General features: G+C 70.8%; 49 protein-coding genes and 4 pseudogenes (1 of these 53 cut by a window edge). 28 read left to right on the top strand and 25 right to left on the bottom strand.

From position 1 onward, the window contains the following. Positions 1–246, bottom strand: the 5' end (the start) of a protein-coding gene (locus tag ACFVWU_RS24590; protein ID WP_387624766.1) for a type 1 glutamine amidotransferase domain-containing protein. 450 nt of this gene lie to the left of the window's left edge; the window shows 246 of its 696 coding nt (coding positions 1–246); the start codon lies at positions 244–246; its stop codon lies off the left edge, out of view. A 577-nt stretch (positions 247–823) separates the two neighbouring features. Next, the gene (locus tag ACFVWU_RS24585) at positions 824–1,687 is read right to left on the bottom strand and encodes an SDR family oxidoreductase (protein ID WP_387624763.1); all 864 of its coding nucleotides are present in this window, start codon (positions 1,685–1,687) and stop codon (positions 824–826) included. Positions 1,688–2,142: 455 nt separating this feature from the next. On the opposite strand from ACFVWU_RS24585, the gene ACFVWU_RS24580 reads away from it, so the two are divergent. Continuing rightward, a complete protein-coding gene (locus tag ACFVWU_RS24580) occupies positions 2,143–3,000 on the top strand; it encodes an alpha/beta fold hydrolase (RefSeq protein WP_387624760.1) in 858 nt (285 codons plus the stop codon). A 141-nt stretch (positions 3,001–3,141) separates the two neighbouring features. Here ACFVWU_RS24580 and ACFVWU_RS24575 read toward each other — a convergent pair. Continuing rightward, positions 3,142–3,300, bottom strand: a pseudogene (locus ACFVWU_RS24575) (ISAzo13 family transposase); the annotation flags it as partial. Between the two features lie 245 nt (positions 3,301–3,545). On the opposite strand from ACFVWU_RS24575, the gene ACFVWU_RS24570 reads away from it, so the two are divergent. From ACFVWU_RS24570 to ACFVWU_RS24555, 4 genes are all read left to right on the top strand, one after another. Further along, positions 3,546–4,064, top strand: coding sequence for a hypothetical protein (locus ACFVWU_RS24570; protein WP_387624758.1), 519 nt, complete (start codon positions 3,546–3,548; stop codon positions 4,062–4,064). A 156-nt stretch (positions 4,065–4,220) separates the two neighbouring features. Then, complete coding sequence (locus ACFVWU_RS24565; protein ID WP_387624755.1) at positions 4,221–5,378, top strand: DUF4331 family protein; 1,158 nt, start codon at positions 4,221–4,223, stop codon at positions 5,376–5,378. Continuing rightward, positions 5,375–6,484, top strand: coding sequence for a tetratricopeptide repeat protein (locus ACFVWU_RS24560; RefSeq protein ID WP_387624753.1), 1,110 nt, complete (start codon positions 5,375–5,377; stop codon positions 6,482–6,484). Before ACFVWU_RS24565 ends, ACFVWU_RS24560 begins: the two co-directional genes overlap by 4 nt. Positions 6,485–6,497: 13 nt before the next feature. Further along, positions 6,498–7,835: a Dyp-type peroxidase gene (locus ACFVWU_RS24555; protein WP_387624750.1), complete on the top strand. Its 1,338-nt coding sequence runs from the start codon at positions 6,498–6,500 to the stop codon at positions 7,833–7,835. Between the two features lie 284 nt (positions 7,836–8,119). Here the strand turns inward: ACFVWU_RS24555 and ACFVWU_RS24550 are convergent, their stop codons facing one another. Then, positions 8,120–8,425 carry a universal stress protein gene (locus tag ACFVWU_RS24550; RefSeq protein ID WP_387624786.1) on the bottom strand — a complete coding sequence of 102 codons (306 nt, stop codon included), beginning with the start codon at positions 8,423–8,425 and terminating at the stop codon, positions 8,120–8,122. 44 nt (positions 8,426–8,469) lie between these two features. Then, entirely contained in the window at positions 8,470–10,854 is a 2,385-nt protein-coding gene (locus ACFVWU_RS24545; RefSeq protein WP_387624748.1) for a phosphoketolase, read from the bottom strand. A gap of 125 nt (positions 10,855–10,979) precedes the next feature. On the opposite strand from ACFVWU_RS24545, the gene ACFVWU_RS24540 reads away from it, so the two are divergent. Continuing rightward, entirely contained in the window at positions 10,980–11,588 is a 609-nt protein-coding gene (locus ACFVWU_RS24540; RefSeq protein WP_387624745.1) for a universal stress protein, read from the top strand. On the opposite strand, the gene ACFVWU_RS24535 is transcribed toward ACFVWU_RS24540, so the two are convergent. Genes ACFVWU_RS24535 through ACFVWU_RS24515 form a run of 5 tightly spaced genes read right to left on the bottom strand, consistent with a single transcriptional unit; the run spans position 11,572 to position 17,181 of the window. After that, a complete protein-coding gene (locus ACFVWU_RS24535; RefSeq protein WP_387624742.1) occupies positions 11,572–12,360 on the bottom strand; it encodes an HPF/RaiA family ribosome-associated protein in 789 nt (262 codons plus the stop codon). The genes ACFVWU_RS24540 and ACFVWU_RS24535 overlap by 17 nt on opposite strands. 27 nt (positions 12,361–12,387) lie before the next feature. Next, entirely contained in the window at positions 12,388–13,383 is a 996-nt protein-coding gene (locus tag ACFVWU_RS24530) for a carbamate kinase (RefSeq protein ID WP_387624739.1), read from the bottom strand. Between the two features lie 2 nt (positions 13,384–13,385). Then, complete coding sequence (argF, locus tag ACFVWU_RS24525; RefSeq protein WP_387624736.1) at positions 13,386–14,390, bottom strand: ornithine carbamoyltransferase; 1,005 nt, start codon at positions 14,388–14,390, stop codon at positions 13,386–13,388. A 25-nt stretch (positions 14,391–14,415) separates the two neighbouring features. Then, positions 14,416–15,639: an arginine deiminase gene (locus ACFVWU_RS24520; RefSeq protein WP_387624733.1), complete on the bottom strand. Its 1,224-nt coding sequence runs from the start codon at positions 15,637–15,639 to the stop codon at positions 14,416–14,418. An 18-nt stretch (positions 15,640–15,657) separates the two neighbouring features. Then, positions 15,658–17,181, bottom strand: coding sequence for an amino acid permease (locus ACFVWU_RS24515; RefSeq protein ID WP_387624730.1), 1,524 nt, complete (start codon positions 17,179–17,181; stop codon positions 15,658–15,660). A 453-nt stretch (positions 17,182–17,634) separates the two neighbouring features. Between ACFVWU_RS24515 and ACFVWU_RS24510 the strand changes: the two genes are divergently transcribed. The 3 genes from ACFVWU_RS24510 (at position 17,635) to ACFVWU_RS24500 (ending at position 19,893) form a co-directional block, all read left to right on the top strand. Next, on the top strand, positions 17,635–18,282 hold the full coding sequence (locus ACFVWU_RS24510) for a hypothetical protein (protein WP_387624728.1): 648 nt from the start codon (positions 17,635–17,637) through the stop codon (positions 18,280–18,282). 419 nt (positions 18,283–18,701) lie between these two features. After that, positions 18,702–19,403, top strand: coding sequence for a response regulator (locus ACFVWU_RS24505; RefSeq protein ID WP_387624725.1), 702 nt, complete (start codon positions 18,702–18,704; stop codon positions 19,401–19,403). 106 nt (positions 19,404–19,509) lie between these two features. Then, complete coding sequence (locus ACFVWU_RS24500; RefSeq protein WP_387624723.1) at positions 19,510–19,893, top strand: pyridoxamine 5'-phosphate oxidase family protein; 384 nt, start codon at positions 19,510–19,512, stop codon at positions 19,891–19,893. A 58-nt stretch (positions 19,894–19,951) separates the two neighbouring features. Here ACFVWU_RS24500 and ACFVWU_RS24495 read toward each other — a convergent pair whose 3' ends face one another. Next, the gene (locus ACFVWU_RS24495) at positions 19,952–21,637 is read right to left on the bottom strand and encodes a GAF domain-containing protein (RefSeq protein WP_387624783.1); all 1,686 of its coding nucleotides are present in this window, start codon (positions 21,635–21,637) and stop codon (positions 19,952–19,954) included. Positions 21,638–21,850: 213 nt separating this feature from the next. On the opposite strand from ACFVWU_RS24495, the gene ACFVWU_RS24490 reads away from it, so the two are divergent. The 4 genes from ACFVWU_RS24490 (at position 21,851) to pflA (ending at position 28,684) form a co-directional block, all read left to right on the top strand. After that, positions 21,851–22,729 (top strand): universal stress protein, encoded by an 879-nt coding sequence (locus tag ACFVWU_RS24490; RefSeq protein WP_387624721.1) that lies wholly within the window; start codon positions 21,851–21,853, stop codon positions 22,727–22,729. Between the two features lie 179 nt (positions 22,730–22,908). Next, complete coding sequence (adhE, locus tag ACFVWU_RS24485) at positions 22,909–25,572, top strand: bifunctional acetaldehyde-CoA/alcohol dehydrogenase (RefSeq protein ID WP_387624718.1); 2,664 nt, start codon at positions 22,909–22,911, stop codon at positions 25,570–25,572. Between the two features lie 11 nt (positions 25,573–25,583). Continuing rightward, positions 25,584–27,848 carry a formate C-acetyltransferase gene (pflB, locus tag ACFVWU_RS24480; RefSeq protein WP_387624715.1) on the top strand — a complete coding sequence of 755 codons (2,265 nt, stop codon included), beginning with the start codon at positions 25,584–25,586 and terminating at the stop codon, positions 27,846–27,848. 83 nt (positions 27,849–27,931) lie between these two features. After that, positions 27,932–28,684 carry a pyruvate formate-lyase-activating protein gene (gene pflA / locus ACFVWU_RS24475; protein ID WP_387624713.1) on the top strand — a complete coding sequence of 251 codons (753 nt, stop codon included), beginning with the start codon at positions 27,932–27,934 and terminating at the stop codon, positions 28,682–28,684. A 656-nt stretch (positions 28,685–29,340) separates the two neighbouring features. On the opposite strand, the gene ACFVWU_RS24470 is transcribed toward pflA, so the two are convergent. The 3 genes and pseudogenes from ACFVWU_RS24470 to ACFVWU_RS24460 all read right to left on the bottom strand — a co-directional run bounded on the left by ACFVWU_RS24470 (position 29,341) and on the right by ACFVWU_RS24460 (position 32,608). Further along, a complete protein-coding gene (locus ACFVWU_RS24470; RefSeq protein WP_387624711.1) occupies positions 29,341–30,102 on the bottom strand; it encodes a DUF1062 domain-containing protein in 762 nt (253 codons plus the stop codon). 282 nt (positions 30,103–30,384) lie between these two features. Beyond that, positions 30,385–30,732, bottom strand: a pseudogene (locus ACFVWU_RS24465) (IS5 family transposase); the annotation flags it as partial. 103 nt (positions 30,733–30,835) lie between these two features. Continuing rightward, positions 30,836–32,608 (bottom strand): hypothetical protein, encoded by a 1,773-nt coding sequence (locus ACFVWU_RS24460; RefSeq protein ID WP_387624708.1) that lies wholly within the window; start codon positions 32,606–32,608, stop codon positions 30,836–30,838. Positions 32,609–32,917: 309 nt separating this feature from the next. Here ACFVWU_RS24460 and ACFVWU_RS24455 point away from each other — a divergent pair, with 309 nt between their 5' ends. Beyond that, positions 32,918–33,934 carry an ornithine cyclodeaminase family protein gene (locus ACFVWU_RS24455; RefSeq protein WP_387624705.1) on the top strand — a complete coding sequence of 339 codons (1,017 nt, stop codon included), beginning with the start codon at positions 32,918–32,920 and terminating at the stop codon, positions 33,932–33,934. A gap of 31 nt (positions 33,935–33,965) precedes the next feature. Here the strand turns inward: ACFVWU_RS24455 and ACFVWU_RS24450 are convergent. Together ACFVWU_RS24450 and ACFVWU_RS24445 are read right to left on the bottom strand one after the other, a co-directional pair. Beyond that, positions 33,966–34,163: pseudogene (locus ACFVWU_RS24450) on the bottom strand (response regulator transcription factor); the annotation flags it as partial. A gap of 102 nt (positions 34,164–34,265) precedes the next feature. Then, positions 34,266–34,583: a hypothetical protein gene (locus tag ACFVWU_RS24445; protein ID WP_387624702.1), complete on the bottom strand. Its 318-nt coding sequence runs from the start codon at positions 34,581–34,583 to the stop codon at positions 34,266–34,268. 613 nt (positions 34,584–35,196) lie between these two features. On the opposite strand from ACFVWU_RS24445, the pseudogene ACFVWU_RS24440 reads away from it, so the two are divergent. Together ACFVWU_RS24440 and ACFVWU_RS24435 are read left to right on the top strand one after the other, a co-directional pair. Next, positions 35,197–35,517: pseudogene (locus ACFVWU_RS24440) on the top strand (restriction endonuclease); the annotation flags it as partial. 72 nt (positions 35,518–35,589) lie between these two features. Next, a complete protein-coding gene (locus ACFVWU_RS24435) occupies positions 35,590–35,763 on the top strand; it encodes a restriction endonuclease (RefSeq protein WP_387624699.1) in 174 nt (57 codons plus the stop codon). Between the two features lie 260 nt (positions 35,764–36,023). Here ACFVWU_RS24435 and ACFVWU_RS24430 read toward each other — a convergent pair whose 3' ends face one another. Further along, entirely contained in the window at positions 36,024–36,779 is a 756-nt protein-coding gene (locus tag ACFVWU_RS24430) for a glycoside hydrolase domain-containing protein (protein WP_387624696.1), read from the bottom strand. A 43-nt stretch (positions 36,780–36,822) separates the two neighbouring features. Between ACFVWU_RS24430 and ACFVWU_RS24425 the strand changes: the two genes are divergently transcribed. Continuing rightward, positions 36,823–37,233, top strand: a complete 411-nt coding sequence (locus ACFVWU_RS24425) for a hypothetical protein (RefSeq protein ID WP_387624694.1) — start codon at positions 36,823–36,825, stop codon at positions 37,231–37,233. Between the two features lie 371 nt (positions 37,234–37,604). Here the strand turns inward: ACFVWU_RS24425 and ACFVWU_RS24420 are convergent, their stop codons facing one another. Beyond that, complete coding sequence (locus ACFVWU_RS24420; RefSeq protein WP_387624691.1) at positions 37,605–37,907, bottom strand: hypothetical protein; 303 nt, start codon at positions 37,905–37,907, stop codon at positions 37,605–37,607. Between the two features lie 247 nt (positions 37,908–38,154). On the opposite strand from ACFVWU_RS24420, the gene ACFVWU_RS24415 reads away from it, so the two are divergent. The 4 genes from ACFVWU_RS24415 (at position 38,155) to ACFVWU_RS24400 (ending at position 40,773) form a co-directional block, all read left to right on the top strand. Then, on the top strand, positions 38,155–38,532 hold the full coding sequence (locus ACFVWU_RS24415) for a hypothetical protein (RefSeq protein WP_387624688.1): 378 nt from the start codon (positions 38,155–38,157) through the stop codon (positions 38,530–38,532). Positions 38,533–38,705: 173 nt separating this feature from the next. Continuing rightward, entirely contained in the window at positions 38,706–39,170 is a 465-nt protein-coding gene (locus ACFVWU_RS24410; protein ID WP_387624685.1) for an SsgA family sporulation/cell division regulator, read from the top strand. Between the two features lie 26 nt (positions 39,171–39,196). Further along, positions 39,197–40,405 (top strand): aromatic acid exporter family protein, encoded by a 1,209-nt coding sequence (locus tag ACFVWU_RS24405; protein ID WP_387624683.1) that lies wholly within the window; start codon positions 39,197–39,199, stop codon positions 40,403–40,405. Positions 40,406–40,575: 170 nt separating this feature from the next. Continuing rightward, on the top strand, positions 40,576–40,773 hold the full coding sequence (locus tag ACFVWU_RS24400; protein WP_387624680.1) for a hypothetical protein: 198 nt from the start codon (positions 40,576–40,578) through the stop codon (positions 40,771–40,773). Between the two features lie 282 nt (positions 40,774–41,055). Here the strand turns inward: ACFVWU_RS24400 and ACFVWU_RS24395 are convergent, their stop codons facing one another. Then, complete coding sequence (locus tag ACFVWU_RS24395) at positions 41,056–41,955, bottom strand: aminoglycoside phosphotransferase family protein (protein ID WP_387624678.1); 900 nt, start codon at positions 41,953–41,955, stop codon at positions 41,056–41,058. 362 nt (positions 41,956–42,317) lie between these two features. Here ACFVWU_RS24395 and ACFVWU_RS24390 point away from each other — a divergent pair, with 362 nt between their 5' ends. The 3 genes from ACFVWU_RS24390 to ACFVWU_RS24380 all read left to right on the top strand — a co-directional run bounded on the left by ACFVWU_RS24390 (position 42,318) and on the right by ACFVWU_RS24380 (position 44,160). After that, positions 42,318–43,058, top strand: a complete 741-nt coding sequence (locus ACFVWU_RS24390; protein ID WP_387624675.1) for a hypothetical protein — start codon at positions 42,318–42,320, stop codon at positions 43,056–43,058. 370 nt (positions 43,059–43,428) lie between these two features. After that, the gene (locus ACFVWU_RS24385) at positions 43,429–43,572 is read left to right on the top strand and encodes a hypothetical protein (protein ID WP_387624672.1); all 144 of its coding nucleotides are present in this window, start codon (positions 43,429–43,431) and stop codon (positions 43,570–43,572) included. 162 nt (positions 43,573–43,734) lie between these two features. Beyond that, positions 43,735–44,160, top strand: coding sequence for a hypothetical protein (locus ACFVWU_RS24380; protein ID WP_387624669.1), 426 nt, complete (start codon positions 43,735–43,737; stop codon positions 44,158–44,160). 827 nt (positions 44,161–44,987) lie between these two features. Here the strand turns inward: ACFVWU_RS24380 and ACFVWU_RS24375 are convergent. Further along, complete coding sequence (locus tag ACFVWU_RS24375; RefSeq protein WP_387624666.1) at positions 44,988–45,599, bottom strand: SMI1/KNR4 family protein; 612 nt, start codon at positions 45,597–45,599, stop codon at positions 44,988–44,990. 127 nt (positions 45,600–45,726) lie between these two features. On the opposite strand from ACFVWU_RS24375, the gene ACFVWU_RS24370 reads away from it, so the two are divergent. Beyond that, entirely contained in the window at positions 45,727–46,095 is a 369-nt protein-coding gene (locus tag ACFVWU_RS24370) for a hypothetical protein (RefSeq protein WP_387624663.1), read from the top strand. An 842-nt stretch (positions 46,096–46,937) separates the two neighbouring features. On the opposite strand, the gene ACFVWU_RS24365 is transcribed toward ACFVWU_RS24370, so the two are convergent. Beyond that, on the bottom strand, positions 46,938–47,447 hold the full coding sequence (locus ACFVWU_RS24365) for a hypothetical protein (protein ID WP_387624660.1): 510 nt from the start codon (positions 47,445–47,447) through the stop codon (positions 46,938–46,940). Between the two features lie 252 nt (positions 47,448–47,699). Here ACFVWU_RS24365 and ACFVWU_RS24360 point away from each other — a divergent pair, with 252 nt between their 5' ends. Then, on the top strand, positions 47,700–48,875 hold the full coding sequence (locus tag ACFVWU_RS24360) for a S1 family peptidase (RefSeq protein ID WP_387624658.1): 1,176 nt from the start codon (positions 47,700–47,702) through the stop codon (positions 48,873–48,875). A gap of 19 nt (positions 48,876–48,894) precedes the next feature. On the opposite strand, the gene ACFVWU_RS24355 is transcribed toward ACFVWU_RS24360, so the two are convergent. Beyond that, positions 48,895–49,095, bottom strand: a complete 201-nt coding sequence (locus ACFVWU_RS24355) for a hypothetical protein (protein ID WP_387624656.1) — start codon at positions 49,093–49,095, stop codon at positions 48,895–48,897. A gap of 63 nt (positions 49,096–49,158) precedes the next feature. Further along, on the bottom strand, positions 49,159–50,016 hold the full coding sequence (locus ACFVWU_RS24350; protein WP_387624653.1) for an SDR family NAD(P)-dependent oxidoreductase: 858 nt from the start codon (positions 50,014–50,016) through the stop codon (positions 49,159–49,161). A gap of 248 nt (positions 50,017–50,264) precedes the next feature. Between ACFVWU_RS24350 and ACFVWU_RS24345 the strand changes: the two genes are divergently transcribed. Continuing rightward, on the top strand, positions 50,265–51,947 hold the full coding sequence (locus ACFVWU_RS24345; RefSeq protein WP_387624651.1) for a SpoIIE family protein phosphatase: 1,683 nt from the start codon (positions 50,265–50,267) through the stop codon (positions 51,945–51,947). 203 nt (positions 51,948–52,150) lie between these two features. Here the strand turns inward: ACFVWU_RS24345 and ACFVWU_RS24340 are convergent, their stop codons facing one another. Both ACFVWU_RS24340 and ACFVWU_RS24335 read right to left on the bottom strand, forming a co-directional pair. Then, a complete protein-coding gene (locus ACFVWU_RS24340; protein ID WP_387624649.1) occupies positions 52,151–53,353 on the bottom strand; it encodes a trans-sulfuration enzyme family protein in 1,203 nt (400 codons plus the stop codon). Between the two features lie 111 nt (positions 53,354–53,464). After that, positions 53,465–53,836 (bottom strand): hypothetical protein, encoded by a 372-nt coding sequence (locus ACFVWU_RS24335; RefSeq protein ID WP_387624646.1) that lies wholly within the window; start codon positions 53,834–53,836, stop codon positions 53,465–53,467. Between the two features lie 300 nt (positions 53,837–54,136). Here ACFVWU_RS24335 and ACFVWU_RS24330 point away from each other — a divergent pair, with 300 nt between their 5' ends. Next, positions 54,137–55,690, top strand: a complete 1,554-nt coding sequence (locus ACFVWU_RS24330) for an LCP family protein (RefSeq protein ID WP_387624643.1) — start codon at positions 54,137–54,139, stop codon at positions 55,688–55,690. The last annotated feature ends 51 nt before the right edge of the window (positions 55,691–55,741 follow it).

The raw sequence follows: 55,741 nt of genomic DNA, 5'->3' as shown, positions 1-55,741 counted from the left end.
CTCCTCGATGATGCCTTCCTGCTTCACAGATGCATCTTCTCCCCCTGTGAAGCGGGGTCGCAGGCTCATGGTGTCGCAGACGGGTACGACACCGCCCGGGGTGGCGATGGTGACCTCGTGGCCGGCCCCGGTGAACACGCTGTACGGACTTGTGAACTCCTCAGCCCAGTACCCGGTCGGGTGCCGGTGACCGCCCCTGAGCGTCCAGTAGCTTGCTCCGGTCATCACGAAAAGGATCCTGGCCATGAGAGAGTGCCTCTGAAGGTTGGAGGAATCTGATACCAGCGAAAGCGGTTGAGGTCGCGATCCGGCGGGACTCGTTTGCGGAGTCGGTCAAGAGCAGACGGACCGGTGATGATGTGACGGAAGGCATGGTCCTCGAGCGAAATCACGAAGCGTCGAGAACTCCATGGCATCGCAGACCGTGACTGATCCGACGATCCGCCACGTTGTCGGATGCCCTGCCCCGCCCACCAGAATAGGGATCAACGCGCCATCATGGGCACACGATCGGCCGACCTCGACGCTGGGACAACGAGGTCAGAGCCTCCGAGGGCCCCGGAACAGTTCGGCCACCACCTGGGGCGAGCCGAATTCAGGCACCGGAAGAGTGTACGCGGTGCCGCGGTCGCGATAGCGATCTTGCGGAACGGTCGGCTTGACAGGCATTGATGTCATTTCGGCGTTTCGTGAGTGCTGTTGCTTTTCATAACCCGGCCACCCCCGGGTGCGAGCGCGCACGCAGCAGGGGAGAATGGGCGGTGCGCGACCGCCGGCGCAAACTAAAATTCTCTTCTGCTCGCGATCACCCGGGGAGTGGGGGTCACTTGGCGACAGGAGTCTCCGGCTTCATTTCATAGGAATTCTGGATGGACGGATGCCGGGTCCCGAGGCCGTCCGTGATCTTGCGCTCCCACGGAACCTCCTGAAGATTCTTGGTTTCTTCAAGCATCGACTTGGGCTCCAAATTGCGGTAGCTGTCGACCTCGCCGGCAGCGACGGCCGTCAAGGTCGCATAGACCGCTTCAGGGTCGAACTGCGCGCGGGGGAAGGAGAGCTTGGAGTAGTCAAAGAGCCGCTGGGACGGGTCGTCCTCCCAGCTCTCCCAGGTCTGGAACATGCGGTCGTTGAACCCGGTCAAGAAGGGCCCAGGGTTGACCGTGGCGACTTCGATTTTGTGCTCCTGCAGCTCGTAGGCCATCGTCTCGGCGATGGCCTCGACTGCGTGCTTGGAGGCGGAGTAGATGCCGGTGAACGGGTTGACGTTCAGGCCCTCCCGCGAAGAAACCCAGACGATGCGGCCTGCCCCGCGCTTGATCATCTGCTTGGCGATCCCCTGGGTAAGGACCAGAGGCCCGGTGACGTTGACCTCGAACTGGTGCCGAATGTTCGACTCGGGAATGTCAACTGTGGAGCCGCCTTCGCCGACACCGGCATTGTTTACGAGGATTTCCACACCCCAGTTGAGGGCCTTGCGACGGTCACCGTCGTTCGTGACGTCGAGCTTTTCGACCTGAAGCTTGACTCCGCGCTCGACCGCCTGCCACTTCAGTGTCTGCACCTGGGCGTAGATCTCCACCCCGGCGATGACGTCGAAGCCCTTCTCGGCCAGGCGCATGGCGACTTCGAACCCGAAGCCGGTGCCCGCTCCCGTGATAAGGACCTTCCTGAGTTCCGCATTCGCCATACCGGGCGCTTCCTTTCACGTTTTTCGTCCGCAGTAGTCGGAGTTCCGACCGTTCGCTGAGGGCAGGCCCAGAAACTTACGCACTGACTGACATGCGCAAGGACGCTCCCTCTCGGGGTAGCGGCGAAGCATTCTGGCCCGGGAGCGTTGCACGATTATGATCGACGCATTCCGCTAGGGTCGGCAATCCAATTGGGCCAATCGGGTATTGGCAGCGCACGAGAGCGCAATGCTCAAGAGCCACTACTACCGGCCCTCCTGTCTGCACCGGGCGCGGGAGATGAGTGATGCAAACCGTGCGAGTCGGTTCTGGTCGTGGGTGCTCTGGAGGGTGGAGGCCTCCGGGCCGCTGGGGTGCGTTCACTCGGATGGCCCGTACACGGAGACGAGCCGACTGGTGTCCTCGACTCTGGAATCCCGGGTGTCGCCTGACGCCCTCGCACCGAAGGAGTGACATGCGAATATCCTTCGCGTCGCGCCGCAACGTGAACATCGTCCGTTGGGGTGCGGCATTTCTGGCGCTATCGGGAACCATCTCCGCCCTGGCGGCCGTAACGGCGCTGGCCGGTGGTCCGAGCGGTGATCCCGGCGGGGAGAAGCCCACCATCGTGCTCGTACACGGTGCCTTCGCCGACGCGTCGAGCTGGAACGGCGTCGTGGAACGGCTCCAGAAGAACGGCTACGGGGTGGCCGCACCGGCCAACCCCCTCCGCGGCATTCCCCAGGACTCGACCTACCTCGCGAGTTTCCTGGATTCCGTCAAGGGACCGATCGTTTTGGTTGGTCATTCCTATGGCGGAGAGGTGATCTCGCAGGCTGCCGTCGGAAACGACAACGTCAAGGCCCTCGTGTACATCAACGCGATCATGCCCGATGTGGGAGAGTCGTTCTCCAGTCTCTCGGCGAAGTTCGCTCCCCCCGAACTCACCACGGCTTTGAAGCAGGTGCCATTCCGCAATGGCGACGGCACTACTGGCACGGACGTGTATGTACAGCCGGACAGACTGCACCGGGTCTTCGCCGAGGATCTGCCCACGAGTCAGGCCGCCGTTCTGGCAGCCACACAGCGACCGATCGCGTTGTCGGCGTTCACGGACAACCTCACCGGCGCCGCGTGGCGGAACAAGCCCGTTTACGTCCTTGTCGGCAAGCAGGACCGGGCGATCAATCCGAGCCTGGAGCGATTCGAAGCAAAGCGGGCGAATGCCCGAAAGGCAGTGGAGATCGATTCCTCCCACGTGTCCCTTGTCTCACAGCCGGAGGCGGTCAAAAATCTGATCGTCGACGCCGCCGAGGACAACATGCAAAAATAGGGAACCACCGAACCAAGGACTTGCAGATCATTAACACGTTGATTTGATCTTGCTGGTCGGCCGGTGGCTTTGGTTCATGACGCGGCTCTGGAGCGATTTGAGGGCGGCGGGTGGGGTGGCGGCGAGTGCGACGACGATGCCCGGGTGCAGGACATCGTTCCAGTCGCCGTGGAAGGTGTGCTGGGCGAGCGGCAGGGCGGCCATCTCCGCGTCGCCGATGGCGACTCCGGGCGGACAGGCGCCGGTGTCGAGTCCCGCAGTGACGCGCAGTCCGGTGCGGGTCGTGGTCGCGGCGAGGCTCGGCGCTGGCCTGGATGAACTGGACGGCCGATCTCCGCACCTCGGGAGAGCACCGCAGGATGGTCTCCAGCTCGCCGACGACGTACCACGGTAGATCGCCACTGACCGCGACAGTCGTCAGGACGGTCGGTGCTCGGCCCACTAGGCTGGGTCTGAGAACGATCCCGGAGGGGGCTCAGCCTCTACGGATGAGCCAAGAGGAGATTCCAGACCAACCACCCCGAGATCCAAGGGGAGACGAGGCCATGACGACGCAGAAATCGCCGGCGACCGGGACGGCCGAGATTCCAACCGTGGTCAGGCAGCCCGAGGGTGTCGGGAAGCGGGCCGGGGACATAGCGGAAATCACCGTGCTCTTCGATGTCAAGCCGGGCGGGGCAGCCAGGTATCGCCAGGACGCCTCCAAGTACCAGGCCGATGCCTGGTACTACGAGCGGCTCGTTGGCACCGTCCACGACTTCCGCGTGGTCTTCATCAACAACGACACCCAGGTCATCGCGGCCGTCACTTATGACGGTGGCTTCAAGCCGTACCTCGCGGACATCATTGCCAACGCCGCACCGTGGTTCGACGAGATGTTCACCGACGTCGTCGAGGGCTGGCCCGGGTCGACCGACCCTCACTTCAGCGAGTGGCTGACGTCTCGGATCGTGGAAGCCGACATGTGGTACGCGTCCAATCCGACCATGACGGTCCAGGACACCGCCAAGGCACAGAAGGTCACCCAGGCGTTCGACATGTTGCTGGATGCCGCAGCCGGCTAGTGGCTCACGGCTTCCGGTCGTGGGAGGGGAGTCCCCGGTGGTTGTCTCCCGCGCGGAGTGCTTCGGCCGGAGCCGTGATACCTGGGGATCACCGAGTGACCCGGCAACGGCGCGCGGGTCGCCGGCGCCGGGATGCGCACAGGAGGTCACAGCGTCGTGTCCGACCACCTTTCCGGCCCCCGGGCCCTGGCCGATCCGGCCATCGATCTCACCGACCTCTATGCCTTTCCCAGCCCCACCCGGCCGGGCCGGCTCGTCCTGGTCATGAATGTCTTCCCCAACGCCCGGCCCGGGGCCCTGTTCTCCGACGCCGCCGACTATCGCCTCCGCGTACGTCCCGCGAGGATCCCCTCGGAACACTCCGACTCGCTCTTCGGCGTCGGCACCGACGAATACGCGTTCACCTGCACGTTCTCGGCACCGACCGAGCCCGACGCCGATGATGCACCGGTCCAGCGGGGAACCTGCGTGCTCCCGAGCGGGGAGTCGGTTTCCTTCGAGGTGGACGGCGAGCGGGGCGGCCACGGCTCTGGCGTTCGCATCTACGCCGGAGTGCGGCTGGACCCGTTCTTCATGGACGTGGGCAAGGAGGTGGAGACACGCGCGGCTCGGCGGCTCGCGTTCCTGCCGAAAGGCAGCAACGCGCTGGAAGGCGCCGACGTTCTGACGATCGTCGTCGAGCTCGACGTTGCCACGGTACTCGGGTCGGCCTCGGGCACCGTGTTCGCCGTGGCGGCGGAAACCGTAACCGCCGGCCCCTACCCCATGCGCCTCGAACGGCTCGGCCGCTTGGAGATGAAGAACGTCCTCCTGTCGGAGAACGGGGTCGACCCCGGCAACACGGTGGTGGAGCTCCGCGATCTCTACAACGAGGAGGACCCGTTCGAGTTGGCTCCGACCTACGTGAGTGCCTATCGCTCACGACTCAACGCCAACCTGGTCTTTTTCGACGGTCTCGACGGCAGGCTCGACTGGTCGACGCAGCCGGACGGGACGCATCCGCTGACGGAGCTGTTCCTCGCCGACTTCCTGGTCGTGGACGTCGCCAAGTCGTACGCCGAGGACAGCTACCTCGAGATCGAGCGGGCGCTGTTGGAGGGACGGGCACACACGACCTGTGGCGGCAGGTCGCTCAACGATGACGGCTTCGACACGCTGTACACGCTGCTCATCAACGCCGGCCGCGGCCCGCGGATCAGCGACGGCGTCGATGGGGCGACCGTGCCGGCCTCCCGCGAGTTCCCGTACCTGGCACCGCCCAACCCCGACCCGCCCGCGCCCTATTCCGTCCCGACGGTCGCCACAAGCCGATGAGCGGCCTCCCGGCGGACGGCCGTGCGGGCGGCGGGTCGCGGTCGCGGCTCGATGGTGACAGCTGGCCGGTCACCACGGCAGGCGCGATCGCGATGGGAAACCTCGATGCGCGCATCGAGGGCCTGACGTCGCAGGCGAGCCGGGGAAGCCTGACCGGTGCCGGGTGGGGCGAGCTGGTGGAGCTGACCGCCCTGCGCGGGCACGTACTGGGCCGCATCGACGAGAGCGAGCGCGCCGCGACGCTGGCGGAGGCGTTCGTCGACCTGGCGCCGCGTGATCCCCTCTCCCATCTGGCGTGCGCCAGGGCGGCCGCCTTCTTCCACCGCTTCCCCGCGGCGCTGGCCGAGCTCGACGCGGCGGCCGCTCTGGGGCTCGACGGGCGAAGCCTGGACGCGGAGCGCGCCGCCGTTCATCAGGCGGTCGGGCGCTACGACGAGGCACTCGCGCTGCATCGACGGGCGCTGGCGATGCGGCCCGACTTCAGCGCTCTGGCGGCCCTGGCCGGCTGGCATGCCGAGCGCGGAAGGACGGTCGCGGCCGAGACCTGGCTGCTGGCGGCGCGACGCGCGCACCGCGGGGTCAGTCCGTTTCCGCTCGCGGTGCTCGAGTGCCGGTGCGGGCAGATGTGGCTGGCCCAGGGCGACCTGCGAAGAGCGCGCAGCCTGCTGGAGTCGGCGGCCCGCCGGTTGCCGGCCTACGTACCGGCGCAGAGGCACCTCGCCGATGTCGATGCCGCCGAGGGCAGGGCGGGCGCGGCGATCGGGCGGCTGCGTCGGGCGGCGGCAGGCGACGATCCCGACTGTGCGGCCCGGCTGGCCAGTGTCCTGGGCGAGGCCGGGGCGGCGGCGGAGGCGCGGTTCTGGCGTGCCCACGCGGCCGAGCGGTACGAGGACTTGCTGGCGCGCCACCCCGAGGCGTACGCCGATCACGCGGCCGAGTTCTGGCTGACCGTCGGTGGCGATCCGCAGCGAGCACTTCGGCTCGCGCTGCGCAATCTCGAGTTTCGCCCGACCCCGCGCGCCCACATGCTGGTGGATCACGCGATGTGTCAGTGTCGGACGGGGCCGATCGCGCCGGCGCCCGGTACCACCTCTGCCGATGCCTGACCGGGAGGACGACATGACGGTGGCCGAGGGCCCGCGGCTGCAACTGGACGAGATCCAAGGCATCGTGCTGCGCGACCGGCCCTCACCGTATGTCGGCATGTACATCCTGCTGCGGGTGGCCGATTCCGGGACCGGCCGGCAGTTGATGGGACGCCTGGCCGAGCTGGTCGACTCCGCCGCCGACTGGTGGCAGCCCACCTTTCCGGCACTCCTCAACGTCGGGCTGACGTATCGGGGGCTCGAAGCGCTCGAGGTGCCGCCGGCCTCGCTGAACAGTTTCCCCGCGGAGTTTCGGCAGGGTATGGCTGCCCGCGCCGAGTTCCTGGGTGATACGGGCGAGAGCGCACCCGCGCACTGGGAGCCGCCCTTCGGCAACGGCCAGGTGCACGTCGTGCTGTCCCTCCTCGCCGCCGACCAGGAGTCGCTCGCGGTCGTCCTCGAACGAGCCCGCCAGGCCCACGCGCGGCTTCCCGGGATCCAGGTCGTCCATCGGCAGGACTTCTACCAGCTGTCCACGGGCCGCACCAGCTTCGGATACAAGGACGGCATCGGCAACCCGACGATCGAAGGCAGCGGGGCGGCCATGCCCCCTGCCTGGGGTCCGGCGCTCAAGGCGGGCGAGTTCGTACTGGGCTACCCGGACCAGACCGGCAATCTGCCGCCGATGCCGGAGCCGGAGGTGCTGGGCCGCAACGGCACGTTCGTGGCCTGGCGGAAGCTCCACACGCGGGTCGCCGCCTTCCGGAGGTATCTCCACGACAACGCCGGCAGCCCGGACGAGGAGGAGCTGCTCGCCGCGAAGATCGTGGGTCGCTGGCCGAGCGGCGCCCCGTTGATCCTGGCATCCGAGCGCGATGACCCGGCCCTGGGGGCGGACGCGCAGCGCAACAACGACTTCCACTACCAGGAGGCCGATCCGCACGGCGCGATCTGCCCGCACGGCGCCCACGCCAGGCGAGCCAATCCGCGCGACTCGGAGATCATCGGCGACGTCCACCTGCACCGCATGATCCGACGGGGCACCAACTACGGGCCGCCGCTGCCGCAGGGCGTCCTGACGGACGACGGCGCCGACCGCGGCATCGTGTTCGTCTTCATCGGCACACACCTCGACCGGCAGTTCGAATTCGTGAAGTCGCAGTGGCTCAACGACGGCAACTTCGCCGGCCTCGATCAGGAGAAGGATCTGCTCACGGGCGACAACGACGGCACCGGCATTTTCACGATCCCTCAGCGACCCGTCCGACGCCGCCTGCACGGCGTCGAACGCTTCGTCATCACCCGTGGCGGCGAGTACTTCTTCCTGCCGAGTATCGGCGCGCTGCGCTGGTTGGCCCACCCGGACGCCTGAGCCGGGACGACCGAGTCCCTGGGCGACGAGCGCTCGGAGTCACGAGGGCCGCACCGCTGAATGCGCTGAATGCTCGGAGACGTTCACCTTCAACTCTGACCAGCGCACGGGGTCCTGATCGGTACCGATCAGGTGGCCGATCTCCAGCGCGGAGCAGGTGCCGCACCGACCGAACCGCAGCGGACGACCCACACGCCGGCCCCCCCCAGTCAGGAAGGAGCGACCGACCGCTACTGCTACTGCTACTGCTACTGCTACTGCTACTGCTACTGCTACTGCTACTGCTAGACCTTGCCGCCGTGTTCGGCGTCCTCGGCGGCGGCGCGGAGCGCCGACGTGGCGACGTCCTGGATCTCCTCGGTGTGGAGGAGCACTCCGGGGTGGCGCACGGCGAGGATGTGCTGCACCTCGTGCAGCAGGCCGCCCCGGTCGGACGGAAGGCCTGCCGTCCGACCGGGCAGCGGGTGGGGCATCAGGGGCAGGGCGTGCAGGACGCGCAGCGGTCGGCCGCGCGGCAGCGCCTCGCGCGCGGCCCAGTCCGCGGCCGCCAGGCTCGCCTCGGAGGTGTCGACGCCGACGGTGACGGGCAGGTCCGCGGTGGTTGTCTCCTCGATGACGGCCCCCCCACCCTCGGTCAGGAACCCTGGGTCCAGTCTGCGACCTCGGGGAGGTCGGTGCCGTGTTCGCGGATCCAGTCGTGGTGTCGGGCGCGCTGGTCGGCCATCCGCTGCCGGACGGCGGCCGCCCGTACGGCGAGGCCGGGGGTGCGGTCGATGACGTCCATGACCAGGCGGTAGCGGTCGAGGTCGTTGCGGACCACCATGTCGAAGGGCGTGGTGGTGGTGCCGGACTCCTTGTACCCGCGCACGTGCAGCTGCGGGTGGACGGCCCGGCGGTAGGCCAGACGGTGGATCAGCCACGGGTAGCCGTGGTAGGCGAAGATGACCGGCCTGTCGCGGGTGAACAGGGCGTCGAACTCGGCGTCGGGCATCCCGTGCGGATGCTCCTCGGCGGGCATCAGCCGGGCCAGGTCGACCACGTTCACCACCCGCACCGCCAGGTCCGGCAGATGGTGGCGGAGCAGGCCGGCCGCGGCGATCACCTCCTGGGTGGGGACGTCGCCGGCGCAGGCGAGGACGACGTCCGGTTCGCGGGTGCCGTCGTCGGTGCCGGCCCACTCCCAGATGCCGGCGCCGCGGGCGCAGTGGACGCGGGCCTCGTCCAAGGTGAGCCAGTCGAAGCAGGGCTGCTTGCCGGCGACCACGACGTTGACGTAGTCGCGGCTGCGCAGGACGTGGTCGGCGGTGACGAGCAGGGTGTTGGCGTCCGGCGGGAAGTAGACCCGCACGGCCTCGGGGCTCTTGTTCAGAACGTGGTCGACGAAGCCCGGGTCCTGGTGGGAGAAGCCGTTGTGGTCCTGGCGCCAGACGTGGGAGGTGAGCAGGTAGTTGAGCGAGGCGATGGGGGCGCGCCAGGGGATCCGCCGGGTGGTGCGCAGCCACTTGATGTGCTGGTTGACCATCGAGTCGACGATGTGGACGAACGCCTCGTAGCAGGAGAAGAGGCCGTGCCGTCCGGTGAGGAGGTAGCCCTCCAGCCAGCCCTGGCAGGTGTGTTCGGAGAGGATCTCCATCACCCGGCCGTCGTGGGCGAGGTGTTCGTCGGTGGGCAGGGTATCGGCCTGCCATGCCTTGCCGGTGGCTGCGTAGACGGCCTGGAGGCGGTTGGAGGCGGTCTCGTCGGGGCCGACGAGGCGGAAGTCGCGGCGTTCGGCGGTCGCGGCCATCACGTGTTCGAGGAGGTCGCCGAGGATCCGGGTGGGCTCGTGCAGCGTGGCGCCGGGCTTGTCCACGGGTACGGCGTAGCGCTCCAGGGGAGGCAGCGGCAGGTCGCGCAGCAGGAGGCCGCCGTTGGTGTGCGGGTTGGCACCCAGGCGGCGGGGGCCGTCGGGGACGTGGGCGAGCACCCCGGGCACCGGACGGCCGACGGTGTCGAACAGTTCCTCGGGCCGGTAGGAGCGCAGCCAGGTTTCCAGTTGGGCGAGGTGGGCGGGGTTGTCGCGGACCTGGTCCAGCGGCACCTGGTGGGCGCGCCAGGTGCCCTCGACGGGGACGCCGTCGACCTGGGCCGGGCCGGTCCAGCCCTTGGGGGTGCGCAGCACGATCATCGGCCAGGCGGGTCGCCCGGTGGCGCCGTCTTCCCGGGCGGCCCGCTGGATCACGGCGATCCTCTCCACTGCGGTGTCCAGGGCGGCGGCCATGGCTTGGTGGACCGCCAGCGGGTCCTGCCCGGACACGTACAGGGGGTCGTGCCTGTAGCCGCGCAGCAGGGCGTCGAGTTCGTCCTCGGGCAGGCGGGCGAGGACGGTCGGGTTGGCGATCTTGTAGCCGTTCAGGTGCAGGATCGGCAGGACGGCGCCGTCGTGCACGGGGTCGAGGAACTTGTTGCTGTGCCAGGAGGCGGCGAGCGGGCCGGTCTCGGCCTCGCCGTCGCCGATCACGCAGGCCACCAGCAGGCCGGGGTTGTCCAGGGCCGCGCCGTAGGCGTGGGAGAGCGCGTAGCCGAGTTCGCCGCCCTCGTGGATCGAGCCCGGGGTCTCGGGGGCGACGTGGCTGGGCACGCCGCCGGGGAAGGAGAACTGCCTGAACAGCTTCGCCATGCCCTCGGCGTCCCGGGCGACGTCGGGGTAGGTCTCGGTGTAGCTGCCCTCCAGCCAGGAGTTGGCGAGGACGGCGGGTCCGCCGTGGCCCGGGCCCCAGACGCAGATCGCGTCCAGGTCCCACTGTTTGACGATCCGGTTCAGGTGGGTGTGCACCAGGTTGAGGCCGGGTGAGGTGCCCCAGTGGCCGAGCAGGCGGGGCTTGATGTGTTCGGGCCGCAGCGGCTCGCGCAGCAGTGGGTTGGCCATCAGGTAGATCTGGCCGACCGCCAGGTAGTTGGCGGCCCGCCAGTGCGCGTCCAGCTCCTGGATCTCCTGGCCGGAGAGGGCTGCGGGCGCAGGGGACGGGGTGACGGACATGGCTGAGGTCTCCTCTGGTCGTCGGGCGCGGCACCCGGCAGCCGCGCTCGGCACCATCGTCACCGCAGGGACGCGATGGCGTACAGGGCCGGTCGGGGCACGTCGGGACCGGACGGACAGGACCTGTGGCCCTGCGTTCCCGGGCTGCCCGGCCCTGGGCCGGCGCCCGCCGAAGACGACGGCTGGCGGAGCCTGCCGATCGGTGCGCCGGGGAGTCCGAGCGGCCCGGCGGCCCCGATCGGCCCGAGGTGGTCGTCGGCGTCGACACCCGCGGTCCCTCCCCGGAGGTCGTCGAGTTCGCCTTCCGCGAGGCCGCCCGGCGCGGAGCCGTCCTGCGCACCGTCCACGGCTGGGAGCCGCCGGCGGCGCCCGCACCACGTCGGCCTGCGGCTCGGCCCGGTCGCGCACGCCGTACTGCACCACGCGCAGGCACCGGTCGCGGTCGTGCCGCACGACTGACCGGATACCCCCCTCGCAGGCGGGGGCCCCACGAAGGCGTGGGGCCCCCGCCTTTCCTCCTGTCCCCGTACGGTCCGGCGGGGTGCCGGCGGTGGTGGATGTGCCTGGTGAGGGCCCGACAGCCGACTGCGGCGCCTCCCCGGGGCGAGCGGTCCGTACGGCCGGCGCCGGGTCCTTGCTCCGGGTTCCGGCACGGCGCGAGCCGGGGACGGCACCACCGTCCCCGGCTCCACGTCCTCGGCGCGGTTCCTCCAGCCGCTACTGCGCGGGTGTGATGAGGCCGTAGTGGCCGTCGTAGCGGTGGTAGAGGACGTTGCCCCGTCCGGTGGCGGTGTCGGTGAAGAAGACGAACGGCAATCCGGTGAGGTCGAGCCTCGACACCGCCTCGGCCACCGCCAGTTCCGGCACCCCGGCGGTGCTCACGATGAGCCCCGGTTCCGGTTCGCCGGCGGGCCCGGCGGTGGCCAGGTGGTGCCCGTCGGCGTGCTCGTCGCGGTAGACGACGCTGTCGCAGCCGGTGGCGGCGTCGGTGAACAGGTGGAAGTCGTAGTCCATGGCCTCCATCTCGAACACGGCGGCCCGAGCGCTCTGGCTGGGCAGGCTGTACGCCTTGTGCCGCACGATCCGCCGGTCCTCCGGCGCAAGGCCGCGCCGGTGCGGGCAGTGCTCGCGGGCCTCCTCCTCGTTCCACGCGCCGAGGCCGGCCGGGGCGTGGTGACGGTGGGAGTCGCGGTGCTGCCGCACCCGGGCGAGCCGGCGAGTCAGCCGGTCCTGGAGCAGGTCGACGGCCTCCTGCATGGTCGCGGCCGCCACCTGGGCCCGGACCGGGCGGCCGTTGAGATCCACCACGGCCTGGGCGATGGCGGGCTTGACGACTGCGTGGTTGCTCTCCTGGGTGAGCTTCACCCTGGCCGCGAGCACCGGCTCGTGCTGCCGCTCGACGACGGCCAGCAGCTTCGCCTTGGCGTAGTCCGGCGCGGCGAGGGACACCTCGCCCCGGGTCTCGACCTGGATGTCGTGGGCGATCGGCGTGTGCGGACGGTTCATCAGGAGCCCTGCCTTTCGGATGTGGTTTCAGACTGCCGGGTGCCGGGCGGCACCGTCGTCGGCCGGACGTCCCGTCGGCAGGACCCTGGGGCCCTTCTCCCCGCCGTTCAGGGCGGCACGGACGGTGGTCCCCGTGGTGCCCAGGACGGTGCCGAGGGCGTTGTCGAGCGGGCCGATGGCGGCCAGGCCTCCGGTCCTTTCCGCGAACGCGGCGGCCGCCTCGGCCTTGGGCCGCATCGAGCCCTCGGGCAGGTCCAGCGCGCGCAGGCGCTCGGGTGTGGCGGTCACCAGCGGGCGGGGGTGGGCGGTGCCGTAGCGGGTGAACACGTGCGTGACATCGGTGAGGATCAGCAGAGCGTCGGCGTCGAGCTGCTCGGCGAGGAGGGCTGCGGTGAGGTCCTTGTCGACGACGGCCTCGGCTCCCCGGAACAGGCCGGTGTCGCGGTCACGGACGACCGGAACGCCCCCGCCGCCCCCGCAGATCACCACCGCTCCGCCGGCCAGCAGGCGGCGGACGAGGGGCGCTTCGAGCACCACCCGTGGTTCGGGCGACGGGACGACGCGGCGGCGGTGCGCGCCGTCCGGCGCGGTGGTCCAGCCGCGCTCGCGCTCCAGGGTCTCTGCCTGCTGCGCGCCGAGTTGCTGGCCGATGAACTTGGTGGGGTGGGTGAACGCCGGGTCGTGCGGGTCGACCTCGGTGTGGGTGATGAGGGCGGCGACCTCCCGGCCGGGGAGCCGGTTCATCAGTTCCCGGGCGAGCAGGGTGCCGATCATGCCCTGGGTCTGGGCGCCGAGGACGTCCAGCGGGTACGGCGCGGTGAGGGCCGGGTCGGACTCGCTCTCGACGGCGAGCAGGCCGATCTGCGGGCCGTTGCCGTGGGTGATCACCACCTCGTGCCCGGCCTCGACGAGCTCGGCGAGCGAGCGGGCCGCCTGGTGGACATGGTGCAACTGAACCTCGGCGTCCGGGCGTTCGCCCCGCTGGAGCAGGGCGTTTCCGCCGAGGGCGGCGACGATGCGCACGGTCAGTCCCTCCCCAGGGTGGCGACCAGGATCGCCTTGATGGTGTGCATGCGGTTCTCGGCCTGGTCGAACACCAGCGAGGCGGGCGACTCGAAGACCTCGTCGGTGACTTCGAGGCCGTCGAGCCCGTGGCGGGCGGCGAGTTCGGCGCCGAGGTCGGTGCGGGTGTCGTGCAGGGCCGGGAGGCAGTGCAGGAAGGCCGTACCCGGGTTGCCGGTCGCGGCGAGGGTCTTGGCGTTGACCTGGTACGGCAGCAACTGCGCGATGCGGTCGGGCCAGTGGTCGTGGTCCTCGCCCATCGAGACCCACACGTCGGTGTAGAGGTAGTCGGCTCCCTGCACGGCCTGGGTCACGTCCTCGGTGACGGTCAGGCGGGCCCCGCTGTCCAGCGCGAGCGCCCGGCACGCGGCGACGCGCTCCGGCTGCGGCCACAGTGCGCGCGGCGCGGCGATCCGGACGTCCATGCCGAGCAGGCTGCCCATGGCCATCAGGGAGTTGGCGGTGTTGTTGCGGGCGTCGCCGAGGTAGCAGAAGGAGATCTCCTCCAGCGGCTTCCCGCTGTGCTCGCGCATCGTGAAGACGTCGCACAGGCTCTGGGTGGGGTGGCAGGCGTCGGTGAGACCGTTGTAGACCGGTACGCCGGCGCGGCGGGCGAGTTCCGTCACGGTCCCCTGGTCGAAGCCGCGGTACTGGATGGCGTCGTACATCCGGCCGAGGACGCGGGCGGTGTCGGCGACGCTCTCCTTGTGGCCGATGTGGGAGCTGTCCGGGCCGAGGTAGGTGGTGGTGGCGCCCTGGTCGGCGGCGGCGACCTCGAAGGCGCAGCGGGTGCGGGTGGAGTTCTTCTCGAAGATCAGCGCGAGGCGGCGGCCGGTGAGCCGGGGCGTCTCGGTGCCGGCCCGCTTCGCGGCCTTCAGCTCGGCGGCGAGGTCGAGCAGGTGGTGGATCTCGGCGGCGGTGAAGTCGAATTCGTCCAGGTAGTGGCGGCCGCGCAGGTCGGTGGTCATGGTGGCTTCTCCTTTGTGGAGGTGGTCAGTTGGCGGGGTCGCGCTGGATCGGACAGCTCATGCAGCGCGGGCCGCCGCGGCCCCGGCCGAGCTCGGATCCGGCGATGGTGACGATCTCGACGCCCTGCTTGCGCAGGTAGGTGTTGGTAGTGGTGTTGCGCTCGTAGCCGACGACGACGCCGGGTTCGAGGGCGAGGAAGTTGCTGCCGTCGTCCCACTGTTCGCGCTCGGCGGCACGCACGTCCTGCTCGGCCGAGAGGAAGCGCACCTTGTCCAGGCCGAGGGCCTCGGCGAGCGAGGTGGCGAGGTCGGCGTCGGGGTGGACGTCGAAGCCGGCAGGGCGCTCGGGGGCAGGTGTCAGGGTCCAGGAGCGCAGCCGGTCGGCGAGGCCCGGGTAGGCGGCGAAGGTGTCCCGGTCGATCATCGTCAGAACGGTGTCCAGGTGCATGAAGGCGCGGCTCTCGGGCAGCCGGACGGCGATCAGCCGGTACGCGGCGCCGGTCAGGAACAGCTGCCGGGCGAGGGTCTCCACGGCTTGCGGGGTGGTGCGCTCACCCATCCCGACCATCACGACGCCCTCGGCGAGGACATGGACGTCGCCGCCTTCCAGGGTGGTGCCCGGGGCCTGGACGGTGCCGTCCAGCAGCGGGGGCGCGGTTTCGGCGAACAGCGGGTGGTAACGGTAGATCGCCGCGGTGTGCAAGGTCTCCCGGCGACGGGCCGGGCGGGCCATCGGGTTGAGGCTGTAACGCCCGCCGATCCAGCAGGAGTTGTCGCGCGGGAAGAGGTGGTTGGGAAGCGGCGGCAGGGCGAAGTCCTGCTCCCCCAGCGCTCTCCAGACCAGGCTGTGCGGGCTCTTCAGCGGCAGGTCGTCCTTGAGGACGCCGCCGATCAGGTACTCGGCGAGGGTCGGGCCGTCGAGGTCCTCGCACAGTGCCCGGACCGGGTCGACCAGGGCGGGACCGACGGTGGCCTCGGTGACGATCTGTCCGAGCAGCCAGGCCCGGGCCGGCGGCAGGGCGAGGGTCTCGCCGAGCAGGTCGGCGTAGTGGTGGACGCGGACGCCGTGGTCGCGCAGCACCTGGGCGAAGGCGTCGTGCTCCTCGCGGGCGCGCTTGGCCCACAGGATGTCGTCGAACAGGAGATCGTCGACGTTGCGGGGGGTGAGCCGGGCGAGTTCGAGGCCGGGGCGGTGCAGGATGACCTGGCGCAGGCGGCCGGCTTCGGAGTCGACACGCGGGGTGTTCATCGGTGGTGCTCCTTGTTCTCAGTGCTGGTGCCGCGGGCGCAGGGCGCGGAGGATGATCGTCGGCAGGCCGACGGGGTGGGACGTGCGGGCGGGGTGGGCCACCGGTGCGGGGGCGGACGTGTGGGCCGGTGGCGCGGGGTCGGCCGTGCCGGGGCCGGAGGGTGCCGCCGGGGCCGTGGCGCTCCCGCTCCGCTCACGCTTGAGCCAGATGTAGACCGGGATGCCGAGCAGGACGGTGAACAAGCCGTAGTAGACGGTCTGGTAGCCGCTGCCCTGGATCGACCAGTAGGAGAACACCAGGGCGAGGACGGTGACGGTGACGTCCCGGGCCAGGCGCCGCCGGTCGAGCTCGGCGCGGCCGTGCTGCACCAGCCAGAGCAGCTGGGCGGCCGCGGACACCAGGTAGGGGATGACGGCGGTCAGGACGCTCAGCAGCACGATCTCGGTGAAAACCGTGGTGAACTGCGTGTAGCTGACCACGGTGAGCAGCGATGCCAGCAGGGTGGCCGAGACGATGCCGAAGACGGGTACCCGGCCCTGTCCCCGGACCTTGGCGAAGGCGGAGGGGAACAGTCCGTCGCGGGCCGCTGCGAGCGGCATCTCGGCGCAGATCAGCGTCCAGCCGTTGAGTGCCCCGAGGCCGGAGACGATCGCGGCGGCGGCGACCAGGTTCCCGGCCCAGGTGCCGCCGGCGATGGTGTTGAAGGCGTCGGTGAACGGTGCGGTGGAGCCCGTGAGCCGGGCGTGCGGGACGGTGCCGAAGACGGCCAGGGTGCCGAGCAGGTAGATCACGGCGCAGGCCAGCGTGCCGTAGACGGTCGCCCGGGGCACGTTGCGCTTCGGGTCCCGGACCCGGCCGGCGGCGACCGAGGCGGTCTCCAGCCCGATGTAGCTGAACAGGGCGATGGCGCCCGCCGCCGAGACGGCGCCGAGGGCCGACCCTCCGCTCGCGTTGAAGGCCCCGAAGTTGCCGGACTTGACGAACAGTAGTCCGGCGGTCGCCATGAAGCCCAGCGGCAGGAACTTCAGGACGGTGGTGACCACCTGGAAGGCTCCGATGCTCCGCACGCCCGTCAGGTTGACGGCCGCGGGCAGCCAGAGCCCGGCCAGCGCGATCGTGATCGACGCCCAGGTGTGGTGGCCCCTGTTGACGAACACCTCGACGTAACCGACCCAGGCCACCGCGATGGCCGCGTTGCCCGCCCAGGCGGTGATCCAGTACGACCAGGCGGTCAGGAACCCGGCGAACTCGCCGAACGCCTCCCGGGCGTAGACGTACGGGCCACCGCTGCCCGGCACCCGCTCGGACAGCCTCCCGAATACCACCGCCAGCGCGAGGGCGCCGACGGTCACGGCGACGAACGCCACCAGGGCGATCGGCCCGTAGGGGGCGAGCGCGGACGGCAGGGCGAACACCCCCGTCCCGATGATGCTGCCGACGACCAGCGCGGTCGCGGCGGGCAGCCCGAAGCGTGTGTCGGTTCTCCGTTGCCCCGGGGCCGCTGCGGCGGCCCGTCGATCCGAGTGGTCTGGTGCGGACATGAGGGTGCTCCTCGGTCAGAGTGGAAGTCGGGGGCGGGGGTCTTGCCCATCGCTCGCCGATGAAGATCCTCGGTCCGCCGAGCGGCTCCGCCCCAGGGGCCGACGGTCCCTGTCCCCCGTGCCCGCGGTCCCGGTCCGCCCGCCCGGTGGTCCCGGCCCGGACCGGGACCACCGGGGCCCGGCCCCGACCCGTCGCGGTCGACACGGGGAGGTACCGCACCCCGGGCGCACGGCCCGCCGCTCTCGCGACCGGGACCACCGCTGTCGTGACCAGGACCACCGGCCCAGCGGCCGGTCCCTTCGGTCCCTTCTCCCGCCTGGCGCCCGGGCGGGAGATTCGGTGGCCCACGCCGTTCTGCACCACTGCGCCGCCCCGGTCGTCGTGGTCCCCCACCCGTGAGCCGTGCACACCCCTCGCCATCGCCCACCCGAGCAGCGACAAGGAGCACCACCGTGGCCAGCACCCACCGCCCCGCCCGGCCCGACAGCCCGCCCGCACCGCCGTGCGGCCACCTGCGCCGGGCTCTCGGTCTGGAGCGCAATCCGCTCGGCCGTGCCCTCGACCGGGCCCGGAGCCGGGCGGTGGTGCTCACCGCCCTCGGGATCGCGCTCGCGGCACTCCTCGGCACCGGGGCCGCCGTCATCCACCTCGCGGACGGCCGGCGGCAGGCCGAGGCCACGGCCGCCCGCCTGCACCGAGTCGAAGCCTCGGTCCAGGGCTCCGTCCGGAAGGCGGAATCCACCGTCGTCGGAGGGAAGGCCGTCTATCGCGCCGACGCGGCCTGGACCTACCCCGGCAACCAGCGCAACACCGGCAGCATCGACGTCCCCCGGACCACCGGGCCCGGCGCCGTCGTCAGGATCTGGGTCGACCAGAACGGACGCCCGGCCACCGCACCCCCGAGCACCGCCGACCTCGTGGCCGACGCCGTGTTCCTGGGCCTGTTCCTCTTCGGCCTGCTCAGCGTTCTCGCCTCCGCGGGGCTCTGCGCGAGGCTGCGTGCCCTCGACCACCGGGCCGACCGGGCGTGGACGCGGTCCTGGGCCCGGTCGGAGCCCGTGTGGAGCGGCCGTGCCCCGCGCGGCAACCATCACGGCTGACCGGACACGACAGCACGGTTCCCCCTCCCCCAGCCGGCTCCCCCGAAAGGAAGACCGTGCCGGACCGACCCGACACCACCGGTAACGGGCGCGCGCGGCGGCCGGGCTCCCGCACCACTGCGCGCCCCAGATGCTGCTGCGCGTCGGCCACGGGCCGGCCGGCTTCCCCACGCCGCGACGCCTGCCGGTCCCGCCGGTCGGCCGGCGGAGCACCCTGACCCCCTCGGTGTCCGAGGAGGCCGCCGTGTCACGTACCGGATCCCGCGCTCCTCGCTTCGCCCGCCCTGTCCCTGGCCGCTCCGGTGTCCCGGACGAGGTAGGGCCGGACGGCCCTATCGAAACCGCCCCCGGTCACGCCAGACTTCGCGGAGGTTTCACTCGGCCTGCCACCAGGGCGGGCCCACGGGGTTGGAGCGGTGATGACGGAGAGTCCGGCGGCCGGGACGAGCGGCTCAGTGACGGTGTTCCTGCTGGACGACCACGAGGTGGTCCGCCGGGGCGTGCACGACCTGCTGGACGCCGAGCCGGACCTCCAGGTGATCGGCGAAGCCGCCACCGTCGAGCAGGCCCTCGCCCGGGTCCCCGCGCTCCGACCCGATGTCGCCATCCTCGACATGCGGCTGCCGGACGGCGACGGCGTGACGGTCTGCCGCGAACTGCGCTCCCGCATGCCCGAACTGGTCTGCCTGATCCTCACCTCGTTCGACGACGAGGAGGCCCTCCTGGACGCCATCATGGCCGGGGCCGCCGGCTACGTCCTCAAGCAGATCAGCGGCACCGACCTGGTCTCCGCCGTACGAACGGTCGCCTCCGGCCAGTCGATGCTCGACCCCGGCGCCGCCACCCGGCTGATGGCCCGCCTGCGCGGCGACGCCGTCACCGAACAGAGCTCCGACCTGCCCCAGCTCACCGAACGCGAGCGGGACGTCCTCGCCCTGGTCGGCGAGGGACTCACCAACCGCCAGATCGGCCAGCGGCTCTACCTCGCCGAGAAGACCGTCAAGAACCACATCTCCCGCCTGCTGGCCAAACTCGGCGTGGAACGGCGCGTCCAAGCCGCCCTGATCGCCACCCAGACCCTGGCCACCCACGGGAAGCCGACCGGTCGGCCCGGCCGCTGAACCGGCCACCCGGGACACCGGCCCCACCGACCAGGTCCGGTCGGCATCCTCGCCGGGGACCAACGACCCCTCCCCCGCCGCCCGATGCGGCGACACCATCGATGCCATGACACCTGACACCACGCCGCTGGACGGGCGAGAGTGCCGACGGCTCCTCGCGGGCCTCTCGGTCGGCCGGGTCGTCTACACCGTCGGTGCCCTGCCCGCCGTTCAACCCACCCAGTACAGGATCGGCGCCGACGGCAGCGTGCTGCTGAGCGCCATCGCCGGTTCCGAGCTGGTCCGAGCGGTCTCCGGCGCGCTGGTGGCCTTCGAGGCCGGGGAGCTCGACGCGGCAGACGGCACCGGCTGGAGCGTGACTGTCCTCGGCCGCGTCGACGTCACACCCGACCGGACGGCAACCGGTCCGACCGACACGGTCACCGTCCGCATCCTTCCCGAGCTGGTGAGCGGCCGCCTGTTCCCGCCGACCCGCCTGGTCCAACGCTGACCGGATCACCGCCTCCAGCCGGCGGACGGCACGACGAACGCGGTGCCGAGAGGCCGGGTCAGTGTTCCAGCGGCACCGACCAGGACAACCTGGTGCCGCCGCTCGCCGGAGAGGCCAGGTCGAAAACGCCCCCCAGGGTCTCGGCCCGCTCCGCGAGGTTGCGCAGCCCGCTGCGCCGTCCCTGTTCCGGGATGCCCACCCCGTCGTCCCGCACCGTGAGCACCACCCGCGCCCCGGTCGCCTGCAGCACCACCTCGACCCGCCCTGCCCGCGCGTGCCGGGCCGCGTTGCTCAGCGCCTCTCCCAGGACCGCCACCACATGGTCGGCCACCTCCGTGGGCACGTCCGTGTCGAGTAGGCCCTCCATGCTCAGCCTGGGCGGGAAGCCCAGCGCGGCCTGCGCCTCCTCGGCCACTCGCACCACGCGCGACCGCAGGCCCTGGCCGCCCTTCTCCTCCCGCGCCCGCAGGCCGAAGATCGTCGACCTGATGATCTTGATGGTCTCGTCCAGGTCCCCCACCGCACGCAGCACCCGGTCCGAGGCGCCGGGATGGTCGATGACCCGGGCCGCGCTCTGCAGCGTCATCCCCGTGGCGAACAGTCGCTGGATGGCCAGGTCGTGCAGGTCGCGGGCGATCCGGTCACGGTCCTCCAGCATCGCCAGCTGCTCGACGTCGCGGCGGCGTTCCGCCAGTTCCAGGGCCAGCGCGGCCTGGTCGGCGAAGCCCAGCAGCGGGCCGATCTCCCGGTCGGTGAACTCGGGCCGGCCGGCCTCCCTCGCCAACAGCAGCACACCGTCGATCTGTCCCTCGGCCCGGCCCAGTGGGACCGCGACCGCCGGTCCGAGCCCGGCGAACCGGCGCGGCTCGGCGGACAGCCGGGGATCACCGGCCAGGTCCGCCGTGGTCACCGGCACCCCCGAGGCGCAGGCCGCACCCGACAGCGACCCCTCCAGCGGCACCACCAATCCCGCCCGGCCGTCGACGTCCCCGCCCAACGCCAGCTCCACCCGCACCGTGCCGGTCCCCGCCATCGGCACGGAGACGTCGGCCAGGTCCGCGCCGGTGATCTCCCGCGCCCGCTGCGCGATCAGCTCCAGCACCTCCGAACGGGAACCTCCCGACAGCAGGGCGCGGGTGATCTCCCCGCTCGCGCTCAGCCAGTGCTGCTGGCGCCGGGCCTCCTCGTACAGCCGGGCGTTCTCGATTGCCACCCCGGCGGCCACGGCCAGCGTCGAGATCACCGCCTCGTCATCGGCATCGAACTGCTCGCCGCCCTGCTTGTCGGTCAGATAGAGGTTGCCGAAGACCTCCTCGCGCACGCGCACCGGCACGCCCAGGAAGGTCCGCATCACGGGGTGGTGCGCCGGGCACCCGAACGACGAGGGGTGCGCGGACAGGTCTTCCAGCCGCAGCGGCGCCGGGTGGCGGATCAGCTCGCCCAGCAGGCCCCGCCCGGTCGGGTACGGGCCGATCCGGGCTATCTCCTCCTCCGACAGGCCCACCGTGAGGAACTGCGACAGCGTCTCCCCGTCCGGCCCGATCACCCCGAGCGCCGCGTAGCGGGCGTCCACCAGGACCGCCGCCGCCTCCACGATCCTGCGCAGCACCTGCGTCAGATCCAGCTCCCGGCCGACCGACAACACCGCCTCCAGCAGGCTGTGCACCCGGTCCCGGGTGCCCCGGGCCGCGTCGATCCGCGCCTGAAGCTCCTCCAACAGCTCGTCCAACCGCAGTTGCGGCATCCGTGACCGCACCGTCTCGCCGCTCACGGGCCCCTCCTCATCGCCGAAGTCGCGGCCGATTCTCGCAGAGGCCACCGGATCCGGGGACCTTCGGCACCGAGGTGGGGCTGCTCGGCCCCTGTGGCCGAACGCCGGCACGGCGGGAGTCTGGTCGCCGGACGGGACCGCGCCTACGGGTGTCGCGGTCCTCCGCCGACCAGGGAGGTCACAGAGATGTCGCACAGCGTGGTGGTGGGGATCGACGGCTCGGCACAAAGTGCGGCGGCGGCCGAGTGGGCCGCCCGCGAGGCCCACCGGAACGGGCTCGCGCTGCGGATGGTCCTTGTCGCCGGCGGCGAGGTGGACGCGCTCGACCGCGACCTCGGCGGCAGCAGCGAGCTGCCGGGCCCGGTGGCCGAGATTCGGGACCGGATCCGGGCCGAGTTGCCCGACCTGGCGGTCTCCTGCGAGATCATCCCCGGGAACCCGGCCCACGCACTCGCCGCCGCCTCCCGGCGAGCCGCGCTGCTGGTCCTCGGGTCGCGCGGCCTGGGTGGCTTCACCGGGCTGCTGGTCGGCTCGGTCGGGCTGCGCGCCGCCTCCCGAACCGACTGCCCGGTGGTGCTGGTCCGCGCCGGATCGGACGGAGGAACCGGGACGGACGGACCGGCCGCGGCGCCCGGCCCCGTCGTCGTGGGCGTCGAGGGCGACCGGCCGTGCGACGCGGTGCTCGCCTTCGCGTTCCGGCACGCGGCCGGCACCGGCGCCCGGCTGCGGGTGATGGAGAGCCGCAACACCTTCCACGGGCCGTACACCACCGAGGCGCCGGTGGGCGCGCGGGAGATCGGGGAGTCCCTGGCGGCCGCCGAGCAGGTGCGGCTCCAGGACGCGCTGTCGCGTTGGCGGGACAAGTTCCCCGAGGTCCGCACGACGGCGGAGGTGTGCCCGTGGAGCCCGAGCCGGATGCTCGTGGAAGCCTCCCGCACCGCCTCGCTGGTCGTCCTCGGCCGGCGCGCTCCCCAGCACCCGATGGCCGGACCCCGCTTGGGGGCGGTGGCCCAGTCGGTGCTCCACCACGCCCATGGCCCGGTCGCCGTCGTACCGCACGACTGAACCGTCCACCGGGTCCCGGCCGCGGGACCAACCGCGCGCCGGGCCCGGGACCTTCGGCCGAAAGCGGGTCCCATTGGTCGGATCCCCCGGCGCGCCGTACGAGGAAGCCTTGAGGAGAAGGCGCACGGCACCCGCCCGGCGCCCTGAGCTCGGACGATGGTCCGGAGAGGTGGTCCACCATGGCACGTCGCCCGCACCACGAGCCGAAGGCGGCTCCCGCGAGCACCAGCCTTCCCAGCCTCACGCCCCAGCCGCCCACCGCCGTCGACCGGCTGGTACGGAACGCGCTCGAAGCGCTGGCCGCGTACGCCTCGTTCACCCAGGAACAGGTCGATCACATCGTCAAGAAGGCCTCGCTGGCAGCGTTGGCCGAGCACACCGGGCTCGCAGTGCTGGCCGTGGAGGAGACCGGGCGCGGGGTCTTCGAGGACAAGGCGGTGAAGAACGTCTTCGCCTGCGAGAACGTCACCCACGTGATGGCCCGGACCAGGACGGTCGGGGTGGTGAACCGCGACGAGATCGACGGCATCGTGGAGATCGCCGAGCCGGTGGGGGTGGTCGCCGGCATCACTCCGGTGACCAACCCGACCTCCACCACGATCTTCAAGTGCCTGCTCGCGCTCAAAACCCGCAACCCGATCGTGTTCGCCTTCCACCCGTCGGCCCAACGCTGCTCGGCCGAGGCGGCCCGGATCGTCCGGGACGCGGCGGTGGCGGCCGGCGCCCCGGCGCACTGCATCCAGTGGATCGCGGAACCGTCGATGGCCACCACCCACGCCCTGATGAACCATTCGGACGTCGCCACCGTCCTGGCCACCGGCGGCAACGCGATGGTGCGGGCCGCGTACTCCTGCGGAAAGCCGGCGCTGGGCGTCGGTGCGGGCAACGTCCCCGCGTACGTGGAGAGGAGCGCGGACCTGAAGCGGGCGGTGAACGACATCGTGCTGTCGAAGTCCTTCGACAACGGCATGATCTGCGCCTCCGAGCAGGCCGTCGTGCTGGACGCGGAGATCCGGGAGGCGGCGCTGTCCGAGTTCCGAACGCTGAAGGCGCACCACGCGAGCGCCGAGGAGAAGGCGCTGCTGGAGCGGTACCTGTTCGGGACCGGGGACGGTACGGCGTGCGCCGGCGACCGATTGAACGCCGAGGTGGTGGGCCGCTCGGCGGCGCAGGTCGCGGAGGCGGCGGGCTTCGAGGTGCCGGCGCAGACCTCGGTGATCCTCGTCGACTGCGAGCGGGTCGGGCCCGAGGAGCCGCTGACCCGGGAGAAGCTCTGCCCGGTCCTGGCCGTACTCACCGCCCGCTCCCGCGCGGACGGCGTCGAACTGGCCGCCGCGATGGTGGAGTTCAACGGCCTCGGACACTCGGCGGCGGTGCACACCGAGGACGCGGCGTTCGTCGAGGAGTTCGGGCACGCGGTCAAGGCCTGCCGGATCATCTGGAACGCGCCCAGCTCGCAGGGCGGCATCGGCGACGTCTACAACGCCTTCACGCCCTCGCTGACCCTGGGCTGCGGCAGCTACGGGCACAACTCGGTGTCCGGGAACGTCTCGGCGCTGAACCTCGTCAACATCAAGCGGATCGGGCGGCGCAACACCAACATGCAGTGGTTCAAGGTCCCGCCGAAGATCTACTTCGAGCGCAACTCGGTCAAGTACCTGGCGAGCATGCCGAACGCGCACCGGATCGTCGTCGTCACCGACCGGACCATGGTGGACATCGGCCACCTGGAGCGGATCCGGGGCGTGCTCGGCCGGCGCCGCGACCCGGTCGAGGTGCGGGTCATCGACTCCGTCGAGCCGAATCCGAGCATCGACACCGTCCGCAAGGGCGCCGCGCTGATGCGGGAGTTCGAGCCGGACACGATCGTCGCGCTGGGCGGCGGCTCGCCGATGGACGCCGCCAAGGTGATGTGGCTGATGTACGAGCACCCGGAGGTGGAGTTCGCGGACCTGAAGGAGAAGTTCTTCGACATCCGCAAGCGCGCCTTCACCTTTCCCGACCTTGGCGAGAAGGCCAAGCTGGTGTGCGTTCCGACCACCTCGGGCACCGGCAGCGAGGTCACCCCGTTCGCGGTCATCACCGACACCGCCACCGGCCAGAAGTACCCGCTCGCCGACTACGCGCTCACCCCGAGCGTGGCCATCGTGGATCCGACGCTGACCGCAGGCCTGCCGAAGCACGTGACCGCGGACACCGGCTTCGACGCGCTCACCCACTGCATCGAGACCTACGTGTCCGTCTACGCCAACGACTTCACCGACGGACTCGCGCTCCAGGGCATCCGGCTGATCTTCGACAACCTGGAGCGCGCGGTACTGAACGGCCCGGACGACCCCTTCGCCCGCGAGCGGATGCACAACGCCGGCACGATCGCCGGGATGGCCTTCGGCTCCGCCTTCCTCGGCGCCGTACACGCCATGGCCCACACCCTCGGCGCGACCTTCCACATCGCCCACGGCCGCACCAACGCCCTGCTGCTGCCGCACGTGATCCGCTGGAACGGCTCCGCCCCCGCCAAGGTCACCGGCTGGCCCAAGCACCAGCACTACACCGCCCCCGAGCGTTACCAGGCCATCGCCCGGATGCTCGGCCTGCCGGCCGTCACCCCCGACCAGGGCGTCGAGTCCCTCGCGGCGGCGGTGGAGGACCTGCGTGACAGGGCCGGCATCCCGCGCTCCTTCAAGGCGGCCGGAGTCGACGAGGCCGCGTTCCTGGCGGCCCTCCCCCAGCAGGCCATGAACGCCTACGAGGACCAGTGCGCCCCCGCCAACCCCCGGATGCCGATGCTCGCCGACATGCAGCAGCTGATGCGCCAGGCCTACTACGGCGACCAGGCCTGAGAGGACATGAGATGACCACCTCGCAGCACGAGCGGACCACCGTCGCCTGGGACGGCTTCGTGAAAGGATCCTGGCGGGACACCGTCGACGTTCGCGACTTCATCCAGCGCAACTACACCCCGTACGAGGGCGACGCCGGCTTCCTCACCGGCCCCACCGAGCGGACCACCGACGTGTGGCGGCAGATCACCGACCGCTTCCCCGAGGAACGCGCCAAGGGCGTGTACGACGTCGCACACGATGTCCCGGCCGGCATCACCGCGCACGCACCCGGATACATCGACCGGGAGAAGGAGCTGATCGTCGGCCTGCAGACCGACGCCCCACTGAAGCGGGCGATCATGCCGTACGGCGGCTGGCGAATGGTGGCGGGCGCGCTGCGAACCTACGGCTACCCGGTCGATCCGGAGCTGGAGAAGGTCTTCACCCGGTACCGCAAGACCCACAACGACGGCGTCTTCGACGCCTACACCCCGGAGATCCTCGCCGCCCGCAAGGCCGGCGTCATCACCGGGCTTCCGGACGCCTACGGCCGCGGCCGGATCATCGGCGACTACCGCCGCGTCCCGCTCTACGGCGTGGACCGGCTGATCTCGGCCAAACGGGCCGAGAAGGCCGAGCTCGACGCAGCGCCCACCGACCCGGCACGGCTCGAGGAGACCATCCGCGAACGCGAGGAACTCGCCGAGCAGATCCGGGCGTTGGAGGAACTCAAGGAGATGGCCTCGGCCTACGGGCAGGACATCTCGGGCCCGGCCGCCACCGCCCGCGAGGCCGTCCAGTGGCTGTACTTCGCCTATCTGGCGGCGGTCAAGGAGCAGAACGGCGCGGCGATGTCGCTCGGCCGCACCTCGACCTTCCTCGACGTCTACCTCCAACGCGACCTCGCGGCCGGGCACCTGACCGAACAGCAGGCCCAGGAACTGGTGGACGACTTCGTCATCAAGCTGCGGATCGTCCGCTTCCTGCGCACCCCCGAGTACGACGAGCTGTTCTCCGGGGACCCGACCTGGGTCACCGAGTCCATCGGCGGCATCGGCACCGACGGCCGCACCCTCGTCACCCGGACCTCCTTCCGCTACCTGCAGACCCTCTACAACCTGGGCCCGGCCCCCGAACCGAACATGACGGTCTTCTGGTCCCCGCAACTCCCGCAGGGTTTCAAGGAGTTCTGCGCCCGCGCGTCCATCGACTCCTCCTCGATCCAGTACGAGTCGGACGAGCTGATGCGCCCGCGCTTCGGCGACGACACCGCCATCGCCTGCTGCGTCTCCGCCATGGAGGTCGGCAAGCAGATGCAGTTCTTCGGCGCCCGGGTCAACCTCGCCAAGACCCTGCTGTACGCGATCAACGGCGGCCGGGACGAGCGGTCCGGCGCCCAGGTCGGCCCGGCCACCGAGCCGGTCGGCGGAGCCGTGCTCGACTACGACGAGGTACTGGCCCGCCTCGACGAGCAGCTGGAGTGGCTGGCCGGGACGTACGTCCACGCGCTCGACGTCATCCACTACATGCACGACAGGTACGCCTACGAGCGGATCGAGATGGCCCTGCACGACCGGGACGTCCGGCGCACCATGGCCTGCGGCATCGCCGGACTCGCGGTGGCCGCCGACTCGCTGTCCGCGATCAGGTACGCCGAGGTCAGGCCGGTACGGGACGAGACCGGCCTGGTCACCGACTACCTGGTCGACGGCGACTACCCGGCGTACGGCAACAACGACGACCGGGCGGACGAGATCGCGGTCCGGCTGGTCGAGGAGTTCATGGCGAAGGTCCGCAAGCACCCCACCTACCGGGGCGCCGAGCACACCCAGTCCGTGCTCACCATCACCTCCAACGTCGTCTACGGCAAGAAGACCGGCAACACCCCGGACGGCCGCCGCGCCGGCGAACCGTTCTCCCCCGGCGCCAACCCGATGAACGGGCGCGACGTCCACGGCTACGTGGCCGGGGCACTGTCTGTCGCCAAGCTCCCGTACGAGCACGCCGAGGACGGCATCTCGCTCACCAACACCGTCACCCCGGACGCGCTCGGCCGCACCCCCGAGGAACGGGTGCGCAACCTGGTCGGTGTGCTGGACGGCTACACCACCTGCCACGGCTTCCACATGAACGTCAACGTCCTCAACCGGGACACCCTCCTGGACGCCATGGCCCACCCGGAGAAGTACCCGCAGCTCACCATCCGGGTCAGCGGCTACGCGGTCAACTTCGTCCGGCTCACCCGCGAACAGCAGCTCGACGTGATCGGCCGCACCTTCCACGACGTGCTGTAGCCCCCGACACCCGCTCGCGGTGCCGGCGCCCCCCCGACCACCGGCGCCGGCACCGCGCCGCCCCGCAGAAGGAGCACACCTCCATGGCCACGGCCGCCCCGCAACCGGTCACCGGCATGCTGCACTCCTGGGACCTGTCCACGGGTGTCGACGGTCCCGGCACTCGCTTCGTCACCTTCCTCGCCGGCTGCCCGCTGCGCTGCCTGTACTGCCACAACCCCGACACCCGCTCCATGCACCACGGCCGCCCCTGCTCGGCCGAGGAGATCGTGCGCGAGGCCGCCAAGTACACCGAATTCATCCGCGCCTCAGGCGGCGGCGCCACCGTCAGCGGCGGTGAGCCGCTCCTCCAACCCGCCCTCACCGGCGAACTGCTGCACCGGTTCAAGCACGAACTCGGCCTGCACACCGCATTGGACACCTCCGGCTTCCTCGGCGCCCGCGCCGACGACACGCTGCTCGCCGACACCGACCTCGTCCTGCTCGACATCAAGTCCTGGGACCGCGCCCTCTACCGGCACCTGACCGGACAGCGGCTCGGCCCCACGCTCGACTTCGCCCGCCGCCTGGCCGACCTGGGCAGGGAGGTCTGGCTGCGGTTCGTCCTCGTGCCACACCTGACCGACCCCGCCGCGAACATCGAGGGCGTCGCCGCCTTCGCCGCCTCGCTCGGCAACGTCACCCGGGTCGACGTCCTGCCCTTCCACAAACTCGGCGCCGCCAAGTGGCGCGCCCTCGGGCTCGACTTCCCCCTCGCCGACACCCCGGTGCCCGCGCCGGACCAGATCGCCCGAGCCCGGGCGATCTTCGCCGCACAGGGCCTGCACACTGTCTGAACCCGGACGGGTTCCCCGGCAGGTCCCGGGCTGTGGTACGGCTGCTCGGCACCGCCGCCCGGACCATCCCGGTTCCACCTGCCCCCAAGCGGACTCCCGGCTCCGCTCGGCCCGCCGATCCCGAAGCGGACGCGGCCGGCGCCCGTGCCGATCCGCCACCAGCCGGACGAGACACCGTGGCAGGGCCTCGTCGCCCGCCTGGTGGAGGTGGTGCGGGAGGTGAGGGCCTTGGACGCCCGCGCGGGGCGTTCACCACCAAGGTCCACCTGAGTGCGGACGGCCGCTGCCGCCCGCTGTCCCTGATCATCACACCAGGGCAGCGGGCGGACTGCACGCAGTTCGAGCCAGTGCTGGAGAAGCTCCGTGTCCCGCGGATCGGGCCGGGCAGGCCCCGCAAGAAGCCCGACAGTCTGGCCGCTGACAAGGCCGTACAGCAACGGGCCGTGCCGCGACTACCTGCGCGGACGCGGCATCCGGCACACGATCCCGGAGAAGACCGACAGCCAGGCCGCCCGCCTGCGCAAGGGATCGCGCGGAGGGCGGCCACCGGCATTCGACCTGGAGCGGTACAAGAACCGGAACACCGTCGAACGGGCCATCAACAAGCTCGAGCACGCCAGAGCAGTCGCAACCCGATACGACAAACGCGGATACGTCTACCTCGGAACCGTCACCGCAGCCGCCCTCGTCATCTGGCTCCGCACATGATCGACCGGGCAAGTCCTAGCCGCCGTGGCCCGGCGTGGGAGCTCCCGGCCGGGTGCGGGCGGCAGCCCGATCCGATCCAGGTCGGTGCGTTCGGCGTCGGGCGCATCGAGGGACTTCGCGTGCTTGGCCGCATCGACGGAACCGGGTCCGTGGATGGTGAGTTCGAAGTCCTGGTGCGCCTTGGCGTCCGGCGCGAACGGCAGGCGGATCCGCCCGTCCGCGACCAGACGGCGCACCTCGGCCCGGCTCAGGCCGAGACCGAGCTGGAGCAGCCGCTCCACCCGGACCGGCGCGGGCAGCTCGAAGCGCACCTGCACCGAGAGCGGGTTCGGGTCGTCGAGCGCGTACAGCGGCATGCCGGTCTCCAGCTCCCACGTCCCGGTCCAGTCGAGCCGGTACCGGTTCTTCGCCGCGAGCGCCACGCTCATCACCAACTCCCGTACCGCTGCCGGGTCGTTGATCTCGTACGCCACCAGCCGGGCCGGCTCCAGCGTCGAGACGTGGACGCGCTCGTGGACGGGCACCTTCGAGGTCCGGTCGCACGTCGCGCAGCTCAGCAGCAGCCAGACGTCGAGCAGCTTGCCGTTCGCGTTGGCGCGGATCTTCCCCGAGGCGCGGTGCCGCATGCCGGGGCAGTCCGGGCAGGACCGGACGACAGTGGGCAGGGCGGACTGACGCACGGCCCACAGGGCCTTGCGGTCGGTATTCATGTGTGTTGGGTGCTTTCAGGACTCAGCAGGAGCGCATGCCGAACTCACTCGGCGGCTCCCGCTCTCTGACGGATGCTCACGAGGGGCGCGACCCATCGCCCCGGGGCCGGGTCGTCAGGCTCCGAGGTCGATCGCGCGACAGGTACGTACTACGTGGCAGTCATCAAAAGTCCATGCGGGAGATCATGATCGAGACGGCGGCCCGCGGCAACCGAATTTCCCCGTGCCCTCGGCCAGCGGTCGCGCGCAGCCCCGCCCACCTGCCGCACCACCTCCACCAGGCGGGCGACGAGGCCCTGCCACGGTGTCTCGTCCGGCTGGTGGCGGATCGGCACGGGCGCCGGCCGCATGCTGGTGGGCGCGGACGATGGTGGAGTCGACGGCGATGTTCCAGTCGATGTCGCCGGCCGCGTCCGCTTCGGCCTGGACCTGCTGGAGCAGGCGCTCCCAGGTCCCGTCGGCCGACCACAGCCGGTGGCGTTCGTAAACCGTCTTCCACGGACCGAACTGCTCGGGCAGGTCACGCCAGTGCACTCCGGTCCGCACCCGGTGCAGGATCCCGTCGATCACCTGCCGGTGGTCGCGCCACCGGCCGCAACGCCTGTTGCTGACCGGAAGGAACGGCCGCAACCGTTCCCACTCGCCCTATGGATGATCGGCCCAGCTCCTGGCCGCGCAGCGGACGGCCCGCCTCGCGCGGTGTCCCTGCGCGGGGCGGGCCGTCGAACACTCGCTACAGGACGCGCACCTGCGGCGGGTTGCCGGTGGAGATGGAGAGCTGCCCCTGCTGGATCTGGACGTCGCTGCCCCTGAACAGCACCCCGTTCTCCTTGGTCATCGAGACGCCGCCGGTCTGGAAGGAGACCGCCATGCCCCGCTCCAGGCTCACCCACTTCTTGAACTCGTTGATCCCGTAGAAGATGATCCGGTCCGGCATGGTGACGAACATCCGCTCACCGTCGTGGCTGAGCTTCATCCCGCCGCCCACGGTCAGCAGCCCCTTCACGTGCGCCTCGCCGGAGACCCGGGCCTCGACCGTGTGCAGCTCGTGCAGGTTCGCCTTGCCGGCGATGACGGCGCCGAGGTCGTGACCACCGTCGCGCAGGACGCGCACGCCTTCCGGGGGGAACTCGATCCAGCCGTCCCCGGTGCCGCGGCCCTGGACCCACTTGGTGTTGATGCCGTTGAGGTCGGCCTTGTCGGCGGCGACGTTGCCCCAGGCATCGCCGCCGTCCTTGCGGACGTTGATGCCGGACTGCGGGAACTCCACCCAGCCCTTGCCGCCATCGCGATCGCCCACCCAGGTGGTGTTCACGCCACTGACGTCGACCTTGTCGGCGGTGAGGGTGCCGCGCTCCTGCCTCCCGTCGTCCTTGTAGAGGGTGGCGCCGGGCTCGGTGAACTCGATCCAGCCCTGGCCGGCCTCGCGCCTGCCCACCCACGTGGTGTCGACGCCCTCCGCGTCGACCCGGGCAGCCGTGAGAACGCCCGGAGTGGCGTCGTGGCCGTGGTAGACGTTGACGCCGCGGTCCGGGAAGGTGATCCAGCCGGCGCTGTCGGTGAGCCCCTGGACCACACGGGTGGTGACGTCGTCGGCCGTTACCCTTCCCAAACTGCCGTTCGGGCGGTGGGCCTCCACGCCGTCCGCGGCGAAAGTGACCCGGCCCTTGTTCACCGTCCCCTCCACCCACAGGGTGCGCGTCCCGCTCTCGAACTCGGGGACGACCGCATGGACGGTGGTGGTGAGGAAGTACCCGCGCTGCTGCCCGGCACCGGGCGCCTTCGCGACGAGGGTGTAGGTGGTGCCGCGCTTCGGGGCGGAGGTTTTCCAGGAGTACTCCTGGTGGGCCGCAGCCGCGCCCGGCACCGCCGGTTCGCGGTGGACCTCGGCCCCCGTCTGGTCGAGGATCGCGTAGTCGAGGTCGTTGGGCCCGTCCCACTGGAGCACGAGCGGCTCGTTCGCGTCACCGTTCAGCAGGGACTTCTGCGGACGGAAGCTGCGCGGGACCCGCGGCGTCTGCTTCGCCAGACCGAGGTGGGTGGTGTAGTGGTCGTGCCGCATGGCGAGGTTGTCGTCGCCGCCGCCCGCCTTCTCCCGGATCTCCAGCAGGCTCAGGCCCGCGCCCTCGGAGACCGGGATGTTCTCCAGCTTCAGCACCAGCGCCCCGTGGGCGGGCAGGAGCGCGTTCCTGTGAGTGGGAACCGGCGTGCGGGAGAGCTGCGCCCGGAAGCAGTCGTTGTCGTTGTCCCACGCGAACTCCAGCGCGTCGTCCCGCGGGCTCTGGTACGTCCGCTCGATGCTCGCGGTGACCGCCGAGGGATCGTCCGTCAGGTTCGAGGACAGGGCGAGCAGCGGCATGGCCACATCGATGTAGTCCCACACCACCGGGGACTGGTGGGTGTTGGAGACGATCACGTACACCGTCCCCAGGGACGGTTCGCCCGTGAGCGACGCTCGGAGCGACGTCGGATTCGACACGATCTCGTAGTGCAGCAAGGACGGCACGGTGCGGACTCCCTACCTCGGCCTTACACGCGATGCGGGCTGACGACGGAACGGGCGCAACAGTCGTGTCGACGGTAAGCACCGTCCCGTCGTCCGGGAGCCGCGATTGCCCGGAGCTGGCCCGAACCGATCCCCGGTCTGGCCCGAATGTCGGCATGAACTCCGCTGGTTCAGCCGTCGGGGCCGGGGCGCCCGCGCCTCGGCGTAGGGCTCGGAGAGGATCTCGTCTCCGGCCCGAGACGGATGACCGCAGCGGGCTGGTCCGACAGAGTGATCCCGCTCTCGCTGCTCCGCGAAGGAAGTGCTCCGGTGTCCGTGCTGTTGCTGAATGACGACGACGTCCGTACTCGCCTCGATGCTCCCACGGCCGTCCGCGCCGTGCGGGACGCCCTCGTGGCCGCGCATGGAGGCGTTGTCGATGCGCCGCCGCGGGTCCACGCCGACCTCGGGAGCGGACAGCTGGTGTTCACAGCGGGACAACTGCGCGCGGAGAAGCTGTTCGGCTTCCGTTCCTACGACACCGTGGTCGGGGCGGAACAACTGGTGGCCGTGTGGGACTCCGAGGACGGCCGGCTCCGGGTCGTCGTGCACGGTGACGAGTTGGGTGCTCGGCGGACCGGTGCCATCGGCGCCGTGGCGGTGGACGCGGCGGCGAATCCCGGGCCGATCCGGCTCGGACTGGTGGGGGCGGGGGCACAGGCGTGGACTCAGCTGTGGGCGATCTGTGCGGTGCGGCCGGTGACGGCCGCCACGGTAGTGGCCCGCCGGCCAGAGCGCGCGACAGCGTTCGCCCGGCGCGCTGCCGACGAGTTGGGGGTGAAGGTGCGAGCGGTGGATGCGGTGGAGGAGGCGGTGCGTGATCACGACGTCGTGGTCCTCGCGACGAACAGCACGGTGCCAGTCCTGGATGCCGACTGGATCGCGCCGGGGACGCATGTGACGACGCTCGGGCCCAAGACGCTCTCGCGCCACGAAGTGCCCGCTGCTATGGCAGACCGGGCTCGACTTCTCCTCACGGACTCGCTTGCCCAGGCGGCCAACTACACCGAACCTCACGTCTTCCCCGCCGACCGCATGGTGGACCTCGGTGCCGTTCTGGCGGGAGCCGTGCCTGGACGGAGCAGCGCTGACGAGATCACCGTCTTCTGCTCCGTCGGGCTCGCCGGTACCGAGGTCGCCGTCGCTGCCGCACTGTGGGAGGAGTTGCGTTCAACGCAAGGCGTTCAACGCGATTGGCCGCGCGGCCCCGTCGCTGAGCGCCGGGGCCGCACCCGGTCGCACGGTGTACTGAACTCGGTCACCGGGCTGGGGCGTTGCGGGGCGTGAGCGCAGGCTTCCGGACCCGGGCCGTGGCCGGTCAGCGGACCAGGCCGTGGAGGCGCGCGTAGACGACGGCGTGGACGCGGTCTCGCAGGTTCAGTTTGGAGAGGATCCGCGAGACGCGGGTCTTGACCGTCTCGTCGCCCATGCCGAGGCGGGCGGCGATCTCGGCGTTGCTGTGGCCCTGCGCGAGGAGCAGCAGGACCTCGTGTTCACGCGCGGTGAGCGATGACACACCATCAGATGGCGTCGTCACTTCTTTCGCCCGGTTGGCGGCCTCAGGGCCACGCGCAGGGTGCGGTGCTCCCGGCGCGTGTACGCCGGGCAGCCAATCCCGCTACAGGTTGATCGTCCCCTTGAGGTCGACCATCATGTGGTCAGCGAGAATGCGGAGCACGAGATCGTTGCCCTGCCCCTTCTTGAGACCACGGTCCTCGTAGTCGTAGAGCATGAACGTCGCGGTGAACTCGCCCCGCCGACACTCGGCCTGGGTCAGGCTGATGGGGGCCTTGCCGTGGAACATATGGGCGTCGGCTCTGCCGGTCTCCTCCGGGCAGGTCCCCGTCCAAGTGACCGTGATGTCCTTGGGCGAATGAGTCCCTCCGGCAGACACACGGGTGAGCGTCCATCCGGACGCATCGGACTGCACAGCCATCTCCGTCTCCTATCAGCTCAGGCCATCAGCCGGGGCCGGTCAGACGCAGGCCCTGCTTGATGGCGCTTCTTGAACAACCCCACCTCCGGCTGGTCCGCCCGGTAGCCCGCCGGCACCAGGGCCGGGGCGTGCGGTCAAGGGCGAGTGGGCCCAGCTCATCGCGAAGTGATGCCGACGGCGGCCTCGGAGGCGCGGTGCGGCCCGAACGCTTCACAACTGGACGGCCCAGCCCCCACGTTCGATGCCGGATCAAGTGGGGAACGTGAGCACCCCTGGGGACTTCCCGGGATACTCGTCATGCTCGCGGCAGGCCACGGCATGCTGTACCAGCATGTTCCCGGGGTGGTCCGTCTGCAACCGGTGGTCGGCGCGGCTGGTCCAGGCATGAATGTCCGCATCGGACGGGGCGTTGTCCCGCGTTCGATCCGTGAGCACTTCGCCCCGTTGCCGAGACGGCCAGCGTCCGAGCGGTGATACCGGCATCCTTCCTGACCTCGAGCAGACGCCGGCCGAGGGCAGGCTTGAGCTGTTTGACGCTCGAAGACGACGAAGTCGAGGACACCGCGGCAACCGGAGCGATCAGGCGACCACTCCCGGCAGCCGCTCGTTCCCCGGACGAGTAGCCGCCGACGTGATCGGCCACCACCCGGGCCTCGGCCGGATCGTGCTGCAGGCCAAGCACACCAAGGTCGGCGGCAAGGTCGGTTCCCAGGTGATGTACCAGGTCAAGGGCACTGCCGGACCCGTGCACGGCGCCGACGTCGCGGTCGTCGTCACCAACGGCTCCTTCACCCGCAACGCCAGGACCTGGGGCGACCTGCACCAGGTGTACTGGGTCGACCGCGACCGGCTCCGTCTGTGGGCCGAGCACGGCGTTGCCCTGCACGAGCTGCTGCGTCTACCCGTCCGCAATACCGCGCGCCGACTCGGCTGATCGGCGGCATGAACCCGTTCAGAAACACCATTCGACACGAGGGGAGAGGAGCCGGCACCCCTGACATACGGGATGCAACACCTGGACGCGATGGACGCGACCGAGTTCGAGCGAGCGTGCGCCGACCTCCTGGTCCTGGACGGCTTCACGCAGATCCAGCACTCCGGCCGCTCCGGTGACCTCGGCGCGGACGTCATCGCCCGGGACCGCCTCGGTCGAAAGGTGGTCGTGCACTGCAAGCACTAAGGCAGACCGGTCGAAGCCCACCCCCGGGACTTCGCCGGCCCTGCCGGCCGCCACGCTTCATGAACGCGAGCCGCGTATCGCGACCCTGCCCTTGCAAACGCCGACCCCTCTGCGCTCTTCCCGAGCCGATCGACCACCCTGAGCACATCGCCCGCCTCGACATACGCCGAACCGACCGACTCGGCGGGCTCCTCCACGAGTACCAACCTGCGGCCTGAACAGGGCGGATGACGTTTTCGACAAGGGCAGGGCCGGGAAGATCAGCCGATCACCGCGACCGGGCCGTTCCAGGCGTCGTGGTCGACGGTGAGGGACACTCCTCCGTAGCTCTCCTGCTGGTCGACCGCGTACTGGTGGCCCCGCCAGGGGCCGCTCCACTGGCCGGCCGGATACGGGAAGCCGCTGCTGGTGTCGGCCGTGCCGTCGTACAGGGCGTACCACAGTGCGTCCGGCAGGCCGGTCGCACCGGACGATGCCGCTTGGCTCATGGCCAGGGCGCTGGACTTGCTGAAGCCGTAGAAGCCCGCCCAGTAGCCGTGGGCGTGCAGGGCCGCGTCCCAGGCCTGGACGTACGTCAGCACCGCGCCGCTGCACGCGAGGTCGGCGGCGTCGTAGGCCTCCATGTCGAGGTAGATGGCACTGCCCGTGCCCATGCCGAGGCCGGCGGCGTGGGCGACCGCGTCAGCGCCGTCGGAGGAGCCGAGGGAGGCGGCGTTGGCGGCGGTGATCCGCTCCGGGTTGCCGGAGGTCTGGCAGGGCGGCTGCGCGCCCACGTAGAGCGGGATCAGCTGCCACCCGGCGGCGTGCACGGTGTGCACCCACGAGGACGTCAGATTCGGCTGCGAGCAACCCCGGTTCTGGCCGCCGATGTAGACCGCGGCCGCGCCGTAGGGCGACTGGCCGTGCCACGCCTGCATCGCGGCCGAGGACGGCGCGGTGCAGGTGTCGAACGCCTTGCCGCTGAAGACGGCCGGTCCGCGCGCGGGCGCGGGGGCCGGCGCGGGGGCGTTGTTCACCGGGACCGCTCCCTGGCCGGCGGCGCCCGGTGCGGGAACGGACGTGCTCGAAGGCGCCGGGTGTGACGACGATGCGGACGCCGAGGCAGACGAGGACGCGGACTTGGAGGACGTGGCCGACGCGGACGCGGACGCGGACTTGGACGACGTGGCCGAGGCGGACGGCGAGGCGGAGCCACTGGGGCTCGCGACGGCGCTCGTCGGGTCCGCGGTCGGCAGGCCGGTGGTCGTGCCGGCCGCGGCGCCGTCACCGGCGGCCGAGTGCGCCGCGGCGCCGCCGCTCGTAGAGGAACTCCCGACCAGCCCGCTGGTGACGAGTGTTGTCACGCCTGCGGTCAGCAGCACGCAGGCGGCGCTCAGCGCGATGGCCCGGTTGTTGATGCGCTGTCGCGGCCGGGCGCGGCGGGTGGTGGTTCTGGAGCTGGGCTGGTCGTGCATGCAACGTCCCTGGTAGGCGGCTTGGGCAGAGAAAAGCAACTTGATGCGGATCATGGTGACAGAGCGTCCTCCGGACTCCATCACCGCCTCCTCCCCGCTGTGCCGGGTGACGCGTAGCCAGTAGAGGTTGAGCGGAGTACCGGTCGGCCTCTCGCGGCGGTGTCACTGGATGGCGTTTTTGCCGGGTGGTGTGACAGCACCCTTGGAGTGAGGTCTGGTCAGCCCGGTTACCCGTGCTCGCGGGCGCGGGAGCTGCGGCAGGCACTGCGACTGCGACTGCGACTGCGACTGCGACCGGAGCCGACACCAGGGCCTGGACCCGGGCCTCCTGGGCGGCCCTGACCGCAATCGGGTTGACGTCGGCCCGGCACGCTTGCTGCATGGCGATCAGCCGGTGACCAGCACGATCGGCGCCGTCGGCCTCAGTGCCGATACGGCGGCCTCCACCCGGTGGCTCAACGGTGACCAGGCCGTTCCCAGCAGTCCGGGACGGCGACCGGAATCCTCGGGCCGATGAGCGCGCTCCCGACGTGCGGCATCCTCTGTTTGCCGGGCAGGAACTCGGCGACCCACGCGGGCCGCGAGCGGGCCGGCCACCAGCATCCCGCTCGCCATCGCGCAGCCGAACACGACCGGCAGGTGCACAGCCACAGGCATGCCCTTCGAGGAGAGCAGCACGAAGGCGGCCACGGCGGGTGACCCTACTCGGTGACGCCCAACAGCAGCCTCCCCTTGGGGCGACCACGCGTCGGGCAGAGGTATGAAGGGTGCCCTGCCCGTTATTCCCGGCCCTGCCGTCCCGAGGGCATGGCATGCCCCACAGTGAAGATGTACAAGTTTCAACATGTTTCCGGTACCGTCGTTCTTACCCCACCGCAGCGGGGCACCGCCCGAAGCCATCACCCCATGGCTCCGGGCCGATCAAGGAGGCAAGATCATGAACAAGTCCGTCGGACACCGGGCCGCCACCGCGGCCGCCGCGCTCGCCGCGACGCTCGGTGGGCTGCTGCTCGCTGGCGGCACCGCCTCGGCCGCACCGGTTCAGGCCATCCGCCACGACACCACCGTCTCCGTCTCCCCGGCGGCCTTCCAGGTCCGCGACCACGAGGGCGACCGCTTCGACCGCTACGGCAGCGGGCACACGAGCCGCTGGGACGGCCACCGCTTCTGGGAGCGCCAGGGCGGCTACTGGTACAGCAACGACAACGGCCACCGGTACCGCTACGACGGCCACCGGTTCTACCGGTGGGACAGCGGCTGGCAGATCATCCGGGTCATCAACGTGTACGGGTTCAACCCGCACGTCTTCCGCTGACCTGCGACGGCTCGGGGCGGGGGCGCGCGCCTGCCGGTGCCGGAACACCGCGCGGCCCCCAGCCGCCCTCTCGCGCCGCCGCCCACCACCGGGGTGCTCGCACCCGCCATTCAGGGGGCACTACCCACACAGGGAGTCATGCCGTGAACGGCTGCGCAGATCAAATGCTCGACATGGAAGTCCTGCTTCCCTCGGGAGAACCGGTCACACTGCCGACCCTCCTGTCCTTCCGCTCCTACGACCCGCTCGCCGTGCGCACCGTCTTCCACACCGACACGGACGGCCAGGTCTCCTGGGTCTTCGCCCGCGACCTGTTGGCACAGGGCCTGCGCAGACCGAGCGGGCAAGGGGACGTACAGGTCTGGCCGGGAGCGGTCGGCCATGAGGAAGTACTGAACCTCGCCCTCTCCTCGCCGGAAGGGACCGCCTGGCTCCGGGCCCCACTCCACGTGGTGGCCGAGTGGCTGGAGCGCACCTACCGACTGGTACCGGCCGGCCGGGAAGCCGGCGGATACGACCTGGACGCCGAACTGTCGCGCCTGCTGCCGGGCACCCGCCTGAGGCCCCGGACCTGGCCTCGGCCGCTTCCGTCCAGTGGCCCGGCCGACCCCGGCGGGTCACACCGCTGCGGCAAGTGAGCAGTAGACGGAGCAGGAGCACAGAGATGAGAGCCCCGGCCTTCGTGTCGCCTCCGGCCGCCATCGTCCGGTGGCGGGAAGCAGCAAGCCACGCCCTGCGGCTGCCGCGCACGCCCTGGTTGTCGCTCCCGGAATGGTCGACCACCGCCCTCACCCGCAGTGTCAAGGGACTCGTCGCGGCCCTCCTCGCCTGGCAGGCCGCCTCGTGGTGGCTCCCCGGGCAACAGCAGTACCTCGCCGTAGCCACCGCCCTGGCCATGGTCAACGCCCCGACCATCTACCGATCGGTGACGCAGGCCCTGCGCAGCGTGGCCGCCCGGGCCGCAGGGCTGTCACTGGCCGTGACCGTCGTATGGCTGCTCGGCCCGGCCGCGGGAACCGTCGCCGTGATCCCGGCCATCGCACTGGTTGCGGGAGGCCGCCGGGGCTCCGACAGCCGCCTGCAGATCGCCTCGACGGCGGCACTCGCCCTGGCGGCGGCGACGGCCGTCCCCGTGGGCCATGTCGTCACCCTGACCCTGGCCACCTTCACCGGCGCGGCCGCCGGCATCGCGGTCAACGCCCTCATCCTTCCGCCCACACACCTCGGCGCCTCCGACACCTCGGTGCGCGAACTCGCCGTGGCCATGGGAGAACTGCTCGGCGACATGGGCCGCGGGCTGCGTGAGCGGCAGCACACCGACCGCGCCCACCTGTGGCTGGAGCGGGGCAGGCGCCTCGACGACCTGGCACTCCAGGCAGAGGAGGACGTACGCCAGAGCCAGGAGAGCCTGCGCTGGAACACGCGGTGCATCGTCCACGGACATCGGAAGCCGACGGACCACAGCCAGGCGCTGCGCGCCCTGCACCGGGTCTCCTTCCAGGTCCGGGGCATCGCACGGACACTGGCCGACAGCGCCGACGACCAGCCCACCGGTCACGGCCTGAACCGGCTCTTCCTCGACCGGTACGCGGCGACCCTGGAAACGGCGGAACGGGCGATGGAGTCGTTCGTCGCCCCCGGGCATGCCGCAGGCCCCGATCTCGACAGCCTCTGCAGGCCGCTGCGCCGCGCGATCGACGACGCCACGACCTGGCACAGGACGATGACCGACGAGATCAGGCACGGCACGCTGGCCGAACCGGGCGCCTGGCACGTCTACGGATCGCTGATCACCGACATCGAACGCCTGCTCGCCGACCTGGAGCGCGCGAACCGACCCGCCCCGACCACGCGTGGGCCCCGTTCGTCGTGAAGCGCCCGGTTCCCAAGCCGGTTTGCCGGCCGTCCGACCCGCCGAGTCCGTGGCGATGGCTTCACTCCATCGCTTGACGCTCGAATCCGCGGACCGATCGACGGAGACTTCCCTCTCCTCCGGCCTGCGCCGAACGCAGCCAGGCATCCGATCACCCCGAAGGAAGAAACATGACCGTCCACTACGCCGGCGACACCCGCCCCGCCCAGGCCCAGCAGATCCTCGTCCTCTCCCCCGACCACGGCCCCTACCTCCAGAGCGACGACATCCGCCCGGAGCGGTTCGACGACGCGACCCGGCACATCCCCGACCTGCAGGAGCTGCGCGAGGTCGGCCGCGCCGCCATTCCCTCCCAGCCCGAGGCGTGATCCCCAGCCCCACCGACTCAAGGGCGACGCCCTCCAGCTCGGCTCCGACGAACCCGGCCTGCCCGGACCGTTCGACACCTGGGCCCACGAAGACCATCAGGACCAAGAGGAGCCCTGGACCGACCTCTGGTGCCGAGCCCCGCGCGGGCCGACGCGCGACCCTGGAGGCGTGGCCCGCATCTGAGACAGGGCGAACTGCGGCGTCCGGCTCCCCCAGACAAGCTCAACGCGACAGGACACGAGTGCCGGCCCAGGGCCAGAGCCGGTTGATCCATGCCGACGTCAAAGGCCCTTCAGGACACGATCAAGTGCCGACCGGCCTACGGGCCCCCAGTTCGGCTTGCCGCCGGGCAGACCGCGGTCCCCGTTCTGGCCCATCAGCATCAGGAACAGGCTCTTCATCGCGGCCAGCCCGCGCGCCCGTCGTACCGCCGCGTCGTCCGCCTGCGCGTAACTGTCGAAGAACCGTGAGGCACCGCCCGCGGGGAGCAGCAGCCAGGCGGCCATGAGGTCCCATGCCGGGTCGCCGGCGAAGACTGCGCCGAAGTCGACGACGCCCGCCAGTGTCCCGTCCGCGACGACGACGTTCGCGGGATGCAGGTCGCCGTGCACCCACACGCGCGGGCCCTCCCACTCGGGAGCCGCCGCCGCGTCGTCCCACACGGCCCGGATGTCGTCCTCGGGGAAGCCGCCGAGGTCCACGGCCTGCAGGAAGCTCTCGAAGCCGTCCGTGCACTCCCTGGGGTGAGCGCCGAAGTCCGAGGCGGCCGGCGCGTCGGCCGGCGCCTCCGCATGCAGCGCCTTGAGGAAGGCCGCCAGCGTGTCGGCCGCGTGGTCGCCGCAGGTGATCGAGCCGTGGTCCAGCGGCGTGCCTTCAACCCAGGTCATGACGGTCCAGACCTTGGGGAAGCGCTCGGACGGTGCCCCGCTTCGCACCGGGGTCGGGATCGGAAGCGGCAGGCGCGGGGCCAGCACCGGCAGCCAGCGGCGCTCCTTGAGCTGCAGATCGGGGAGTTTGTCCATCCGCTGCATCCGGACGGCCAACTTGTCCCCGAGGCGCCACATCTGGTTGCCCCAGCCGCCCTCCACCTCGCGGATGGGCAGCTCGGCCAGGTCCGGATGCTGTTCCCGCAACAGGTCGCGGACCAGATCCTCGCTGATCTCAATCTCGGATTCGATCACGCGAAGTTACAGTACTTGAGGTAAGCGGAGCCAACCTTGCCCTTGGGAAGATCCAGGGTTCGATCTCCCGAGTTCTCGCTGGACCGATCAAACCGACCCGGCCGAGGACGTTCCCGTCGAACTGCAACTGCTGACCTGCCGAGATCATCCCGTGGCGGCTTTTGGGCTCACCTTGGAAGCGCCCTCGCCACCAACCGGCTGACTCACGCGTGTTGAGCTCCATCACAGAAGCCAGGAGATGGGACACTGTCGGCCCCTCTTCGCGCGCATGATATTGGGTCGGCAAACAACTTCCCGGACCCGGATCGGCGCCACGAGGGGGAAGGTCCGACCCGGGCGCCACCCTGCTGCCGGAGGAAAACATGATCACCGCCAAAGACGTTTCCCTCGCTCTCGTGGAACTGAACAGGCTGGCAACCGACGAATACGGCCTTTCGCTTCACGATCTACTCGAGGCCCCAGAACACGGCCGTGAACTGGGACTAGAAGACCGACTCTGGCGGATCGGCCGAATTCTAGGGGTACTGGTTAAGGAACCTTTCTCGCATCCTCCGAGGGTGATTACCGATCCTCAGGAATCACTCACTGGAGCAAGGCGCGCTTGGGATCTACGCGAAAAAGCCTTCGATAACATCGAAAATCGCCAGAGACCGGAATACAAGGTCCTGGTGGAACTGATCAAGGATCCACAGCGAAGGATTGACCTCGGCCTTGGCCCGTACCCGGAGCAGGCGCTCGACCCAGAAGAAGTGTGCGCCGAAGTACGGTGGGCCGCCCGTTCAATGGCCAACGAGAGGGGGTTCTTCCGGCCAATGGCACTCTCAGTGGGGACTCATCTGTGTAGTGATGACGCCGCTCGATCCAAGGTCGGTGATTCGATCAGACTGGTCAAAGCCGGATACCTGCCGCACGCTGAGACGGTGATCGGCGCCGAAATGCTGTCCGCTGTTAACGAAGCAGCGACCAACGTGCCGCTGCTGGGCCCTAATCCAACACTGACCACCGGCTTCATTCTCTTGATCGGAATCCTCGGCCTGGACGGTTTCTGCACGTGGCTCAATGAATATGTGAGGCCGCGTGACAACCCACGGGCCGAGACGTAGTGGTCTTGAGGTGGGAGTTCGAACGGCGCGCAAGCCGCCCGCCGGTCACGGAACGTCACGATTGTCCAGCGAGGTACGACGAATACAGACCAGCCGAACATCGGCTCCTACCAGTACTGGCCCCCCTGGAGCTGCTGGCGGAGCACGGGGCGCTCGGGCCGGTGTGGTGGCGCTTCGGCCGCGCCGGCCGGCACTGTCCGACCGAGGCGCTGGACAATCCGAACACCCGCGCCGCCTATGGCCAGCGCCAGCAGGCCCGCGAGGAGAAGGCCCGTCAGGCCCATCGGGAGCTGATGCAGACCCTGACCTGTGCCGATTGCGGCCAGGCCCCGAAGCAGGAGAGCACCTACGGGTACGGGCTCCACGGTCAGTGGACCCGCCGTCCCGGAGGCCGCTGCGGCTTCCCCTGCCCACGGACGAGGAGCGCAGGCAGCACCGGCGCGGCAAGCTCGACGACCCGCGGTGGGAGGTCCTGCAGCAGCACGCCCGCGACTACCCGAACCGCAAGGCGTAGGCGGGGCGGCGGGTTGTGCCAGTGCCTGTTGTGAGTGGCAGCGCGGTCAGAAGGTCTGGAGGTTGAGGCTGCGGTGAGTGCCTGGCGGGCTGCTGGCACCCGGCGATGCTACTTTGAACGCGTTCAAGAATCTTGAACGCGTTCAAAGTATCCTTGGGGTGGATGATGACCGGATCGTTGTCGTCGCGTTACGCCGAGCCTCGGCCATGGGGGCTCGCCGCGTGGGCCGGTGCCTCGTGGCTGATTTACGCGGTCGCGTACGTGACGGGTGAGGCAGGCGCCGACGAAGAAACCCTCGTCATGTGGTGTCTGGCCGGCTTCAGCACCTTGATTCCCCTGGCGGTGCCAGGGCGTTGGGGCTTTCGTGTGGCCTGCCTCGTCGTCGGCTGGCTGCAGTTCGGCATCGAGATCATGTTCTCTCTCGCGTTCCTGCTGATCCCGCTGCCGATCTTCGTGGCCGTTCTCCCGTCCGGCGTTGTCCTACTGCTTGCAGGTCGGAGGAACGGCGGCCCGATCGGCACAGTGATCGGTGTCCTGCTGAGTCTGCTCCCCCTCGCGCTCTTCCTGTTCGTCTGGGGAGGCAGGTAGCCGCCCCCCTTCCGACTCGTCTAGCGGGTGTGCAGTCTCAAAAACCTGCAGCTTTGCTGCAGCTGTGAGCTGTGAGCTGTGAGCTGCAGGTTTACAGGTTGGCTGGGGCGCCGATTCTGGGTCGGTCATGGCGTGGTCGCTGAGTGGTGGCGCATGGGTGCAGGTTGTCGAAGGTGCGTGTCCCGTCTCATTCATCGCGACATGTAGATGCCTCCTTAACCTGCGCGTTGTCAGGTCTGATTGGGACTCGGGGCGGGTGGGCCTGACGTCCTGGTGGTGTGCCTGGTCAGGAGGGGATGGGCATCCCGTCGATCACGGTCCGCCACGTGCCCCTGGCCTGCGAATTGTCATCTTTGTTGGAACGTCAGTGGTGAGGGTCTCATTGAAGACGGCATTTTCCAGGGGCACCGAGCGCGAGCTCCCGTGATCAGAACCTGCAGTGCCACCAGGCCAGTTCGGAAGCTGTCTGCGGTTCGTGATGGGTCCGCCGCAGCAACACCGCGTCCAGATCGTCGACCCGTGCTCGCAGTTCGCCTGAGGCTCGGGGTGGAAGCATGAAGACAGCCTCTTCGAGCTTGTCGCGGGCCCAGCCTTCGCCGCAACAGGGGCAGGTGAATTCGGCCTCCCATGGCTTCCAGCGTCGCTTGGTCCCGTGGACTCGGGCGGACCACACGCTCACGGCCGTGGCGACGATGCCGGGTATCAGTCGGTCGCGCTCCAAGCAGCGGATGGCTGCGTTTGTGGGTCCTGAGACACGTGGGACATCGCGGTAGCGCACCCATGGACTACTCCATGACCGTTCGCGCAATCGAAGTGATGCCGGCGTTCTATGCGGCATGGACCCTTCGGGTGCGGTTCCGGTGCTGTCTCAGGATGCGGTCGACCGGCGCTCGCAGGGCTGGTGAGGTCAGTTCCAGGTCACGGTTGTCGCGCCCAGCGAGCATGTGGTCGAGCCAGCGTTCGTACCAGGCCAAGAAGTCAGTGGCCGACGAGACGTTGGGGCCCCGGAAGCCGTCAGCGTTTCCGGCGACGACGCGGCCTGTCAGGGGACCCGTGATACCGAGAAGTACCAGGTCGGTGCACCCTGCCTCGATGATGTGCAGGAACAGGTCACCCCGGTGAGGCGGGCCACCGGCGAACGTGAACCCCCGAGGGCGGCTGGACTCGCCTTGGGGATCCATCGTGAACAGTCGGCATGACTGCAACGGCAGCAGGCCGTAGAAAGGCGATGCTCCGCCCCCGGCCAGTGTGGTCAGGAAACTGCGGTAGGGATCAGGCAGTTCGATGTGGTGGTCGGCCTCGAACTCGGCGACCTTCGCGTCCGGCAGCGGGGGTTCGAGGTGGAACCGGTGCTTCTCTTCACCGAAGGAGTGGCTTCGCAGCACGGCGTAGGGCATCTTGGCTAGTTTGCGTCGGATGCGGATGATCCGGGAGTCCATGCGAACTCTTCTCTCTGTCCTCCCGCAAACTACCTGCTCACTAGCCGGGGTGTCACCAGTGTGAACAGCTGCCCGCAAGCCAGTTGTACCCGGCGTCGCGCGCTGGGATCCTCCCCAGGTGACGAGCATGAGCACGGAACCGCGTTCCGAGGCCAGATGGGACGGCCCTTACTATCGTGTCCGAACCGATGGCTTCGAGGCTTTCTTCCTGCCGAACCCTGGTGAGGTACTCGACCAAGTCCGCAACGTCGATGCTGAGGTTCGCCTCCTAGATGGCTCACGCTGGAGTGCGACGATCTTCACAGTCGCCGAGGTCAGCCGGTTGATGAAGCGATGGGAGGAGACAGGAGAAGCCGCAGGTGGCCGGTGCTTCTGGTGCTCGGACGGGCTGATCGTTCGGGATCCCGGCATCCGGGGGATGGTGAGCGTGATCGCCGAGCTGCTCGCCTCTGAAGAGTTCGAAGGAGCCTTTCATCGTCTGGACGACTCGGCTTGAGCTTGACGCTTCATGGCTTTGCATCACCTCGAACGCCCGGATCGCCTTGAGCACCCCCGAGAGAGGTCTGAGACGGCCGCGCCCAGGGTTCTCATCAACGCAGCGGTTTCCTGGTCACGTCAGGTGGCAGCTGCCGGGGAGAGATGCCGAGACGCCGTACCGCCTCTACGGATAGCTGGGGATGGTCTCGCCAGTGCGGTGAGACGAACAAGAGGCTGGCGGAGGACGGCCCGATGGGCCCCGGGACGGAGGGCCGGTCGGGCCGACGGGCCCTGCGAGCACGGTCGGTACCCGGACGGCGCGTCGGCCTCGGCACGGTTCAACCGATGCGGCGGTTCAACCGATGCGGCGACTCAGAAGACATCGCGCTCGATGATCTCCTCGCGCTCAAAGTACTCGCGCACGGCCTTCTCCCTGCTTCTGTCCACGTCTTCTGACGTTCCGACAGGCGTGACGATAACGCACCCCGGTGAGTGGCGCCGAAACGCCCCTGGACCTGCGACCCCTCAGGCGGTGACCTGCTCGCGTCAGGCGTCGACCTGCTCGCGCAGATGGTGGCGCCGCGCCCGGCCCGGTCACACCTGCGCCGGGTACCCGCCGGTCGCCCTGGTCGTCACCGACGCCGAACCCACTGCGCCGGCGAGGCGCCAGGAGGTGGTCGCCGACTGTCGGTTCAGACCTGGGGCGGCCGGTGGTGCAGTGGTCCGCGACCACAACGAGGATGGCTGGCGGGTCTACGGACCCTGGCCACCGCCCGGGAGTACGGTCTGCTGCTCCAGGCCGACGAGCACCTGTTCTGGGACGCCCTCAGCCGGTAGGGCCCGTCGAGGACGGCCGTCGGCTCACGCCTGCCAGTGCGGCTTGCCGCTGACCATCCGGCAGTAGATCACCCGCCCGCCGGCGTCGTGGGTGCTCTTGCCCAGGTCGTCGTCGCGACAGAACTGCCCGGCCGCATAGCAGTTGCCCGCGTTGGAGCGGAGCTCGCACTGCGCACCGCCCGCCGCCGCGGTGTGCTGCGGCTCCGGGTCGGTCGGCGGCTGCGCGGTGGTCACCTTCGGCTGCGGCGTCTTGGGCGGAGCCGACTGCGGATGGGTGGGCCGGGCCGCGGGCGGTGCGACGGTCGAGGTGGGCGCCGGGTCGGGTGCGGCCTGGGTGGTGGCCGCCGGCGACACCGGAGCCGTGGACGCGGCCGAGGTCGGCGCGGCCGCGGCGCTCGGCGCTGACGAGGCCTTGGCCCCGCCGTCGGCCGCCGAAGGGTCGCAACCGGTCAGCGTCAGACCGGCGGTGAGGACGAGTCCGGCGAGTCCGGCCAGGCCGGCCGCCCGGCGACGGCCGGGTATCCGTGAAGGCATGGGAGGAGAACGCTCCGTTCCGTTTGGATGAGGCGTGCGATTCAAGCAGACCCCGAACACGCCGCGCGCACGGTTTCCCCACTCGTTGGCAGATCGAGACATTCCGACCACCGAGCGCAACCGCTCTCCGAGTCGCCCCACCTCGTTCCAAGGGGTATAGCGCCGAAGCGCGGGGCTTTCTGACATGTTCCGGCCATCGAGCGCGGATCGCTACGGTTCCGGCAACCCCCACGCCGAACGAGGAGATCCCCCATGCTCCGATTCCGCGCGCTCGCGGTCGCCGCCGCCTTCGCGACCGTCGCGCTCACCGCGGCCCCCGCCGTCAGCGCCCCCGCTGACGACCCGTCCATAGCCGCGGCCCTGGCCGCCTCCCCCACCCGGACGGCCACCGCCCCGCCCGCCCTGCTGCACGCGATGCAGCGCGACCTCGGCCTCGCCCCGCAGGCCGCCGCCGACCGACTCGCCCGCGAGAGCCGGGCCGCCGAGGTCCGGAGCGCGCTCACCCGGGTGCTCGGCGACCGCTGGGCCGGTGCCTGGGTGGACGGGCCGCAGGCCGACCTGGTGGTCGCCACCACGGACGCCTCCGCCGCCCGGGCCATCACCGCCCACGGCGGCCGGGCCACCGTCGTCCGACACACGCTCACGGCCCTGAACCAGGCCAAGGACGCGCTCGACCGGGCCTCCGCGGCCGCCACGCCCGACGCCACCCCGCTCTGGTACGTGGACGTCCGGGACAATGCCGTCGTGGTGCGGTCCGCCGACGACGCCCGCACCGGGGCCTTCCTCAGCCGGTCCGGCGTGGACCGCTCATTGGTCCGGGTCGAGCGGGCCACCGCCGCGCCCAGGCCGCTCGCCGACCTGCGCGGCGGGGACGCCTACGACATCGACAACGCCGCCCGCTGCTCGATCGGCTTCCCGGTCACCCAGGGCGGCCAGCCCGGCTTCGTCAGCGCCGGCCACTGCGGTCAGCCCGGCTCCAACGCCACGGCCTCCGACGGAAGCTCGATCGGCACCTTCCAGGGCTCGACCTTCCCCGGCAACGACTACTCCTGGGTCGCGGCCGGCCCGGACTGGACCGCCCAACCGCAGGTTGACGACTACGCGGGCGGCACCGTGACGGTGGCCGGTTCGAGCGAGCAGACCATCGGCGGCTCGGTCTGCCGCTCCGGCTCCACCACCGGCTGGCACTGCGGCACCGTCGAGGAGCAGAACGCCACCGTCAACTACCAGGAGGGCAGCGTCTACGGTCTGACCCGTACCAACGTCTGCGCCGAACCGGGCGACTCCGGGGGGTCGTTCATCTCCGGCGACCAGGCCCAGGGCGTGACCTCGGGCGGCTCCGGCGACTGCACCTCGGGCGGTGAGACCTACTTCCAGCCGGTCAACCCGATCCTCAGCACCTACGGCCTGACCCTGGCCACCGGCTGACGAAAGGGCCCACCGATCGTCAGCGCAGCCCCGCCGTCCGGCGCTCGAACACCTCGGGGCGGGCGGTCTCCAGCGCCGTGGAGACCGCGCCGAGGAGCACCGCCTCCTCCCCCAGGAGGCTCGGTGCGAGCGTCGGACGCATCGGGGCGAGCTTGTGCAGGGCCTGCTCCAGCGGCTCCAGGAGCAGGTCCGCCGCCGCCCAAGTATGACCGGTGATCATCCGGCGATCACCGTGCGGACCCCGTCCTCGTGCCGACCCGGCGTCAGGCTCCGTCCGGCGCCGTCAGACGCCGTCGGCCGCCAGCCAGCCGCCCGTCATCGCCTGCACCGCCGAGCCGTCCGCGTCCGCCAGCTTGGTCCCCACGAAGGCCCGTGCGGTCTCGGAGGTCTGCACCCGGAACGGCGGCCGCTCCGCGGTGAGCGCGGCGACGATCGGCGCGGCCGCCTCCTCGGGGGTCTGGGCGCCGCCGAAGGCCTTCAACGTCCGGTCGACGTACGCCCGCAGGGCCGGGCCGTACGGGCCGGCGGCGGCGATCAACGCGGGCACGTCGAGGTCCTGGTTGCCGATGAACTCGCTGGCCACCGCGCCCGGTTCGACGACGGTGACGGCGACGCCGACGGTGGCCGCGACGGGCGCCAGTGACTCCATGAAGCCCTCGACGGCGAACTTGGCCGCGCAGTAGGCCTCGTTGAAGGGCTGGCCGACCACGCCGCCGACGCTGGTCACGGTGACCACCCGGCCGCCGCTGGCCCGCAAGTACGGCAGCGCGGCCCGGGTCACCTCGACCACACCGAAGTAGTTGACCTCCATGGCGGCGCGCACCGGACCGAGCCCGTCCTGCTCGACGGTGCCGACGAAGCCCGCGCCCGCGTTGTTGACCACCGCGTCCAGCCGCCCGTACCGGTCGAGGACGGCCGCCAGGCAGTCGGCGACGGAGGCCGGGTCGGTGACGTCCAGCCGCTCGACCTCGACCCGCCCGGCGACGCCCGCCTCCTCCGCCGCGCGGAGCAGGTTCCCGGCCCGTCCGGTGTCGCGCATGGTGGCGACCACCCGGCACCCGGCGCGGGCGGCGGCCACGGCGGCGGCGAGCCCGATCCCGGAGGAGGTTCCGGTGATCAGGACGATCCGGGTGCTTTCCATGCGGGTCTCTCCTTCTGACTTCCGGGCGGTGCCCGGCTTCGAGGCAGCTGTGTGCGTGTGCACGCGCCCTATAAGTGTGTGCGCGTGCACGCAACCGACGCCGCCTCGCCACAACGCCGCCTCCGGGCGGTCAAGGTTTCACCCAGTTGTGGGCGCGTCGCGCGCCGACGCGTGATCATGGGCCTATGCACTTCCGGCACGGAAACCGCGCAGAGGGCCCCCGTCCGACCACACCGGACGCCCGGTCCTTGGCGGCGACCGCGGCGGCCCTCGCCGTGAGCCTCGGCGCGAGCACCGACAGTGACCATCGGGACGACGACCCGGACCTGCTGCGCGACGTGCTCGCCGCCGCCCCGGTCGGCATCGCCCTGCTCGACGAGCGACTGCGCTGGCAGTACCTCAACCCCGCCTTCACCACCGTCACCGGACTGTGCCGCGCCGACCTGCTCGGCCGCACCGCCGAGACCACCGCGTTCGCGGGCGCCACCGCCACCCTGCGCCGCGTGCTCACCGACGGGCACGACCGCGAGCAGGTCACCGGCAGCCCCCAGGGCGCCGGTGCGCCCGTCCCGCCCGGACTGCGAGTGCGCTACCGCCCGCTGCGACACGCCGGGCGCACCACTGGGGTGATCGTCCTCGTCCTGGACGACCCCGGCCCGGCCCGCGAGCAGCAGCGCGAACTCGAACAGGCGCGCGCCCGGCTCACCCTGCTCGATGCCGCCGCCGAGCAGATCGGCACCACCCTCGACATCGACACCACCTGCGCCGAACTCGCCGCCTTCGCCGTCCCCGGCCTCGCCGACCTCGCCACCGTCGACGTCCTGCCGTCCGAGGCCGAACCCGCCCGCCCCGGCGGCGGCAGCGGCCAGCGGCTGCACCGCGCCGCCGTACGGGCCGTGCCCGCACTGGCGGGCGCCCTCGCCGAGCTGGCCCGCCCCGGCGAGTCCGTCCGCCACCGCGAGGGCTCGGCCGGCGCCCGCAGCCTGGCGGGCGGAGTGTCCGTGCTCACCGAGCCCGGGCCCGAGGACGCCTGCCCGGCCGGAACCGTCTCCCTGCTCGTCCTACCGCTCGCCGCCCGGGGCCACGTCGTCGGACTGCTCACCCTCGGCCGGACCTCCGCCTCCCCGGCCTTCACCTCCGACGAGACCGCCCTGCTCGGCGACCTCGCCGCGCGCGCCGCCCTCGCCATCGAGAACGCCCGCCGCTACACCCATTCCCAGGGCATCGCCCTGGAGCTGCAGCACGCCCTGCTGAGCGAGCCCGGCAACCCCCACCAGAACCTCTCCCTCGCCTTCCGCTACCTGCCCTCCGGCAGCGCCAGCGTCGTCGGCGGCGACTGGTACGAGACGGTCCGGCTGCCCTTCGGCCGCACCCTGCTCGCCATGGGCGACGTGATGGGGCACGGCGTCGAGGCCGCCGTCGACATGAGCAACTACCGCTCGGCGCTGCGCGACCTCGCCAGCATGGACCTGCCCCCGCACCGCATCCTGCGCCAGCTCGACAACGTCATCTCCACCAACGACTCCGCCCGCCCGGCGACCTGCCTGCTGGTCCTGGCCGACCCGGGCCGCGGCCGCTGGACGCTCTCCAGCGCCGGTCACCTGCCGCCCGCCCTGGTCACCCCGGACCGCCCCACCGAACTGCTGCACGTCCCCACCGGCCCGCCGCTCGGTACCGGCTTCGGCGGCTACGAGCAGACCACCCGTCCGCTCACCGCCGGCCAGACCCTGCTCCTCTACACCGACGGTCTGGTCGAACGCCGCGGCGAGGACATCGACGCCTCGCTGGAACGCCTCGCCGCCCTCCGGCTCCCCGCCACCGGCGAACTCGACGACCTGCTCGACGCCGTCCTGCACTCCCTCGCCCCGCCCCCGGCGCCCGCCGCCGAGGACGACATCGCGCTGCTCGCGGCCCGGCCCAAGGTCCGCTGACCCACGAGCACGAGGACCCCGGCCCGGGGGTGGTCGAGCAGGACGGCCGCGATCGTCGCGCTGGGGGTGATCACCGTGCGGTCGAGGTCCCGCGGGAGGGCGCGGGCTCCGGGCGCGGGCCACGGCGCGGGTGACGCTCCCGGAGTCGAACTCCCGTCACGCCGGGTGCGGTCGCCGCACCGGCGGCCGTCGGCCGGCGCCCCTCACAGCTTCGCCAGCGCCTGCTCCACGTCCGCCCACAGGTCCTCCGGGTGTTCGATGCCCACCGAGACGCGTACCGTCCCCGCTCCGATACCCGCCGCCGCCAACTCGTCGTCCGAGAGCTGCCGGTGCGAGGTGCTGGCCGGGTGCAGCACCAGGGTGTGGACACCGCCGAGCGAGGGCGCCAGGGAGGCCAGCCGCACCGACTCGGTGAAGATACGGGCCGCCTCCCGGTCGCCGGACAGGTCGAAGGCGAGGACGCCGCCGTGGCCGGCCGGGAGGAGGCGGCGGGCGAGGTCGTGGTCGGGATGGGTGGGCAGGCCCGGGTAGTGGACGGCGGAGACCGCCGGGTGGGCGGCCAGGCGGGTGGCCAGGTCGAGGGCGGTGTCGCAGTGGCGGCGGACCCGCAGGGCGAGGGTCTGCAGGCCGCGCAGGGTCAGCCAGGCGGCGAACGGGTCGGCGCTGGCACCGAGTTCGGTCGCGAACTGCCAGACCTTCCGGTGCAGTTCGGCGTCGGCGAAGACGGCGATCCCGGCCAGGACGTCCGAGTGCCCGCCCAGGTACTTGGTGGCCGAGTGGATGACCACGTCCGCGCCGTGCTCGATCGGCCGGCACAGCAGCGGGGTCGCGAAGGTGTTGTCCACCACACTCACCACCCCCGCCCGCCTGGCGACTCCGATCAGCCCCGGCAGGTCCGTGACCCTGGTGGTCGGGTTGGAGACCGTCTCCAGGTGCAGCAGCCGGGTGTTGGGCCGCAGGGCGGCCTCGACCTCGCCCGGGTCGTCGCCCGCCACGTGGGTCACCTCGACGCCCCACCGCTGGGCGAGGTCGGCCAGCATCGCGAAGGTGCCGCCGTACAGGCTCCGCTGGGCGACCACGTGGTCCCCGGAGCGCAGCAGGGCGAGCAGCACGGTGTTGATCGCGCCCATCCCGGAGGCGGTGGCGACGGCGGCGGCGCCGCCTTCGAGGTCGGCGACGGCCGTCTCCAGCGAGCGGACGGTCGGGTTGCCGAAGCGGTTGTAGAAGAACGCCTCGCCCGGTCCGGCGAAGGCCCGCACGAGCTCGTCGCTGGTGTCGAAGGCGAACAAGTGGCTCTGGTGCAGCGGGATGCCCATCGGGCGGCTGCCGACGGACTCGGCGAGCGGCGGGTGGACGATCCGGCTCTCGGGGCGCAGTGCGTCGGGGTTCAGGTGGAAGTCGCTCATGACGCCATCCTGGGCCGCTCCGGCCCGGCCGGGACAGGGCCAATCACGGCCCAGTGGCCCGGTCCGAGCGCCGGAACGGGCGCCCGGGTCGGGCCACTTGCGCTCAGCGGGTCACCGGCGGCGGAAGATCCGCTTCACCAGGTGAACGACGCCCCAGATCAGCAGGATGATGAACAGGATGATCAAGATGATCACGACCAGCACGAACTTGCCGAGCTTGGCGAGGAATCCCGACTTCTTCTTCTCCTGCTTGGCCGCGAGGTGGGCGGCGGAGGCGGGCACGGCCGCCGCGGACCGGACGTCCTGGACGGCGCCCGCGGAAACCGGTCCCCCCACGACGGTCGCGGCGCCCGTGGCGGTGCCCGCCGCGACGGTCCGGGGTGCGGCCACCGCCGTCGCGCTCGACGCCGCGGCGCTCAGGCCCACGGCCGCCAGCAGTGCCACCAGGGCACCGGCTATCGAACGTGCGATCCGGTGTGTCATCGTGCTCCTCGTACGGTTCGGAGCAGCGGGATGAGTCACGGCCGACCAGCTCTCACGGTCTGACCAGTGATTTTCTCATCTACGCTTAGTATGCTCCTCTGAAGTTCTACAGCGGTGTAAAAGTTTAGCGACGGGCCTGCCCGGATCGGCTCCGACCCCGGGCCACGCGAATTCCACCGCTTCGACGGGGGTTCCGTGGCAACTGTGGAGGATGACGCCGTGTCGGGTCGCAGGGGTTCCCCCGAAGCCGAGAATTCACCGCACCGCCCCGGCGGACGTCGGGCCGCAGGCCGAAAAAACGTGCCGGACAAGGACATATCGGGCGACCGCCCCACCGGCCGGGCCAAGCCCAAGCCGAAACGCAGCACCAAGCAGAAGGTGCTCTGGGTCACCGCCGGCTGCACCAGCCTCCTGCTGATCGGCGGTGGCGCCCTCTACTACCGCCTGAACAGCAACATCACCACCTTCGACCGCGACGCCGTCAGCAAGGAGCGCCCGGAGGCCGCCGCCCCGGACTCCCAGGGCCGCACCCCGGTGAACGTCCTGATGATCGGCTCGGACAGCCGCGGCAACGGCAACAGTGACCTGGGCGGCGGCGGGGACGCGGGCGCCCGCTCGGACACCGCGATCCTGCTGCACGTCTACGCCGACCACAAGCACGCCGTCGGCATCTCGATCCCCCGCGACTCCCTGGTCAGCATCCCGCCGTGCAAGCTCCCGAACGGCAAGTGGACCAAGGAGCAGACCAATGTGATGTTCAACAGCGCCTTCTCGGTGGGCGATACCGATCAGGGCAACCCGGCCTGCACCCAGAACGCCGTCGAGAAGCTCACCAACCTGCGGGTCGACCACACCATCGTGGTGGACTTCAACGGCTTCGCCACCATGACCAAGGCGGTCGGCGGCGTCGACGTCTGCCTGCCGAACGACATCTACGAGGGCGACCTCAACCCCAACCTCGGCCACAAGGGCAAGCTGATCTTCGCCAAGGGCAAGCAGAAGGTCGAGGGCCAGTCCGCGCTGGACTTCGTCCGGGTCCGCCACGGCATCGGCGACGGCTCCGACATCGGCCGCACCAAGCGCCAGCAGGCCTTCCTCTCCTCGCTCATCAAGCAGGTCAAGTCGCAGGGCATGGACCCGACCACCCTGTTGCCGCTGGCCGACGCGGCGACCAAGTCGCTGACCGTCGACCCCGACCTCGGCTCGGCGGCCAAGCTGATGTCCTTCGCCATGTCGCTCAAGGACGTGAACCTGCACGACATCAAGTTCATCACCGCGCCGTGGCGCTACGAGGGCCCGCGGGTCGCCCTGGTCCACCCCGACGTCGACCAGCTCTGGGCGGCACTCAAGGCCGACCGCACCATCGACGGCCAGGACGCCAGCGCCCAGCGCCCGGACGCCCCCGACACCGCCGCCCCCAGCACCCCGGCCGCCGAGGCCACCCCGACCGCCGCCGCGAACCCCAAGAACGCCGACATCAAGGTCGCCGTGCTCAACAGCACCGGGGAGTCCGGCCTCGGCGGCAAGGCGGCCGAGACCGTCAAGGGCGCCGGCTACACCGTGACCACCGTCGGCAACGCCGCCGGAAAGGCCCGCAGCACCACCGTGGTCGAGTACGGCACCGGCGAGCGCACCGCCGCCGAGGAGGTCGCCAAGCTCTTCCCGGGCGCGACCGTCCAGCCCGGCGGCAAGGGCCTGAGCGTGGTGCTCGGCCACGACTTCGCCGCCGCCAACCCGGCCGCCGCCTCCGCGCCCGGCGCGAACCCCAGCGCCCCGGCCCCGCTGCCCAGCAGCGTCAGCGGCACCGCCCGCTCGGCGGACGACGACCCCTGCGCCAACATCTCCTACGGCTGAGCCGCGACGGCGGAAGAACGACGGCGGGGCGCCCGCGGACCTCAAGTCCGC

The organism is Kitasatospora sp. NPDC058190, from assembly GCF_042883685.1.
Lineage (GTDB): Bacteria > Actinomycetota > Actinomycetes > Streptomycetales > Streptomycetaceae > Kitasatospora.
The sequence above is the reverse complement of the archived record's forward strand: the minus strand, read 5'-3'. Positions and strand labels throughout refer to the sequence as shown.

Excerpts from the sequence above, each read along its gene's own strand:
- ACFVWU_RS24585 (WP_387624763.1), bottom strand. The coding sequence starts at position 1,687 with ATGGCGAATGCGGAACTCAGGAAGGTCCTTATCACGGGAGCGGGCACC.
- ACFVWU_RS24580 (WP_387624760.1), top strand. The coding sequence starts at position 2,143 with ATGCGAATATCCTTCGCGTCGCGCCGCAACGTGAACATCGTCCGTTGG.
- ACFVWU_RS24570 (WP_387624758.1), top strand. The coding sequence starts at position 3,546 with ATGACGACGCAGAAATCGCCGGCGACCGGGACGGCCGAGATTCCAACC.
- ACFVWU_RS24560 (WP_387624753.1), top strand. The coding sequence starts at position 5,375 with ATGAGCGGCCTCCCGGCGGACGGCCGTGCGGGCGGCGGGTCGCGGTCG.
- ACFVWU_RS24555 (WP_387624750.1), top strand. The coding sequence starts at position 6,498 with ATGACGGTGGCCGAGGGCCCGCGGCTGCAACTGGACGAGATCCAAGGC.
- ACFVWU_RS24545 (WP_387624748.1), bottom strand. The coding sequence starts at position 10,854 with ATGTCCGTCACCCCGTCCCCTGCGCCCGCAGCCCTCTCCGGCCAGGAG.
- ACFVWU_RS24535 (WP_387624742.1), bottom strand. The coding sequence starts at position 12,360 with ATGAACCGTCCGCACACGCCGATCGCCCACGACATCCAGGTCGAGACC.
- argF (WP_387624736.1), bottom strand. The coding sequence starts at position 14,390 with ATGACCACCGACCTGCGCGGCCGCCACTACCTGGACGAATTCGACTTC.
- ACFVWU_RS24520 (WP_387624733.1), bottom strand. The coding sequence starts at position 15,639 with ATGAACACCCCGCGTGTCGACTCCGAAGCCGGCCGCCTGCGCCAGGTC.
- ACFVWU_RS24515 (WP_387624730.1), bottom strand. The coding sequence starts at position 17,181 with ATGTCCGCACCAGACCACTCGGATCGACGGGCCGCCGCAGCGGCCCCG.
- ACFVWU_RS24505 (WP_387624725.1), top strand. The coding sequence starts at position 18,702 with ATGACGGAGAGTCCGGCGGCCGGGACGAGCGGCTCAGTGACGGTGTTC.
- ACFVWU_RS24500 (WP_387624723.1), top strand. The coding sequence starts at position 19,510 with ATGACACCTGACACCACGCCGCTGGACGGGCGAGAGTGCCGACGGCTC.
- ACFVWU_RS24495 (WP_387624783.1), bottom strand. The coding sequence starts at position 21,637 with ATGCCGCAACTGCGGTTGGACGAGCTGTTGGAGGAGCTTCAGGCGCGG.
- ACFVWU_RS24490 (WP_387624721.1), top strand. The coding sequence starts at position 21,851 with ATGTCGCACAGCGTGGTGGTGGGGATCGACGGCTCGGCACAAAGTGCG.
- adhE (WP_387624718.1), top strand. The coding sequence starts at position 22,909 with ATGGCACGTCGCCCGCACCACGAGCCGAAGGCGGCTCCCGCGAGCACC.
- pflB (WP_387624715.1), top strand. The coding sequence starts at position 25,584 with ATGACCACCTCGCAGCACGAGCGGACCACCGTCGCCTGGGACGGCTTC.
- pflA (WP_387624713.1), top strand. The coding sequence starts at position 27,932 with ATGGCCACGGCCGCCCCGCAACCGGTCACCGGCATGCTGCACTCCTGG.
- ACFVWU_RS24470 (WP_387624711.1), bottom strand. The coding sequence starts at position 30,102 with ATGAATACCGACCGCAAGGCCCTGTGGGCCGTGCGTCAGTCCGCCCTG.
- ACFVWU_RS24445 (WP_387624702.1), bottom strand. The coding sequence starts at position 34,583 with ATGGCTGTGCAGTCCGATGCGTCCGGATGGACGCTCACCCGTGTGTCT.
- ACFVWU_RS24435 (WP_387624699.1), top strand. The coding sequence starts at position 35,590 with ATGCAACACCTGGACGCGATGGACGCGACCGAGTTCGAGCGAGCGTGC.
- ACFVWU_RS24415 (WP_387624688.1), top strand. The coding sequence starts at position 38,155 with ATGAACAAGTCCGTCGGACACCGGGCCGCCACCGCGGCCGCCGCGCTC.
- ACFVWU_RS24410 (WP_387624685.1), top strand. The coding sequence starts at position 38,706 with ATGGAAGTCCTGCTTCCCTCGGGAGAACCGGTCACACTGCCGACCCTC.
- ACFVWU_RS24405 (WP_387624683.1), top strand. The coding sequence starts at position 39,197 with ATGAGAGCCCCGGCCTTCGTGTCGCCTCCGGCCGCCATCGTCCGGTGG.
- ACFVWU_RS24400 (WP_387624680.1), top strand. The coding sequence starts at position 40,576 with ATGACCGTCCACTACGCCGGCGACACCCGCCCCGCCCAGGCCCAGCAG.
- ACFVWU_RS24390 (WP_387624675.1), top strand. The coding sequence starts at position 42,318 with ATGATCACCGCCAAAGACGTTTCCCTCGCTCTCGTGGAACTGAACAGG.
- ACFVWU_RS24380 (WP_387624669.1), top strand. The coding sequence starts at position 43,735 with ATGATGACCGGATCGTTGTCGTCGCGTTACGCCGAGCCTCGGCCATGG.
- ACFVWU_RS24375 (WP_387624666.1), bottom strand. The coding sequence starts at position 45,599 with ATGGACTCCCGGATCATCCGCATCCGACGCAAACTAGCCAAGATGCCC.
- ACFVWU_RS24370 (WP_387624663.1), top strand. The coding sequence starts at position 45,727 with ATGAGCACGGAACCGCGTTCCGAGGCCAGATGGGACGGCCCTTACTAT.
- ACFVWU_RS24365 (WP_387624660.1), bottom strand. The coding sequence starts at position 47,447 with ATGCCTTCACGGATACCCGGCCGTCGCCGGGCGGCCGGCCTGGCCGGA.
- ACFVWU_RS24360 (WP_387624658.1), top strand. The coding sequence starts at position 47,700 with ATGCTCCGATTCCGCGCGCTCGCGGTCGCCGCCGCCTTCGCGACCGTC.
- ACFVWU_RS24355 (WP_387624656.1), bottom strand. The coding sequence starts at position 49,095 with ATGATCACCGGTCATACTTGGGCGGCGGCGGACCTGCTCCTGGAGCCG.
- ACFVWU_RS24350 (WP_387624653.1), bottom strand. The coding sequence starts at position 50,016 with ATGGAAAGCACCCGGATCGTCCTGATCACCGGAACCTCCTCCGGGATC.
- ACFVWU_RS24340 (WP_387624649.1), bottom strand. The coding sequence starts at position 53,353 with ATGAGCGACTTCCACCTGAACCCCGACGCACTGCGCCCCGAGAGCCGG.
- ACFVWU_RS24335 (WP_387624646.1), bottom strand. The coding sequence starts at position 53,836 with ATGACACACCGGATCGCACGTTCGATAGCCGGTGCCCTGGTGGCACTG.